The organism is Roseivirga seohaensis subsp. aquiponti (assembly GCF_001267955.1).
Taxonomy (GTDB): Bacteria; Bacteroidota; Bacteroidia; order Cytophagales; family Cyclobacteriaceae; genus Roseivirga; species Roseivirga seohaensis.
This window is the reverse complement of sequence record NZ_JSVA01000007.1, coordinates 114,794-172,464: the sequence shown is the minus strand read 5'-3', so window position 1 is coordinate 172,464 and position 57,671 is coordinate 114,794. Positions and strand designations below refer to the sequence as shown.

General features: G+C 38.8%; 42 protein-coding genes (2 of these 42 running past the window's edge). 29 read left to right on the top strand and 13 right to left on the bottom strand.

What is annotated here, in order from left to right; all coding sequences use genetic code 11:
- The 7 genes from OB69_RS06370 to OB69_RS06340 form a co-directional block, all read left to right on the top strand.
- Positions 1–779: the 3' portion of a 6-bladed beta-propeller gene (locus OB69_RS06370; RefSeq protein ID WP_053222871.1), read on the top strand. 397 nt of this gene lie to the left of the window's left edge; the window shows 779 of its 1,176 coding nt (coding positions 398–1,176); the start codon falls outside the window, past its left edge; it ends in the stop codon at positions 777–779.
- Between the two features lie 119 nt (positions 780–898).
- Positions 899–2,047 (top strand): 6-bladed beta-propeller, encoded by a 1,149-nt coding sequence (locus tag OB69_RS06365; RefSeq protein ID WP_082338101.1) that lies wholly within the window; start codon positions 899–901, stop codon positions 2,045–2,047.
- Positions 2,048–2,167: 120 nt separating this feature from the next.
- Positions 2,168–3,304: a 6-bladed beta-propeller gene (locus tag OB69_RS06360; RefSeq protein ID WP_053222869.1), complete on the top strand. Its 1,137-nt coding sequence runs from the start codon at positions 2,168–2,170 to the stop codon at positions 3,302–3,304.
- Between the two features lie 119 nt (positions 3,305–3,423).
- Complete coding sequence (locus OB69_RS06355) at positions 3,424–4,575, top strand: 6-bladed beta-propeller (RefSeq protein ID WP_053222868.1); 1,152 nt, start codon at positions 3,424–3,426, stop codon at positions 4,573–4,575.
- Positions 4,576–4,577: 2 nt separating this feature from the next.
- Positions 4,578–5,714 (top strand): 6-bladed beta-propeller, encoded by a 1,137-nt coding sequence (locus tag OB69_RS06350; protein ID WP_185096872.1) that lies wholly within the window; start codon positions 4,578–4,580, stop codon positions 5,712–5,714.
- Between the two features lie 13 nt (positions 5,715–5,727).
- Positions 5,728–6,885, top strand: coding sequence for a 6-bladed beta-propeller (locus OB69_RS06345; protein WP_053222866.1), 1,158 nt, complete (start codon positions 5,728–5,730; stop codon positions 6,883–6,885).
- A 20-nt stretch (positions 6,886–6,905) separates the two neighbouring features.
- On the top strand, positions 6,906–8,069 hold the full coding sequence (locus tag OB69_RS06340; protein ID WP_053222865.1) for a 6-bladed beta-propeller: 1,164 nt from the start codon (positions 6,906–6,908) through the stop codon (positions 8,067–8,069).
- Between the two features lie 14 nt (positions 8,070–8,083).
- Here OB69_RS06340 and cdaA read toward each other — a convergent pair whose 3' ends face one another.
- Positions 8,084–8,932, bottom strand: a complete 849-nt coding sequence (gene cdaA / locus OB69_RS06335) for a diadenylate cyclase CdaA (protein ID WP_053222864.1) — start codon at positions 8,930–8,932, stop codon at positions 8,084–8,086.
- Positions 8,929–9,786, bottom strand: a complete 858-nt coding sequence (gene folP, locus OB69_RS06330) for a dihydropteroate synthase (RefSeq protein WP_053222863.1) — start codon at positions 9,784–9,786, stop codon at positions 8,929–8,931. The genes cdaA and folP overlap by 4 nt, the downstream gene beginning before the upstream one ends.
- A 31-nt stretch (positions 9,787–9,817) precedes the next feature.
- Here folP and OB69_RS06325 point away from each other — a divergent pair, with 31 nt between their 5' ends.
- From OB69_RS06325 to OB69_RS06315, 3 genes are read left to right on the top strand one after another with little or no spacing between them, the layout of a single operon-like run.
- Positions 9,818–10,366, top strand: a complete 549-nt coding sequence (locus tag OB69_RS06325) for a DUF1599 domain-containing protein (protein ID WP_053222862.1) — start codon at positions 9,818–9,820, stop codon at positions 10,364–10,366.
- Complete coding sequence (locus OB69_RS06320; RefSeq protein ID WP_053222861.1) at positions 10,363–11,355, top strand: DoxX family protein; 993 nt, start codon at positions 10,363–10,365, stop codon at positions 11,353–11,355. Before OB69_RS06325 ends, OB69_RS06320 begins: the two co-directional genes overlap by 4 nt.
- Complete coding sequence (locus tag OB69_RS06315; protein ID WP_053222860.1) at positions 11,355–11,873, top strand: shikimate kinase; 519 nt, start codon at positions 11,355–11,357, stop codon at positions 11,871–11,873. The genes OB69_RS06320 and OB69_RS06315 overlap by 1 nt, the downstream gene beginning before the upstream one ends.
- A gap of 13 nt (positions 11,874–11,886) precedes the next feature.
- Here the strand turns inward: OB69_RS06315 and OB69_RS06310 are convergent, their stop codons facing one another.
- Entirely contained in the window at positions 11,887–13,425 is a 1,539-nt protein-coding gene (locus OB69_RS06310) for an OmpP1/FadL family transporter (RefSeq protein ID WP_053222859.1), read from the bottom strand.
- 25 nt (positions 13,426–13,450) lie between these two features.
- Complete coding sequence (locus OB69_RS18220; RefSeq protein ID WP_157608501.1) at positions 13,451–14,929, bottom strand: hypothetical protein; 1,479 nt, start codon at positions 14,927–14,929, stop codon at positions 13,451–13,453.
- A gap of 133 nt (positions 14,930–15,062) precedes the next feature.
- Here OB69_RS18220 and proS point away from each other — a divergent pair, with 133 nt between their 5' ends.
- From proS to floA, 3 genes are read left to right on the top strand one after another with little or no spacing between them, the layout of a single operon-like run.
- Positions 15,063–16,541 carry a proline--tRNA ligase gene (gene proS / locus OB69_RS06300; RefSeq protein WP_053222858.1) on the top strand — a complete coding sequence of 493 codons (1,479 nt, stop codon included), beginning with the start codon at positions 15,063–15,065 and terminating at the stop codon, positions 16,539–16,541.
- Between the two features lie 47 nt (positions 16,542–16,588).
- Positions 16,589–17,062, top strand: coding sequence for an NfeD family protein (locus OB69_RS06295; RefSeq protein ID WP_053222857.1), 474 nt, complete (start codon positions 16,589–16,591; stop codon positions 17,060–17,062).
- Between the two features lie 2 nt (positions 17,063–17,064).
- Positions 17,065–18,069 carry a flotillin-like protein FloA gene (gene floA, locus OB69_RS06290; RefSeq protein WP_053222856.1) on the top strand — a complete coding sequence of 335 codons (1,005 nt, stop codon included), beginning with the start codon at positions 17,065–17,067 and terminating at the stop codon, positions 18,067–18,069.
- A gap of 54 nt (positions 18,070–18,123) precedes the next feature.
- On the opposite strand, the gene OB69_RS06285 is transcribed toward floA, so the two are convergent.
- On the bottom strand, positions 18,124–18,996 hold the full coding sequence (locus OB69_RS06285) for a hypothetical protein (RefSeq protein WP_053222855.1): 873 nt from the start codon (positions 18,994–18,996) through the stop codon (positions 18,124–18,126).
- Between the two features lie 55 nt (positions 18,997–19,051).
- Between OB69_RS06285 and OB69_RS06280 the strand changes: the two genes are divergently transcribed.
- From OB69_RS06280 to OB69_RS06225, 12 genes are all read left to right on the top strand, one after another.
- The gene (locus OB69_RS06280; RefSeq protein ID WP_053222854.1) at positions 19,052–19,438 is read left to right on the top strand and encodes a sugar 3,4-ketoisomerase; all 387 of its coding nucleotides are present in this window, start codon (positions 19,052–19,054) and stop codon (positions 19,436–19,438) included.
- Positions 19,435–20,370 (top strand): GNAT family N-acetyltransferase, encoded by a 936-nt coding sequence (locus OB69_RS06275; protein WP_053222853.1) that lies wholly within the window; start codon positions 19,435–19,437, stop codon positions 20,368–20,370. The genes OB69_RS06280 and OB69_RS06275 overlap by 4 nt, the downstream gene beginning before the upstream one ends.
- A gap of 17 nt (positions 20,371–20,387) precedes the next feature.
- Positions 20,388–21,644: an MATE family efflux transporter gene (locus OB69_RS06270; protein ID WP_157608500.1), complete on the top strand. Its 1,257-nt coding sequence runs from the start codon at positions 20,388–20,390 to the stop codon at positions 21,642–21,644.
- Complete coding sequence (locus OB69_RS06265; RefSeq protein WP_053222851.1) at positions 21,641–22,567, top strand: glycosyltransferase family 2 protein; 927 nt, start codon at positions 21,641–21,643, stop codon at positions 22,565–22,567. The genes OB69_RS06270 and OB69_RS06265 overlap by 4 nt, the downstream gene beginning before the upstream one ends.
- Before the next feature lie 128 nt (positions 22,568–22,695).
- Positions 22,696–26,142, top strand: coding sequence for a pyruvate carboxylase (locus OB69_RS06260; protein ID WP_053222850.1), 3,447 nt, complete (start codon positions 22,696–22,698; stop codon positions 26,140–26,142).
- Between the two features lie 210 nt (positions 26,143–26,352).
- A complete protein-coding gene (pelF, locus tag OB69_RS06255; protein ID WP_053222849.1) occupies positions 26,353–27,849 on the top strand; it encodes a GT4 family glycosyltransferase PelF in 1,497 nt (498 codons plus the stop codon).
- A 14-nt stretch (positions 27,850–27,863) separates the two neighbouring features.
- Positions 27,864–29,474: a hypothetical protein gene (locus tag OB69_RS06250; RefSeq protein ID WP_053222848.1), complete on the top strand. Its 1,611-nt coding sequence runs from the start codon at positions 27,864–27,866 to the stop codon at positions 29,472–29,474.
- Complete coding sequence (locus OB69_RS06245) at positions 29,461–30,267, top strand: endo alpha-1,4 polygalactosaminidase (RefSeq protein WP_053222847.1); 807 nt, start codon at positions 29,461–29,463, stop codon at positions 30,265–30,267. The genes OB69_RS06250 and OB69_RS06245 overlap by 14 nt, the downstream gene beginning before the upstream one ends.
- 86 nt (positions 30,268–30,353) lie before the next feature.
- The gene (locus OB69_RS06240) at positions 30,354–32,252 is read left to right on the top strand and encodes a hypothetical protein (protein WP_185096871.1); all 1,899 of its coding nucleotides are present in this window, start codon (positions 30,354–30,356) and stop codon (positions 32,250–32,252) included.
- 1 nt (position 32,253) lies between these two features.
- Positions 32,254–36,150 (top strand): DUF2194 domain-containing protein, encoded by a 3,897-nt coding sequence (locus tag OB69_RS06235; protein ID WP_157608499.1) that lies wholly within the window; start codon positions 32,254–32,256, stop codon positions 36,148–36,150.
- 108 nt (positions 36,151–36,258) lie between these two features.
- Positions 36,259–36,588 (top strand): PadR family transcriptional regulator, encoded by a 330-nt coding sequence (locus OB69_RS06230; protein WP_053222844.1) that lies wholly within the window; start codon positions 36,259–36,261, stop codon positions 36,586–36,588.
- Positions 36,585–39,161, top strand: a complete 2,577-nt coding sequence (locus tag OB69_RS06225; protein ID WP_053222843.1) for an ABC transporter permease — start codon at positions 36,585–36,587, stop codon at positions 39,159–39,161. Before OB69_RS06230 ends, OB69_RS06225 begins: the two co-directional genes overlap by 4 nt.
- A gap of 65 nt (positions 39,162–39,226) precedes the next feature.
- Here OB69_RS06225 and OB69_RS06220 read toward each other — a convergent pair whose 3' ends face one another.
- On the bottom strand, positions 39,227–39,691 hold the full coding sequence (locus tag OB69_RS06220) for a hypothetical protein (RefSeq protein ID WP_053222842.1): 465 nt from the start codon (positions 39,689–39,691) through the stop codon (positions 39,227–39,229).
- 230 nt (positions 39,692–39,921) lie between these two features.
- Between OB69_RS06220 and OB69_RS06215 the strand changes: the two genes are divergently transcribed.
- The 3 genes from OB69_RS06215 to pbpC all read left to right on the top strand — a co-directional run bounded on the left by OB69_RS06215 (position 39,922) and on the right by pbpC (position 48,494).
- Complete coding sequence (locus OB69_RS06215) at positions 39,922–40,302, top strand: hypothetical protein (RefSeq protein ID WP_053222841.1); 381 nt, start codon at positions 39,922–39,924, stop codon at positions 40,300–40,302.
- A gap of 151 nt (positions 40,303–40,453) precedes the next feature.
- Positions 40,454–46,009 (top strand): alpha-2-macroglobulin family protein, encoded by a 5,556-nt coding sequence (locus tag OB69_RS06210; RefSeq protein ID WP_053222840.1) that lies wholly within the window; start codon positions 40,454–40,456, stop codon positions 46,007–46,009.
- A gap of 58 nt (positions 46,010–46,067) precedes the next feature.
- A complete protein-coding gene (gene pbpC / locus OB69_RS06205) occupies positions 46,068–48,494 on the top strand; it encodes a penicillin-binding protein 1C (protein WP_053222839.1) in 2,427 nt (808 codons plus the stop codon).
- Positions 48,495–48,529: 35 nt separating this feature from the next.
- On the opposite strand, the gene OB69_RS06200 is transcribed toward pbpC, so the two are convergent.
- From OB69_RS06200 to OB69_RS06170, 7 genes are all read right to left on the bottom strand, one after another.
- Positions 48,530–49,513, bottom strand: coding sequence for a bifunctional methionine sulfoxide reductase B/A protein (locus tag OB69_RS06200; RefSeq protein WP_053222838.1), 984 nt, complete (start codon positions 49,511–49,513; stop codon positions 48,530–48,532).
- Positions 49,514–49,550: 37 nt separating this feature from the next.
- Positions 49,551–51,122: a TlpA family protein disulfide reductase gene (locus OB69_RS18835; protein WP_053222837.1), complete on the bottom strand. Its 1,572-nt coding sequence runs from the start codon at positions 51,120–51,122 to the stop codon at positions 49,551–49,553.
- 71 nt (positions 51,123–51,193) lie between these two features.
- Positions 51,194–52,345: a glycosyltransferase family protein gene (locus OB69_RS06190; protein ID WP_053222836.1), complete on the bottom strand. Its 1,152-nt coding sequence runs from the start codon at positions 52,343–52,345 to the stop codon at positions 51,194–51,196.
- A complete protein-coding gene (locus tag OB69_RS06185) occupies positions 52,346–53,191 on the bottom strand; it encodes a UDP-2,3-diacylglucosamine diphosphatase (protein WP_053222835.1) in 846 nt (281 codons plus the stop codon).
- Positions 53,192–53,318: 127 nt separating this feature from the next.
- Positions 53,319–53,561, bottom strand: a complete 243-nt coding sequence (locus OB69_RS06180; RefSeq protein WP_053222977.1) for an acyl carrier protein — start codon at positions 53,559–53,561, stop codon at positions 53,319–53,321.
- A 52-nt stretch (positions 53,562–53,613) separates the two neighbouring features.
- Entirely contained in the window at positions 53,614–54,921 is a 1,308-nt protein-coding gene (locus tag OB69_RS06175) for a sensor histidine kinase (RefSeq protein ID WP_245620788.1), read from the bottom strand.
- Between the two features lie 31 nt (positions 54,922–54,952).
- Positions 54,953–56,329: a sigma-54-dependent transcriptional regulator gene (locus tag OB69_RS06170; RefSeq protein ID WP_053222833.1), complete on the bottom strand. Its 1,377-nt coding sequence runs from the start codon at positions 56,327–56,329 to the stop codon at positions 54,953–54,955.
- A 586-nt stretch (positions 56,330–56,915) separates the two neighbouring features.
- Here OB69_RS06170 and OB69_RS06165 point away from each other — a divergent pair.
- Positions 56,916–57,671, top strand: partial view of an efflux RND transporter periplasmic adaptor subunit gene (locus OB69_RS06165; protein WP_071387054.1) — the 5' portion only. 498 nt of this gene lie beyond the right edge of the window; only the first 756 of its 1,254 coding nucleotides appear in the window; the start codon lies at positions 56,916–56,918; its stop codon lies beyond the right edge, outside the window.

The window sequence follows — 57,671 nt, the reverse complement described above, 5'->3', positions numbered from 1 at the left end:
TCGCAGTGTATTCAATGCCCAAATCGGTGATTTATCGTTACACCACTGAAGGTGAGTTTGTAGACTCGCGTAAATTATCCGATCAACTTCGTGTCGGAGGTATTCGGCCTTATAAAGGTGGCTATGTTGCTGAAATGAATTTTCATTCTATCAATGACACCTCTTATTACAAATTCGTAAAACTGAATAAAGATTTAAAACTGGAAAAAGCATATCTGAAATATAACAAGGCACCCAATGGAATGATGATGCCTCTTGCTTACTCCACGGTGATTTCCTACCAAGATGGAGTTCAGCTTTTTAGGGTTTTTAGCGATACCGTTTATTCCTACCAAAATGATGAATTCGCTCCTTTAGTGCATTTTGATTTTAAAGAAGATTGGTTTTGGAAAGACAAACCTGAACCTACTTCTAAGGATTTACAGAAAGTAGAGGCCGAGAATAACGCTTGGGTGATAGGCATGGCAATTGGTCAAAAACACATTTATGCAGATGCCTTGATTGGCTATTCGCATTGGGAATATTTTCTAATTGACAGAATGAATGGAAAGGTCAAACGAATGGAAATGCCAAAAGGTAAATCCGTGAGTGAAGAGTTTTTATACTTGGGTTGGGAGGAAGACAGGTTAATGTTTTCTGTTACTACAAGCGATGTTTCTAACATTCTATCTGCGCTGGATGAAAATCAAATCAAATACCGCCAAGGCACCACTTTAGAAAAAATTGAATCCTCTGAAAATCCGGTGCTGATGTGGGTGAAGTTTAAGGAGGGGTATTGAGTACATAGTATTTTGTAATTAGATTTTAGAAAAAGATCAAATATAGAACTGCCTTTTGGAGGGTTTTCTTCTCCCTTAAAGTCCCTCCAAAAGTTGGTTTACTAAACATACAACTGACAATGAGAATAAATATTTGCCTTTTACTACTTCTATTGAATTCTTGTTCTGGAACGAACAATACTGCTGAAAGTCTTTCATCTTCTTCCGATGAGTTCAAAGTTTTTACCATAGACCTGAAGGCCGAAAAGTCCAAGCTTTCCACTTTGATAGATGAAGTGGAGATTATGAGGCTGGAAGAAGGTGAAGAGGGTTTGTTGAGCACGATCGCTTACTTTAATGAAATAGAGGATGGTTTTGTTTTTACTAGCGGAGAGGAAAAGGGTGTCTTTATTTATTCGTCCACAGGTGAGTTAAGAAAAAAGATCAATCATTCAGGAAAAGGTCCAGCAGAATATTCTGATATAAAAGGACTTTGGGTGAAGGAGGATACGCTCTTTGTGTACTCCTTTTACATCAAAAAAGTACTCAAGTATAATTTGGATGGGCGCTATTTAGGAGAATCGAAGCTGGTGCATAATTACGGAGATATCTACCCCAACGGAAAAAGTTATGTGGCAGACTTGAGCAGTTATGGTTTTTACGATAGTGTCAAATACAAACTCGCCTTTTTAGATACCGATTTTCAAAGTAAGTCATTTTCCATCCCTCAAAACCTACCGCCTCCATTTCCAGTTAGGGTGAGCCTGAATAGTTTCAGTCCCTACAAAGACGCGCTTACTTATAAAACCCTAACGAGTGACTCTGTTTTTTTGGTTGAGGGAGATCAGGCTCGACCACTATTAAAAATGGATTTCGGGAATGATTGGCTATGGTCAGACCCAGATGTTTTGGAGAATCCTGAACAAGCCTCTAATTTCTTGCAGACCAAACAAAAAGTATGGACATTGAATGCAAGCATTGGGGAAAGGTATGTTTTTTATTATTACGGCTTGGGCTTAAATACTCCCACATGGGCGCTATTGGACAGATATACCAGCAAAGAAACCAGAATAGACCTGACTAAAACAGAGACAGAGCAATTCGGTATTAACGCTTTACAATGGTCAGGTGATAGGCTCTTGGTCGCTTTTCAGTCCACTGATGTAGCTAATTTTTTGAAAGAGCTTGACAAAACGCAGTTTAAATTCCGTGAGGGCACTACTTTAGAAAAAATTGAGTCCTCTGAAAACTCGGTGCTGATGTGGGTGAAGTTTAAGGAGGGGTATTGAGTACATAGTATTTTGTAATTAGATTTTAGAAAAAGATCAAATATAGAACTGCCTTTTGGAGGGTTGTCTTCACCCTTAAAGTCCCTCCAAAAGTTTATTTACTAAACCATACAACTGATAATGAGAATAAATTTTTCTGTTTTACTGTTGCTATTGGCTGCTGTGAGTTGTGCTGAAAGAGAAAGTAACGATAATATTATTAACCAAGACGAGTTCAAAGTTCTGCCTATTGATATTGAAGCCGAGAAATTCAAGCTTCCCGAAGTTATTGATGAAATAGAATTAATGCGCTTTGAGGAAGGTCAGGAGGGCTTAATTACTGAAGTTCGTTTACTTAATAAGGAAGCAGATAAACTCATCTTTACGAGTCCGGGCGAGTGGGGTATATTTATTTATAGCCAATTGGGTGAGCTCATCAACAAATTCAACCATAAAGGTGAGGGACCAGAAGAATACCACGATATCCAAAACTTATGGGTAGAGAACGAGCAAGTATTTATCTATTCAAAAAGGAGCACTAAGATTCTCGTATATAACTTTCTGGGAGATTTTATTTCTTCTACCAAATTAGAAGAACCATATCGCGACATCTTCCCACTAAACAAGGGGTATGTGGCCGAACATCGGGATGAGAATCAAAATATTATACTGGTCTTTTTAGATGCTAATTTCCAAAAGCAATCAACAACTTTTTCTCGGAAGGATGAGCAAGACTTTTTGAGCCTGACCTTGAATACCTTTAATGAATACAAAGGAAACGTAGCCTATAAATCCGTATTAAGCGACACCATTTATTTGATCTCTCAGGATAAGGAATTAAAGCCAATCATCAAACTAGATTTTGGAAATGACTGGCTATGGTCTGACCCTGAAGTGCAGGCTAAGCCAGATCAGGCCATGAGCTTTGTGAGTGAAAAGAAGAAGGTGTGGGCGGTTGAATCTCATTTGGGAGAGAGGTATATATACCTTTCCTATGGGCTGGGTTTTGGTGAGGGAGTGGTTACGATGTTCAACAGAGAGACGGGCGGGCAATTTAGAATTGAGCTAAAGAAAAAGGATGGAGAATATATTGGTTTCTACCCGATTCAGTGGAAAGGTGATCGACTCTTGGTTTCAATGCCTTCTTACGATGCAGTAGATTTAATTACTGGGTTAAAGTCTGAACAAATCAAATACCGCCAAGGCACCACTTTAGAAAAAATTGAATCCTCTGAAAACCCAGTGCTGATGTGGGTGAAGTTTAAGGAGGGGTATTGAGTACATAGTATTTTGTAATTAGATTTTAGAAAAAGATCAAATATAGAACTGCCTTTTGGAGGGTTGTCTTCACCCTTAAAGTCCCTCCAAAAGTTTGTTGACTAAACATGCAATTGACAATGAGAATAAATTTTTCTGTTTTATTACTTCTATTAACAGCGTGGAGCTGCGCTGAAAAGGGAGCCTCTAATGATAAGAAGGGTACTAATCTGGATGTATTTCACACCTATAAAGTTGATATAAAGCAAAATGAGGCTCCTATATTTGATTTTATTGAAGAAGTTGAATTTGTAAGGCTTCAAGAGACCAACGAGTCGCTATTGAAACCTATATATAAACTTGAAATTTTTGATGATAATTTCATTATTCCCGAGTCTGATGGCTCTAAAATTTATCTGTTTGACAGTGCTGGAGATTTTAAAAGTGTAATAGGTAGGAGAGGCAATGGCCCGGGAGAGTTTAATGTTATATGGGACCTGTGGATGGAGCAAGACACTATGTTCGTATATGACAGAAGATCTTATAAAGTTCACAAATATGCATTGAGTGGTGAGCATTATGAAACCACCAAACTCGACATAAGCCCTTGGCACATTCGCTCAACGGCTAAGGGCTATGTGTATGATATGTACAATCAGTTGGGTAACCATACTACTAAGTATAATTTAGTATTTGTAGATGATGAATTCAATGAGGTGCAGCGGGCTCAGCCTATTCAATTAGAGCTTGGTGCTACGAGCTTCGGTCCCGATACCTTTCAAGAGTATGAGGGTGGCTTATTATATCAATCGACTTTTAGTGATACCGTATATCAAATCAAAGAAAGAGAAGCGATACCTCTCTTCTCTCTTGATTTTGGAGATTTCTGGTTTTGGAATACCATGGGAGAGAAACCAAACGAAAAAAAAGTGCTTGAAGCTTTAATGAGAGGAGATGAATTAACTCAATATCGGTACTTCCTTGAAAAGAATCTGATCTTTTGTTATTCCGAATATAATGGTAAAACACATCGCTTTTTAATTGATCGAAGGTCCTCTAAAGTGGCTAAACTTCATTATGGGAACGGCAATGGAGAAGTTTTAGGATTAATGCCCATCCGTTGGGATAAAGATCGATTACTGTTCAGTATTCGTTTTTCTTCGGTGTCCACTTTTATTTCTCAACTGAATGAAAATCAAATCAAATTCCGCCAAGGCACTACTTTAGAAGAAATAGAATCATCAGAAAACCCAGTATTATTGTGGGTGAAGTTTAAAGCGTTAACCAAATGAATATGAAATATGCATTAGTAATGTTGCTTTTTGGGCTGATGTCTTGCTCTTCAAACAACGAACAAAATCAGGCTGATCAATCTAAAGAGGCTGATAAGTTCAAAACTTTTAAAATCGATATTGAAGCATCGGTCGTTGATTTAGTCGATTTTATCGATGAAGTGGAGGTTATGCGGCTGGAGGAAACGGACAACTCCTTGCTTGCTATGGTGGCGGGAATAGAAATCACGAATGACCGAATACTAATACCTCACGGAAATGGTGATTTGATTTTCTTTTCAAAAACAGGCGAGTACCAAAGCACTTTCAACAGACAAGGGCAAGGGCCAGAAGAGTATGAACGACTTGGTAGCGTATGGGTAGTCGCAAATCGGATTGGGATTTTTGACGGTACTTCTATTTTTCAGTACGACTTTGATGGCAAATTTTTAGGTAGTTCTAAGCTGTCAAACAATGTGAACGCTGTATACCCAACTCATGATGGTTATGCCCTCGATGCCAGTGGAAAAGTGACAAATGATTCACTACAATACAATGTGATTCTGGTGGATAAAGCTTTAAAGCTTCAAGTAATGTTGAATCTTTTTGAACACTTCCCACCTTTTGGTTTTCGAATGGCGGCAAATGCATTTAGTCCCTATAAGAATGGACTACTTTATCACGCAGCTTTAAGTGATACAGTCTTTCATTTGGAAGATCAAAAGATGACTCCACTTTTTAATATTGATTTTGGTGAGAATTGGGTTTGGAACGATAAGTCATTAATCGGAAACAAATTGAAATCCATGAGGGCGATAGGAGAAAGGCAGACTGATGTTTTTGCCTTTGCCCCTTTTGTAGATGAGAACTTTATACTATTCAACTCACGTAACATCAATGATTACATCATCATTAATCGGGCTACAAGTGATTACCAGAGATTGAAGGTCAGCAAGAAAGATGGGCGCAATTTTCAATTCATGCCTATTAAATGGGATGATGGCCGATTCCTAGTGAGTCTTTCTTCCGCAGAATTAACCGAGTTTATGGAAGACTTGGAGGAAAATCAAATCAAATTCCGCCAAGGCACTACTTTAGAAGAAATAGAATCATCAGAAAACCCAGTATTATTGTGGGTAAAGTTTAAAGAATTGAAATAAGAAATCAGAATATATGAAACGAGTTTTTCCAGCGCTACTAGTTACTGCATTGTTTACAGCCTGTGGCAGTCAAAAAGAGAATATTACTGAAGAGAAAAATCAAACCAATGATGAGTTTAAGGTCATTTCTCTATCTATAGAATCAGAGAAACGAAAACTCTCTGAAATGATTGAGTCCATTGAAATAATGGGTTTGGAGGAAACCGATAAAGGACTTTTAAGCGGGGTCTATAATTTTTCTCAAGCAAACAACAGAATCGTTTTTCCTAGCGGGTCAGAGGGTGATGTTTTTATTTATTCTAATGAAGGAAAGTTCATTTCCACTTTTAATCGAGAGGGTGATGGACCAGAAGAATATGGACGTATACAGCATCTTTGGATAAAAAAGGACACGCTGTTTATCCATGATGGCCAGCGAGGAAATATAAATAAGTATGATTTTGACGGGAAATATGTAGGGCAGATAAAACCAAATGTTAAGCCCACTCACTACTACCCTTATCAGGATGGTTATGTCGGTGATATGAACGGAAGGCCAATTAACGACTCACTCAAGTTTAATGTTGTTTTTTATGATGATCAACTGAAGATGACCGGAATGAAAAACCCTTATAAAAACGTGATCCCTTTTCCGATTGTCACTACCGTAAACAGTCTGGCAGCTTATAATGATGATTTGATATATAAAGAGATGTTCAGCGACACGGTTTTTCTTATTCAGGACACTATGGTGAAACCATTGCTAAAACTAGATTTTGGTGCTGAATACCTTTGGAATGATGAAACAATGAGGGCTGATGGACAAAAAGCGATGGGCAGCATCCAAGAAGGAGGTAAAGTATGGATTTTCAATCCTAAGGTGGGCAATTCGAAAATTTATTTGAATTTCAATACGAGCTTTTCAGAGGCCATTTGGTTGTTGATTGACAGAAATTCAGGAAACTATTATCAAATAGATACTAAAAAGAATGTGGAGGAGAATTATGCTTTTGTTCCTATTAAATGGGATGAAGACGTATTGCTTGCTAGTTTCAATTCTTACGATTTGGCTGAATTAATCAAGGAAATTGGCACTGAAAACGCCACTTTCAAGAAAGGGAGTACGCTAGAAAGTATAGAATCTTCAGAAAACCCAGTATTATTGTGGGTGAAGTTCAAAGACTTTAACTAGTGATTACAAAGAATTTAAGAATGAAATTGAGAGTAAAAGCAGTATTAACATTCGTTTTAGTTGGCCTGTTGGTCTTTTCATGTTCAGATAACAAATCCCAAAGTACCACAACGGTTGATGTAGATGCAGACCAGTTCCGTGCTTACTCTATCAATGTTGAAAGCAAACGGACTGCGTTTACAGATTTAATTGATAATGTGGAAATATTGGCTTTGGAAGAAACCGAGGAAGCCAAGTTGAGTGATGTAATGTCATTTGAAAGGGGAGAGGATGGTGAACTCTATTTTGCTACCGCCCGAAAAGGAGAAATTTTCTCCTATACCAAAGACGGCAAGTTTTTGGGCACGTTTAGCCATAAAGGCAGCAGTTTAAATGAGTATATGTTTATTCAAAGCTCTTGGGTAAATTCAGATTCTATCTCTATTTATTTTAACAGGCGCTTGGTAAGCTATAATATACAAGGCGAAGAACTTGATCGTATCAACCTCCCTTTCAATCCAACGCATATTTTCCCATACCATGACGGCTATGTAGCCAATATGAACTACTACCCTTATCAAGACAGCCTTTTTTACAATGTGCTTTTTATGGATAAGGAGTTTAATGTAGAAGCGATGGCAAACCCTAATACTGGACTTTTAAGGGTGCCACTACTTTTGTCGATAAATAGCTTTAAACCGTATAAAGAGGATTTAACATATCATTCTGTATTGAACGATACTATTTTCTATTTGAAAGACAAGAAGAGCAAGCCAATTGCTCAAATTGATTTTGGTAAAAATTGGTTTTGGAACGGAGAAGGGGTTGCAATGCAAGACCCAAGTGTGATGAGCCGAATTAGGGAAGATGGCCAAGTTTGGGCAATGAATCCTTTTGTAAACGATAAACTCATTTACCTTACTTATTATACTTCTTTGGCCGATTATTCTCAGTTGGTACTGAATAGAAGCACAAGAAATTATGAGATTTTCGATTTGAAAGGGGAAGCTAATCAACAACTCTCATTGTCTCCGTTAGCTTGGGAAGGCGATAGAATGTTATTTAGTATTCTGCCCGAAGATTTACCGCAATTGCTCAGTAGCTTAAATAGCGAGAACTATAAGCTTCTTGAGGGATCAACCCTTGAAGGAATACAATCTTCTCAGAATCCGGTGTTGCTTTGGGTGAAGTTTAAAGAGTTTTAGAAAGCGTTTTTTAATCAAGAAGCCACTTCAAGGCTTTCTTTCTTGTCGGTTTCTGTGGCTTCCTCTTCTTCCTCGTTTAGGTATCTGTTCAGCTTTTTCCTGATTTCTGGGGCCGAAAGGTTACTGTCTATTTTACCATTTCTTGCAATCGACATTTGCCCAGTTTCTTCTGAAATAATTAGAATAAGGGTGTCGGTGGCCTCAGACATTCCCAATGCGGCCCTGTGTCGTAAGCCGTATTGTGCAGGAAGGTTTTCCCTTTCGCTAACAGGTAGAAGGCAACGTGCCGCTTTTATTTTTCCTTCGTACAGAATTACTGCACCATCGTGTAATGGGCTATATTTGTTGAAGATAGAAATCAGTAGCCTTTTGGAAATAAAGGCATCGAGTAGGTCACCAGAATCTGCATAAAATTTGAGTTCGGTGTTTCTAGAAAATACCATCAGAGCCCCAGTGTTTGAACCTGATAAACTCTTTGAGGCTTCAATTACAGCGGTAAGGTTCATGTTCACTTTAGGTTTCTTTTTCCGCCAAATCAGTAGTGATTCAAGCACTCCGTTTTTTCGGAAGGAAGTTTTGCCTAGAATAAGTAAGAACTTTCTGATTTCTTGAGAGAAGATGATGATAGCGGCTAAAACTCCAACCCCCATAAACTGACCAAGAATACCTGCCAGTAACTCCATTTGAGCAGCCCTAACTACCAAATAAATAAGGTACAGTGAAAGAAAACCAACCAAAACCCTAACGGCAACACTTCCTTTTAAGAGCTTATAAACCTGATATAGCAATACACTTACGAGTAGGATATCGATAATATCGACCCATCGTACTTCTAGAAATCCTATTTTAAAAGCGTAAATCAAGGATGTATTGCTTTATATAGTTTAACTGTTTCTACTGCGGCTTTCACATCGTGTACCCTAAGAATAGAAGCCCCATTTATTAGCGCAGCCATGTTTAAGGCAGTAGTGCCATTGAGTGCTTCTTCAGCCGAAATACCTAGAGTTTTATAAATCATAGATTTTCTGGATAAGCCAGCGAGCAAAGGTAACCGCAATCCTTTAAAATAATCCAAATTTTGGAGAATCTCATAACTCTGTTTTGCGGTTTTTGCAAAACCAAAACCAGGATCAAGAATAATGTCGTTTACGCCCAAAATTCGCAGTTTTTCTACTCTTTCGCTGAAGAATAATATAACCTCTTTTAATAAATTTTTATAGTCGGTTTGCTGAGACATGTTTTGGGGTGTTCCTCTCATGTGCATCATAATGTAAGGCACATTCAATTTAGCAACAGTCTCAAACATGTTGGTGTCTAAAGTTCCGCCAGAAATGTCATTGATAATGCAGGCGCCTTGGTCGATTGCAACTTTGGCTACTGAACTTCTAAATGTATCGATAGAAATATAGGCTTCAGGAAATTCTTTAACGATAAGTGCTAGAGCTTTGCTGATTCGGTCAGTTTCAATTTCGGTATTTATATCTTCAGCATTTGGGCGAGAAGAATAACCACCAATATCTAAAATGAGGGCTCCTTCTGCCAGCATACCCTCAGCTGTTGATAGAATTTCTTTCTCAGTGTTTTGTCTGCCAAGCGAATAAAAGCTATCGGGAGTAATGTTTAAAATACCCATTACCGCAGGCGTATCGAGCGAAACTAGATTTCCGCGTAAGTTCAATGTCTTTTTAACCTGAAATATTTTATCTTTCGCTTTCAAAAATTCCCTTTAGCAATTAAAATCACTCAACTTGAAGGAGCAAACGGTAGGCGAATATAAGCAAGTTATAGAGGCCTGTAAAGACATATTTCTGAAGAAGACCAAAGATTACGGAACAGCATGGAGAATACTCAGGCTGCCTTCTATTACGGATCAGATTTTTATCAAGGCCAAGCGCATTCAATCTATTCAGAATAAAGGAAATCAGAAGGTGGGCGATGATATTGCTGGAGAGTTTATTGGCATTATCAATTACTGCATTATTGCGTTGATCCAGATGGAGTTGAGCGAAGATGACCCTTTCGAAATGGAAGTGGAAACTCTTGAGCCTTTGTACGACCAAAAAGTAGAAAGCACTTTTAATCTGTTAATGAATAAAAATCACGATTATGGTGAAGCTTGGCGCGACATGCGGGTGAGTTCTATGACGGATATTATTCTGATGAAATTGCTCCGCGTGAAGCAGATTGAAGACAACCAAGGGCAAACCATCATTTCTGAAGGAATTGATGCCAATTATCAAGACATGATCAATTACGCAGTGTTTTGCTTGATCTTAATGAAATTTTCAAAATCATGAAGCTATTAACCTCGATTTCAAGGTATTTGGTAGGAGGACTTTTTATTTTCTCTGGCCTAATTAAGATTAACGACCCTGTAGGGACGCAGATAAAACTAGAGGAATATTTTACCGTTTTCTCAGTGGATATAGCGCCATTTTTTGATGCTTTAAAACCTGCTGCATTATTCCTTTCGGTGCTGCTTTCTACTTTAGAAATAGTACTCGGGCTAGCAGTATTGTTGAGGTATAAGCCGCAAATCGTAACCAAGTTGCTTTTGGCCATGATTGTGTTTTTCACCTTCCTTACTTTCTACTCAGCCTATTTCAATAAAGTAACCGACTGCGGTTGTTTTGGAGATGCCATTAAACTTACGCCTTGGGAATCGTTTACTAAAGACATCATTCTCTTGGTTTTAATACTGGTGCTATTTATTAATCGGAAGAAAGAAGAACTTACAGCTGGCATTAAAACTAAGTCAATTGCTTTGGCAGGAACGCTTGTGTTTTGCTTGGTGATTTCATTCTTGGCCATTGCTCATCTACCTTTTATCGATTTCAGAGCTTATAAGGAAGGAACCCATATTCCTACCGAAATGCTGCCACCCGGAAATGACCCAAATGAGGTGCCTAAAATCACTAATTTTGCCATGTGGAGCGATACGGCAGACGAAACGCAAAATATTCTGACAGGAAGAAAATTATTGGTGGTAATTCACGAAGCGAACAAAACCGATGCGGATTCATACCTTGATTTAAACGCATTGATTAGTGCTTTAGGGAATCAAGTGGAGGCAATTGCAGTAACTGCTTCCTCTGGCCAGCAATTTGAAGAGTTAAGGCATAGTGTTCAATTGGCCATTCCTTATGTGTATTCCGATGCTACTTTGCTCAAAACTATGGTGCGCTCAAACCCTGGTTTAGTGCTGATAGAAAACGGAACAATCTTAAAGAAATGGCATTACAACGATATTCCATCGGCCAGTGATTTAATGTCCAATTTCAGGTAATGAATCAAATCGGCAGGATTTATTTAGTGGGCTTACCAGCCTCGGGTAAAACTACAATTGGAAAACAATTGGCCGAACATTTAGGTGTCCAGTTCATCGATTTGGACGCTGAAATTGTTAAGGTGGTGGGGCAGTCCATTCCCGAATACTTCGATTTTCAAGGAGAGGGGAACTTCAGAATTAAAGAAAAGGAGACACTGAGAAATCTAGGTTCTGCCAATGAGCAGTTTGTGATGGCTACTGGTGGTGGGGCACCTTGTTTCCATTTCAATATGGATCATATGAATGAAATGGGAACCACGATATTTTTAGATGTTAGTCCCGGAGATTTAGCCTTGCGAATACTAGATCAGGGCGTTGAAAAAAGACCACTTTTTAAAAGTTACGATCAGCAAGATTTGATTCAGGAAGTGCGTGATTTGGCCGAAAGAAGACTCTCTTTTTATAATGAGGCCAAAATAAAAATACGAGACAACCGAATCACTCTGGATAAAGTTACCTCGTATTTAAACCCTTAGCTAAAACTAGGTTTTAGAAATTCAATCCAAAAGTCAGTTTTGCATTTGTAAAATTGTGCTTAATGATTGTCAATGGAGAATCTTCGAGCACTGCCATTCTATAGCTTCTGAATGATTGATCATATTTGGTGTTTACTAAGGCTAAATCGAAGAAGTATTTCCCCATATTAATTCCTAAACCTCCAGAAACAATCTTTCTCGATCTATCTAATTCTACTCCGTCAAAATTACTTTTATATGGGTCGCCATAGTTTGCATAGCCAAGCCTCAACCTAAACATCTCGTAGCGGTATTCTCCACCTAATTTAATGTTGGTTACAGAATTGTAAATATTTTCAATAGTGGCATTGTCAGGCCCAGTAAAGAAATCATTCGATGAAATATTGGCGTTAGCGTAATTCAGATGCTCGATATCGGCTGTGATAAATCCGTTTTTATTGAAGAAAAAGGCCAAGCCAGCATTCAATTTTGAAGGTGTCCTTAAATTGAAAGTAGAAACAAATATGTCTGTTGCGGTTTCTAATCTGTTCAGAACAGTGTCTTCCAAAATGATGCGGTTGCCTTGGTTATCTCTAAAATTTGAAACATCGTAATTGTTCCAGTCCGAAACGTAAATATTGTCTCCCTCTTCATTAAAGTTGTTGTAGGTAGGAGATGTGTAAGATAAGCCCACTCTCAAAGCATCCATAGGACGAATAATTGCGCCAATATTGAAGTTTACACCCGTTCCATTCAATTCTAATCTTTCATCAATTGTAAAAGATTTAAGTGGTTCGTTGGTAAAGCTTTCCGTATAAATTCTACTATTCGTGTAGCTAGAAGAGGTAATTCCCATTCCAGCCCCTAAATATATTTTGTCGTCAAAATTGGTTCCGTATGCAATATTCACCTGATCGGTATAACCTTTAGTTCTAATCGTTTCCGTTTGTGTGGGAAAACCTAAAACCGGAGAATGGTAGAGTGTTTCATCATTGGGGTCAGGGTTGATAATATAATGGTCGTATCCAGTTTGAGCTATTCCATTAAGCTCTTCTGGAAAAAAGCCATCCGCCTGCTGGAGCATATTGTCAATAATGGAGTTGTTGCCATTGAATCCGCTGGACAGAACATTTCTATTAAAGTCATTGATCCTATTGTATGTAACGGCCAATGATCCTCCTCTAAATGTTCCAGGAACAAGATCTCCTTTATTGAAATTGATCACTACGCCTAAATTAGCGATGGTGAATTTGGTGGCTTCATCTTTATTAATAGTACCAAAGGAATTTCCTTCCGTTTGTAAAGTTGAAAAACCAGGGGTAAAGGTGAATTGAGATCTATTGAAAACACCAAGCCCAGCGGGGTTGTAAATAGCAGAGCTAATGTCTCCACCAAGTGCCGAACCAGAACCTGCTAATGCTGAAAACCTCGCAGTTCCAAAGTTTTGTAATTGACTATACCTTAAGGCATCATTATAATAACCAAAGGATCCTTGTTGAATTTGTGCCTGAGAGGTTTGAAATAGGCAAACCACGCCCAGGCTTATCATAATAAGCTTTATGCCAAGTTTCATGTTTTGTGAGTTTTTGTGAGTTTTATTAATTACCTCTTCCGCTTCTTGATGAACTGTTACTACTACTTCTTGATGAGCTAGAACTGCTGGTATTACCAGAGCGGCTGCTAGAGCTAGAACTTCTTGAAGAAGAACTACTCACTGTTCCCGATGATCTGCTCGAAGAAGAAGAACTGGTACTTCTACTAGAAGAAACTCCACTACTTCTTGATGAGCTCGAGGAAGATCTACTGGTGGACACGCCAGAACTTCTGCTACTGCTTGAAGATCGACTGTAAGTTGGTGTTGCCGATCTTGTAGAACTTGATCTGCTAAATAAGTTGCTACTAGAAGAACTACTTCTTCCTGAAGTTACTCGAGAGGTAGTGCTTCTGCTACTTCTGGCTGTGCTGCTTCTTACTACGTTTGAACGTGTTAATCGACTGTCGTTAGAAAACTGATAAGCATTGGTATTTACCCTTGAACTTCTAGTATTGCCAGCTGTAGTAGCTGTAGAGCTATTTCTTCCTCCTATTACTTGATAGCTATCTGTAGAACCGCCAGATCTAGATCCTCGGGCACCTAAATCACTAGCATATCTAGCAGAACGCGTATTCGGAGTTGAACCATTTACAGCATCAGTTCTTACACTACTTACAGAAGTTGAAGTTATTCTACCGCCTCTAGTCACATCTCTACCATTTCGGTTTACTAGATTTCCCTCATTGTTGTAGTAATAATTACTAGTGTAATAATAGTTATATGGCCTTCTGTTCCATCTACTCCATCCCCAAGGGCGACCATAATAGTTGTACGAGGTGTAGAATGGTGAATAAAATCCGCCATAGTCCCAGAATGGATCATAAATTGGAGACCAAAATAAATTAGATGGGCCGTAGAAGTTATTTAAACTTACAAAAGACATACTTACACCGAAACCATGGTAAAACGAACCTGCTCCAAATAAATCTAAACCAACCCTCGGTACAGTTCCTCCGTTTCTCCTACTGCCATATCTACCTGATAGGTAGTTGTTCATTCTGAAATCACGGTTTAAATAGTATTGTTCATACCAAGCCAACTGGAACTGAAAATCATTTGCCATTAATTTATTGAAACTCCATTTATCCCAATCTGTATTCCAGTCTAATGGTAATTCATAATATGCCAAGTTTTCATTTTCGTAATCGTATATGAAATCATCATAGTTTAGCTCGCTGGCTTTGGTTACCAAAGGGCCCTCTTCAAAATAGACTACTTCTCTATCCTGGCTATTGTTGTATTTTGTTACCAGCATAGGGTCTACCGATTCGCTTGAATAGTCACCCAGCGAAAATGCTTTTTCGTTAGAAGACTCAATTTCTTTTGTCGATTCAATAATCGTTGGTTTACTTGTTCTGTCTGCTGATGTAAAGTATACATCATCATACTCTTGGGTAGATTGAAATTGGTTTGGTGAGCATGCAAACACCGCAAGCATGCTGAGTGGTGCCATTAATATCCGGATGTAGTCTCGTCTTTTCATGATGTTTCCTCCTTGGCTTTTTTATGTTAACGTGTATTTATCAAAATTGGTCGATAAAATAATCGAATGATATATCTTTGTATCAACTATTTTAACAACCATTAACAAACAAGATTCATACCAAATAACTGATATGAGCAAAGGATTACCAAAAAGAAGTGAAGATTACTCGTTGTGGTACAATGAACTGGTGAAAAAAGCAGATTTAGCTGAAAATTCACCTGTTCGTGGTTGCATGGTAATCAAACCCTATGGCTTTTCCATCTGGGAGAAAATGCAGGCAGAGATTGATCGAATGTTTAAAGAAACTGGGCATGTGAATGCGTACTTTCCTCTTTTCATTCCAAAATCATACCTAAGTAAAGAAGCTGACCATGTAGAGGGGTTTGCTAAGGAATGTGCCGTAGTCACTCATTATCGTTTAATGAACGACCCTGACGGAAAGGGAGTTGTAGTGGATCCTGATGCTAAATTGGAGGAAGAACTTATTGTTAGGCCAACTTCGGAAACAGTAATTTGGAACACTTATAAGAACTGGGTGCAATCTTACAGAGATTTACCTCTACTCATAAACCAATGGGCTAATGTGGTTCGATGGGAAATGCGAACTCGCCTTTTCTTAAGAACAGCCGAATTTCTTTGGCAAGAAGGGCATACCGCTCATGCTACTAAGCAAGAAGCAATTGACGAATCTGTGCAAATGATGAATGTCTATGCTGAGTTCGCTGAAAATTTCATGGCCATGCCAGTAGTAAAAGGAATGAAATCAGAAAGCGAAAGGTTTGCTGGCGCTGTAGAAACCTATTGTATCGAAGCTTTGATGCAAGACGGAAAAGCGCTTCAAGCGGGAACTTCTCACTTCTTAGGGCAGAATTTCGCAAAGGCTTTCGATGTGAAATTTACGAATAAAGAAGGAGTGCAAGATTTTGTTTGGGGAACTTCATGGGGTGTAAGTACAAGGTTGATCGGAGCGTTGATTATGGCGCATTCAGATGATCAAGGCTTAGTGCTTCCTCCAAAATTGGCGCCAATACAGGTGGTAATTGTACCTATATATAAAGGAGAAGAACAACTTCAAACCATTTCTGATAAAGTAGCTGAGCTTACCAAAGGTTTGAAAGCCAAAGGCATTTCTGTGAAATTTGATAACCGTGATACTTACAAACCTGGTTTCAAATTTGCCGAATGGGAATTAAAAGGTGTGCCAGTTAGGCTGGCCATTGGACCAAAGGATTTAGAGAATAACTCTGTTGAAATTGCCCGAAGAGACACCGGAGAAAAAGAACTTTTCAGCTTAGAAAACAGTCTGGCTGATAAAGTTGAAGCTTTATTAGAAGAAATTCAGAATTCTATTTATCAAAAGGCATTCAATTTCAGAGCCGAAAACACTACTGAGGTGGATACTTATGATGATTTCAAAAAAGTTATTGATGGACAGGGAGGCTTTGTTTCTGCTCATTGGGATGGTACAACCGAAACCGAAGACAAGATAAAAACAGAGACTAAAGCAACCATACGTTGTATTCCTTTAGATAGAAAAGAAGAAGCTGGTGTTTGTATCTACTCTGGAAAACCATCTGCTGGCCGAGTACTTTTTGCAAAAGCGTACTGATATTACTAATAAATAGTATATTCGGACAAGTTTAAAAAGCTGAGCAAATGGGAGAGTGGATTGCTATTATTCTATTGGTGATCATTGGGTTGATTCTAATTTATATAGAATTGCTCTTTGTGCCAGGTACTACCGTAGTAGGTGTGGTTGGCTTTGCCCTTACTTGCGCGGGGATTTACCTTACCTATGAGAAACACGGTGCTTTAGCAGGAAATTATATGCTTGTGGGCTCTTTTCTTATTTCGGTGGTGGCCATTTACTTTAGCTTTAAATCGAAATCCTGGGACCGGTTTTCACTCAAAGACACCAACAAGGGTAAATTCAATGAGGGTTACTCCTTGGGCTTGGAAGTTGGGATGGAAGGAATTGCAATTTCTGATTTAAAGCCTGTTGGCAAAGGGGAGTTTGGAGATAAAAGTTACGAAGTAGTTTCCATGGGTTCTCACATTGAATCAGGTAGTAGAATTGAAATCATTAAAGTTCTAGGGAATAGAATTACAGTTGAACGAATAAATAATTAGATATGAATGAATACATAACGCTGGTGGCCATAGGAGCCGGTATAATTCTGTTTTTTGCTTTTTTCTATTTCGTGCCAGTCAATCTATGGATTACGGCTAGGTTTTCGAATGTTAAGGTAGGCTTGCTTGAACTTGTGTTCATGCGTATTAGAAAAGTACCGCCAAGAATTGTAGTAGACGCTATGATTACGGCTACAAAAGCGGGTTTGGAGCTTACTACTACTGAACTTGAAACTCATTATTTAGCAGGTGGCCATGTTCCTTCTGTAATTAAAGCACTTATTTCTGCCGACAAGGCAAACATCACTTTAGGCTTTAAACAAGCTACAGCAATTGATCTTGCGGGTAGAGATGTATTTGAAGCAGTACAGATTTCGGTAAACCCAAAAGTAATCACTACGCCTAAAGTAGCGGCTGTGGCTGCTGATGGTATTCAGTTGGTGGCTGTGGCAAGAGTAACCGTTCGTGCTAACATTCAGCAATTAGTTGGGGGAGCAGGTGAAGATACTATCCTTGCCAGAGTAGGTGAAGGTATTGTAACTTCAATTGGTTCTGCTGCTTCTCATAAAGAAGTTTTGGCCAACCCAGATAAAATTTCGAAACTGGTACTAAGCCGTGGTTTGGATGCGGGAACGGCATTCGAAATTCTTTCTATTGACATTGCGGATGTAGATGTAGGGGTGAACATTGGCGCGATACTTCAAACTGACCAAGCACAAGCTGATTTGAAAGTAGCAGAAGCTAAGGCAGAAGAAAGACGTGCGATGGCCGTTGCTCAAGAACAAGAAATGAAAGCCAAGTCGCAAGAGGCAAGGGCTAAGGTAATTGAAGCAGAAGCAGAAGTGCCTAAAGCATTGGCCGAAGCTTTTAGAAGCGGTCGTTTGGGAGTGATGGATTACTATAAAATGGAGAACATTCAAGCCGATACGGACATGAGAGAATCTATTGCTAATCCAGAGCAAAAATCGACTACTCGTAGAAAGTCAGACGATAAGGACAAGAAATAATAATATCTTCAGAAGAACTTTGAAAGGCTGTCTTTAAAGACGGCCTTTTTTGTTTCACATGCTGATGAGAATAAGTGCGGCAATGGCAAGTACTATTCCTATAATATTTAGCTTGCTTGGGTATTCTCTAAAAATAAAGGCTGCGAAAATTGTGGAAGCAATGATGATTCCGATGTTCAGTACCGGATAAAGAACTGCGCCATTATTGTCGAAAGCAGAAAGAGCTTTGATTTGAAAGTAAATTGAAAAGTAATTCGGTATGCCTAAGTAGAGACCTCCCAGAATGTCTTTCTTACGCACTTTAATTTTACGTACCAAAATTACAATGCTACCAATAAGGAAAGCCGTACCGAAAGTAATGATAGGGTAAATACCTTCTATATGTGCTTCAATCAAGTTTTCGCTAGCGTAATTTAGCCAAGTGTCTAGGGCTCCGCCCAGTAAAAAAACAGCAAAAGGTAAGGCCACATAGCCAAGAGTTATCGGCTCTTTTATCTCTAATGAAACCTTTTTCTTCGATACCAAAAAGATAGCCACAAAGGCGGTTACAATACCTATGTAGTTCCAAGAGCCAAGTTCAGAAGTTCCTATTTTCAGAATAAATAGACTAAACAAAACTGGAATAGCCAATGACATTTTGGTAGCTACTGTAGCCACGGCAACGCCTCTTAATTGAGTAGTTAAGGCCATCAGGTAAAATGTGCCAATAAATAATAAACCCAATGCCGAAGCACTATAGAACCAAGGTTGGTCGAAAGCGATATTGGATTTTATATGCCCAAAACCCACATAAATACTCCCTGTAATTACACAAACCAAGTAATTGGTAACAATGGCAGGGAAAGTGCTGATTTTAAATCGTGTAAACGACCTAAAGGAAAGAAAAACGGCAACATTGCCAAGTATTGCGAGTAAAAGGTAAAGCATAGCGCGCGAAGATACAGAATAGATTAATTGTTACTTTAGTGATTAAATAACTGCCGTGAAAAAACCTGAAGTCTATACATTCGATTCGAAACCCGATTTGAGGGGAAACCTGACTTATTTAGAGGAATTGAAAAGCATTCCTTTTGAAATAAAACGTGTGTATTGGCTCTACGATTTGCCAGAACAGCAAGTAAGGGGTGACCATGCTCATAAAACTGGTGAGCAGGTTATTGTTGCTATCAAGGGTAAAGTTGAGGTTTTGTTAGAATCCAAAAAAGGTGATTTATTCAATTGTACTTTAGATAAGGCAGATAAAGCGCTTTATATTCCGCCCATGTGGTGGGGGCGAATGATTTTTAGAAAAGATACCATTATGATTGGTCTCGCCTCCGATGAGTTTGATGAGAATGATTACATAAGAAAACGCTCTGAGTTCAAATGAGAAACCTGAAAGTGACTGAGGCTTTACCAGAAAACACCAAAAGGGCTTTTTCTGAACTGCTTTATACACAACCTAATTTTCTTATTGGCAATAACCAATTGCCGCAAATCCATTTCTATTTATTTGATTATACAACCAAGGTTGGAGTAGGTCATATTGGTTTTTCTTTGGAAGAAGGAACCGCATTTAGTCCTTATCGGGCTCCTTTTGGAGGTTTTACTTTAGCTCATGATTTGACCAGCACAGAAATCACCTTCTTTATTTTTGAAGTTCTGAGAAAACTCAAAGAACAAGGTGTGAATTCCATCCAAATGAAATTGGCACCCGATTGTTATTTCAATAATACCCAGCTTTTGAAGGAAAACTTAGTTCATGCGGGTTTTGACTTAGTCGAACAATTGGAATATCAGGCGATACATATTACTAATCAAGTCTTTGAAGCGGGCTTAGCTTCTATGGAAGTTCGCAAATTGAAGAAATGCAAAGAGGCAGGCTTTATGTTTAGTAGGCTTCCAAAGCACAAATTGGCCGATGTATTTGATTTCGTGAAAAACCAGCGTCAGAAAAAGGGTTACGAATTCTCCATGGATTGGCCTCAGATGAAATTAGCACAAAAACTAAATGCCGAAGCTTATATTCCCTTTATAGTGAAAGATGGTGAGCGAATTATAGCAGCTACCATTGGCATTTTGGCTTCTGATAAAGTGCTCTATAATTTCTCTCCAGCACATCATCCTGAATATGACCAGTTAAGTCCAGTGGTTTTGCTTACGGAAGGACTTTACGATTTTTGCAGAGCAAAGGAATTAAACTACCTTGATTTAGGTACGTCTTACCTTAGCGGTAAGGTAAACGAAGGGCTCAAACAGTTTAAGTCGCACTTAGGAGGCCAAAGCTTTTTGAGCTACAGTTTTCGGAAAGCCGTATCTTAGCATTAAATCTTTTGCTGTTGGCGTCTCAATTCTTTAAAAGTTCTCGATGGTCTTTTCTCGCAGTGGTGTTTCGCTCCATTGGAGGACTCACTATCAATAAACTCTTTGCGGTTTTCTTCGGCACCAACGGAATTACACTACTTTCTCACTTTCAAAACCTTACTTCATTATTTACCCTGCTTCCTTCTGAAGGAATCAATAGGGCAGTAATGAAGCATTGGTCGGACCCTAAAGCCAGTGAACAGAGTAAACATAAACTTTGGCAAACAGGCTTTTGGGTAACTAACCTGATTTTTATAGCCATTTTCTGTTTGCTCTTTTTTTGGCGAAGAGATTACTTTTTTAGTCGATTTGTAGAGTTTTATAGCATTGGTCAGTTTCTGGTAATTTTTCTTCCGGCCATCTTTCTAATGTTGATGACTGGCTTACTTAATTCGGTCATTCTTTCATTTCGAGATGTAAAGGGCTATGCCTTAGTTAGTATTTCGGGAATTATTCTTCTGGTGGTCGTGGTACTCTGGGCGGTAAGCTTAGGTAATTTAGACCAGGCACTTCTTAGTTTTGTAATGGGCTATGGGCTTATGTTTTTCTGTTCGTTGGTTTACTTTGCTCTAAATAGAAATAAGGTTAAGCTACGGATTGGAACCCCCGATGGAGCTTCATTAAAGAAAATAAGTCAGTTCGTTATAATGGCCATTAGCTCTATTGTGCTTGGCAAACTGTTAGACTTTATGGTTCGTGATTATGTAATTGAACTGTATGGCTTGGATCGAACCGGACTTTGGCAGTCCGTAGCCAAAATGTCGAGTAGTTATTTGTTGGTGTTTAGCGGCACGGTAGGAGTGGTGTATTATCCTAAAATGGCATCGCTTATTCATGATGAAGTTGCCTTAAGGAGCTATGTACTCAAAGTAATGGGTTTCGTAGGCTTCATAACCGTAATTTGTTTGGGGATTTATTACTTCAATCGTGAATTTATATTAAACCTTTTCTTTGCAAAAGGTTTTGAAAGAGCAGCCTACTTGGTGCGTTTTCAGGCCATTGGCGACTTCTTTTGTATTCTTTCTTATCTGTTGGCTTATTTACTTTCGGCCAGGGTGCAAACCGTAAAATATATTGTAGCGCAGTTATTTTCAGCTCTCATTTATGTCACATTGGTATATTTATTAATGGACCGGTTTAATTTAGAAGCCCTCACATTGGCTTACTTATGGCGCTACATTGGCTTCTTCCTTATCCTCATTCTGTTTAATAGGAAATTCTTATTCAAATGAATCCACTCGTTTCGGTAATATGTATTTCCTATAATCATGCTCCTTATATAAGTGAGGCTTTAAATTCGGTTTTCCGCCAAATTTATACTGAAATAGAAATCATTATTTTGGACGATGGAAGCTCAGATACTAGCGTTGGAGAAATTGAAAAGATGATTCAAGGTAAACCAGAAGTGGTTTTTATCCCTAATATTGAGAATGAGGGCTACACTCGTACTTTTAATAAGGGCTTAGCTTTAGCAAAAGGGAAGTATATCGTTGATTTTGCTTTAGACGATGTAATGCGTCCTGATTTTTTAAGCAAAAGTGTCGAACGACTTGAAGCATTAGCTGAAGAATACGGGGTCTGTTTTTGCAATGCGGACTACATCAATGCTAAGTCAGAGATAATTGGTAATCATAATGATACGCTTCGAGCTAAGAAGTTGATTTCTGAAATTCCTCAAGGCGATATTTTCGAAATGGTGCTTAAGCGCTACTTCATTTGCACTCCTACTATGGTCATTCGCAAAAGTGTTTTCGATAGAATGGGTGGCTATGATGAAAGCTTGGCTTATGAAGATTTTGATTTTTGGGTGCGTTCCTCTCGTTACTATAAATACACTTTTATAGATGAGGTTCTAATGCAGAAACGCAAATTGACAAGCAGTATGTCGGCATTGAGGTATAAGCATCAGCACAATGATCAGATGCAGTCGGTATTTACCGTTTGTAGAAAGGTTTTTAGCTTATGTAAAAGCAAATCAGAGTTAGATTCGCTCTACCTTAGACTGTCCTATGAACATCGTCAATGCATTCGTTATCAGGCTTATGCTTTAGCTGATCAATACATTAGTTTGGTAAAGAAAATAGGTCGAAACACCTTTAAATTACAGCTAATTGGTTTTTTAATTCGGTTGGGTTTTAACCGAAATCGCTTCTAAAGAGCCATCCAATATCGGCTGTGTTTTCAAAAAAAAAAACTTGTGATTTTAAAAATCATAAGGGACGAATCGTAGCCGTTTATCCCATATTCTGTTATCTTACCTTTTCAAGAACACCCCCTGTCTTTATGGAGCCTAAAATCAAGAAAATCAAAAAACTGTTGGTCGCCAATCGTGGCGAAATTGCCATCCGTGTTTTACGAGCTGCTTCTGAATTGAAAATCAGAACGGTTGCTATGTATACTTATGAAGATCGCTACTCATTACATAGATATAAAGCAGACGAAGCGTATCAGATAGGTGAAAATGAAGAGGCCTTAAAGCCTTATCTCGATATTCAAGAGATTATGACTTTGGCTAAAAACGAAGGTGTAGACGCTATTCATCCGGGATACGGCTTTCTTTCTGAAAACGTCCATTTTGTACGGGCATGTAAAGAGGCAGGAATCATCTTTATTGGGCCTGAACCAGAGGTGATGGAAAAACTTGGCGATAAGGTGCAAGCGAAAATTGTAGCCCGTAAAGCCCAAGTACCTTTAATTGAAGACAGTCAGGAATCGCTAAATTCGTTTGATATTGCTTTAAAAGAAGCTAAAAGAATTGGTTTTCCTGTAATGGTGAAAGCCGCAGCAGGCGGTGGAGGCCGGGGAATGCGTGTAGTTCGTCAAGAAGCTGATCTTGAAAAAGCATTCAATGAAGCCAAAAGTGAAGCCTCAAAAGCTTTTGGAGACGACACCATGTTTCTTGAAAAATTCATTGATAATCCTAAGCACATCGAAGTGCAGATTATGGGTGATAATTATGGTCATTTGGTGCATTTGTATGAGCGAGATTGCTCGGTACAAAGAAGGTATCAAAAGGTAGTGGAGGTAGCACCATCAATCAATTTAAGCCAAACCACTCGCGATAAATTGTATGAGTACGCCCTTCGAATTACAAAAGAGGTAAACTATAACAATGTTGGTACGGTTGAGTTTTTGGTCGATGCTGAAGAGAATGTTTACTTTATTGAAGTCAACCCGCGAGTTCAAGTAGAGCATACCATAACAGAAGAAATTACTGGAATCGATATTGTTCGTTCACAAATCGAAATTGCCCAAGGTTACCCACTTTCCGACCCTAGAATTTTCATTAAGGATCAGGCAGATATACAATGCAATGGTTTTGCAATACAGTGTAGAATAACTACTGAAGATCCTGAAAATGGCTTCAAACCAGATTATGGGACCATTATAGCTTATAGAAGTGCTGGTGGATTTGGTATCAGGCTCGATGCAGGAAACTGCTATGCAGGCGTAACCATATCACCATTCTTCGACTCTATGTTGGTGAAAATATCAGCAAAGGGAAGAACATTGAAAGGGGCTTCTCAAAGATTGCAGAGGGCTCTTTCAGAATTTAGAATAAGAGGAGTGAAAACCAATAAGGGTTTTCTCGAAAACGTACTGAAACATCCTACTTTTTATAATGGAGAAGCCACAGTAAAATTCATTGAATCTCACCCTGAGCTTTTCGAAATGCCACGGTTTATGAACCGCGCAACGCGTCTACTAAATTACTTGGGTGAAGTAGCAGTAAATGGAAATCCAAATGTAAAGCGAATCGATCCGTACGTTCATTTTAGAGAGCCGAAAATACCTGCCAGCGATAGACTTGCTTCTCATCCTAGAGGCACAAAACAGATATTGACGGAAGGCGGACCAGATGGCTTGGTGAAATGGGTAAAAGATCAGAAACAGATTTTGTTTACTGACACCACTTTTCGTGATGCTCATCAATCGCTTTTGGCCACCCGAATGCGGACTTTGGATATCCTTAAAGTAACCGATGGTTTCACGAAAAATCACCCAGAGATTTTCTCTCTAGAAATGTGGGGTGGTGCCACTTTCGATGTGTCTATGCGATTCTTAAATGAAAATCCTTGGGACAGACTAAAGCTCATTCGCGAAGCTGCGCCCAATACCTTAACTCAAATGTTGTTGAGAGGCTCTAACGGAGTTGGTTACACGGCTTATCCAGATAACTTGATCGAGCGATTTGTGGAAAAAACAGCAGAGCATGGTATGGATGTTTTCAGAATTTTTGATTCGCTGAACTGGATTGAAAATATGAAAGTGAGCATCAAAACGGTTCGGGAAAGAACCAATTCCGTAGCAGAGGCTTGTATTTGTTATACAGGCGATGTGCTCGATGCAAACTCAAAATACAATCTTCAATATTACATCGACATGGCCAAGGCTTTGGAAGATGAAGGTGCTCACATACTTTGTATAAAGGATATGGCAGGTTTATTAAAGCCTAGAGCCGCTACCAAATTGATCACAGCCTTAAAGGAGTCGGTGGAAATGCCAATTCATTTGCATACCCACGATACTTCCTCAATGCAAGCCACAACTTATTTCCACGCCATTGAGGCCGGGGTCGATATTGTTGATGTGGCCATTGCGTCAATGTCGGGTCTTACTTCACAACCTAATTTCAACTCAATAGTGGCTTGTTTAGAAGGTCATGAAAGAGATCCAAAAATCAACTTATCAAAACTGAATGAGTATTCTAATTATTGGGAAGACGTTCGTGAATACTATTATCCGTTTGAAAGTGGCTTAAAAGCAGGCACGGCAGAAGTATATGACCATGAAATTCCTGGTGGGCAATATTCTAATTTACGCCCGCAAGCAACAGCCTTAGGTTTAGAGCATAAGTTTGAAGAAGTAAAAAGGAATTACGCAATCGTCAATAAGTTATTTGGAGATATAGTTAAAGTAACTCCATCATCGAAAGTGGTGGGCGATATGGCCATTTATATGACTTCGAATAACCTAACAGTCGAAGATATAATGACTCGTGGAGAGTCTCTTTCATTTCCAGAATCGGTGGTGAGTTTGTTTAGAGGAGATTTAGGACAAACCCCTGGAGGTTTTCCTCAAGAGCTTTCAAAAATTATTCTCAAAGGAAAAACGGCATATACCGATCGGCCAAATGCTCATTTAGTGCCAGTGGATTTCGATAAAGAGTTTAAGCAGTTTCAAATCGACTTTGATGAATATTGTGATGAATTAGACTTTCTGTCTTATAAACTTTATCCAAAAGTGTTCAGAGATTTCTATGAGCACTGGCAGACTTACGGAGAAGTACGACATCTTCCAACAAAAGCCTTTTTCTATGGTTTAAAAGAGAACGAAGAAGTGTTTGTTCAAATTGGTAAAGGCAAGCACATCATTGTCAAAATGCTGCATAAATCCGAACCAGATGAAGATGCCATAAGAAAAGTATATTTCGATCTGAATGGTCAAACCAGAGTCATTGAAGTAAAAGATCAGAATGTAAAAGTAACCAAAGCAGTTCATCGTAAGGCAGAGGCCGAAAATGAGATTGGTTCACCTTTGCAAGGCCGATTGGCAGAAATCAAAGTAAAAGAAGGTCAGGAAGTTAAAGCTAATACAGGCTTATTTGTGATTGAAGCAATGAAAATGGAAACAACGGTTTCTGCTCCAAAAGCGGGTAAAGTGAAGAGGGTTCATTTACAAGCTGGAGAAATGATTGACCAAGAAGATTTGGTGATAGAAATGGAGTAATTATATTAGAGTAGAATAGGCCTTATTTAAGCATAGGGTCTCTCCCTGCCCAAAACAAAACTGTGTTTTAGTGCCTGATTTACAGAAGGGGAATGTGCGCTTTACCTCCAGAAAAGTGTGATTGGTCTGTAATTGCTGTTAAATCACCGATTCATTCAAGAATTTTGACGAAAACTTACTTGATTGCGTAAGTTTAAAACCTGCACAACGTTGGATAAAAAAAAGAAGATAAAAGTTTTATTGATTTCTGAGGGTACATATCCATTCTATGGTGGAGGTATTTCTACTTGGAGTCATATGCTTTGTGATAGAGTAACGAATGTAGATTTTACTTTATATTCAATTAATGCGGGTTTTGAAAAGGAGCCAATCTTTGAATTAAGTGAGAATGTAAAAAAAGTGATTCAAGTTCCTCTATGGGCTCCAGACGAACCTCAAGACTATGTTAGCTTTAGTAGGGAATATTATAAAGTGGTGAGTAAAAAAGAAAATACTTCACCAGAAGTTATTCAAAAGCACTTTGTTCCCATTTTTAAAAAATTCCTAGACCTTCTTTATAGTGATTCTGAAAACATGGAAGCGCTTGATTTTGTGTTCCGAAGTATGTGGGAATACTTTAAGGATTACGATTATAAGGAGACAATGAAAAGCGAAGAAGTATGGCGCGTTTTTCAGGAAGAAGCCATTCAAGAAACAGAGGCTGGAGGAGTAGAAGCTACACTTTTTGATTTAACCGTTGGTTTACGTTGGTTGTATAGGTTTTTGATTCCCTTTTCCATAGCCATTGAAAAAGTGGATGTATCACACATTACACTTTCCGGTTTCCCTTTAATACCAGCCCTGGTTTTAAAATATAGATACGGTACTCCACTCATGATTACAGAACATGGGGTGTACGTAAGAGAGCGCTTACTTTACATTAATCGTTCAGACTATTCATATTTCATAAAGGTATTTCTGATAAAACTAACAGAATGTATTACCCGACTTTCTTATTACAAGGCAGATAAAATTCTCTCCGTAAATAAATTCAATATTACTTGGGAGCTAATGTATGGAGCAGATAGAGATAAAGTTGAAATCACTTACAATGGGGTAGATCATGAAAGGTTTGTGCCTAGAGAAAAGCCTGAACATTTAAAGGGCATTCCTACCGTGGTTGCGGTAGCTAGAATCTTTGAATTAAAAGATGTACTTACCATGATCCGGTCATGCGCGGTAGTAATGAAGAAGATACCAAATGTTCAGTATTTGGTTTATGGAGATAAAAATGCGGTGCCTGAATATACAGCAGAGTGTGAGGCTTTGATCGAGGAACTGAATTTGGGAAATAACTTCTTTTTAAAGGGTTTTCATAGCCAACCTCATCTGATTTTTAGTGAAGGCGATATCTCAATTCTTACTTCTATTTCAGAAGGCTTTCCGTTTACAGTTTTAGAATCGATGAGTTGTGGCATACCGGTTGTAGCTACCGATGTTGGAGGAGTAAGTGAGGCGATTGAGGAAGGTACTGGATTTGTATGCAAACCCAGAGACCCAGAGGCAATAGGAAGTAAGGTAGTTGAATTGCTTACCAATAATGAACTGAGAATGGAAATGGGTAAAAAGGCCCGTCAGCGTGTGATCGATAATTTCACTCTCGATATTTTTATTAAATCTTATGAAAATATTTATGAGTCTGTGTATGCGCAAAGTTTAAATAAATAATCGAAGGTGATTTGATGATGGATTTTGAGAGTAAAATAGAGCGGCTAGGTTTAGATGTTTACGATAAGGTAGGTAAGCCTGTCAATGTAAACGTTGTGCGTGCTATGCTCGAATCCATGAGTATTAGAGCCGTGGATGCTAAAACAGATTATGGTGTAGACGACTTGCAAGAGTTGGCTAGAATGGTCTTTAGCCAAATTACGAGTGCCGATTTTATAGCTGCTCACCCAAGTAAATTAAAAGTGAATGATCAGTTTAAAAGTGAAGTAACTTCTGCCTCCGATTATCTCCGAATCAAAACAAAGTATTTCTTTTATTACTATCCCTTAGGGCTTTTTCATGGGCTTCCAGTTTTTATTCAAATTTTAACCATTATTCTTTTTGGGTATTCACTTTGGACGTATGTCGGCTTTAATCAGCTTCAATCAACAGCCGTAGTGCTTGGGGTTATTTTTGGCCTTGTAGGGACAGGTGGTTTTGTTCAGGTCATTGGTCGGCAAATATCACATTACTGGTATAACAATGATTTTGTGATGGCCAGAAAAAGCACCATCAAAGTAATTAAAGATGGATTATTGTTCATGTCGGTGCTGAGTGTGCTGCTATTGGTGGTTAATTTCTTTGCAAATATTTATCCATATCGTTTTCTCTACATCGTTTATATCTATTCCTTTTCAATCGGGATTTTGTTACTTATTTCTGCTGTTTTTCACCCTTTGAAGCAGCGTTGGATGATTACAGTTGCCTTTGTTTTGGCTACCGGATTGGCGCTGAGCTTGAAGCTATTTACTAATATAGATACTTACTTTACCCATTGGATAGGCATTTGGGTAGCCATTATTTTAATGGTAATTTACTTAAACTATTTCTTCAATAAGAAGATGAAAGCTACCCGAAATGTGAGTAGAGCTACTTCAAAAACAGCCGTAATGATTTACCGCAATTACCGCTACTTTTTTTATGGTTTACTTTTTTTCGTGTTCATTTTCATTGATCGAATTCTAGCGTGGTCTACCTCAGCAGACGGCTTGTTGCCATATGCTGTATATTATGAAAAGAATTATGAGGTTGGCATGGATATCGCAATTCTAATATTCTTCCTGTTGGTTGGGGTTCTAGAATTTAGTATCGCCTCCTTTAGTACGTTAAGCGATTTGTTGCAAAAACAGATTCCTTACAATCAGCCGCAGGTGTTTAATCGTAAATCATTGAAAACATATTGGGAACATGTTCAAATACTTCTGATTACCGGTGTGGTAATGATTGCCTTGTTATACACCGTTATTTGGGTCTGGTTTGGTTATGAAAGAGCCTTTAATGAAACCCTCAGCCCAATAAGTATAAAAGTGAGTATTTTGGGAGGTTTAGGTTATATTTTACTGGCTTGGGGTATGCTTAACTCTTTGTATTTGTTTACGCTAAATAAGCCTACTAAGCCATTAAAAGCCATTATGGTTGCCTCCGTAGTCAACTTGGTTGTAGGGCTTTTCCTGAGCAGGTTGGTTTCATATGAATATAGTGTTGTAGGAATGTTGGTAGGTTCAACCACCTTCATGCTTTTGACCTTGAAGTCGGTAACGGAGTTTTTCAAAAACCTTGACTACTACTATTATGCGGCTTATTAAAATCCTATCGCTTCTTATGGCCTTGTTTTCTTTTTCGGGGCTTTTCGCCCAAAAAGTACAGCCCAGTTCTGTGCTTATTTGTTATGGTAAAATCAATCCTGATCAAATTCAAGGGTATAAATATGTAATTCTAGAATCAGAACATTATACCGCATTTGATATTAAGTTAATCAAGGAAAATAACGAAAATGTATTGGGCTATATAAGTGTAGGTGAAGTAAGCAAAAGCCGTTTTTACTATAACCAACTGAAAGAAAGCACTCTTGGTAAGAACAAGATTTGGGAGAGTTATTATTTGAATTTAAGGGATGGCAATACGCAGAAAGTACTGCTAAGCTTTGTTGATAAAATAGCTAAAAAGGGCTTTGACGGACTCTTTTTAGATACGGTAGATACTTTTGCAGAATGGGGGCCATATCCCAATATGGGAGATGATCTGGTAAATCTCTTAAAAATGATGAAGGATAAATACCCTGATTTTCATTTAATGCAGAACGCTGGACTTTCCTTAATTCCAAAGTCGGCCAAGTACATTAATACTGTCGCTATTGAATCGGTGGCTACCAACTATTCCTTTGATAAATCGGAGTATGGTATGCACAAGTGGAATGAATTCTATAAAAGAGTTGAAGAGTTACAGGAAATAAGAAAAAAATATCAATTGCCGGTAATACTTATCGAGTATGCCGATAGTAGAAGACTATATCAGAAGGTTAAACAACAAATAGCTCCATTAAAGTGGGATTATTTTATTGGTCAGATTGGCTTACAAACCATTCCAAATTTTAAATAGGAATTAAGGAAATGAATATTCCATATACCGACTCCATATTTATTGGCCTCATTAGGCTCTTTCTCTGGATTCTGTTCCTATATGTAATGAAACGCCTTTTTTTCAAAGGAAAAAAGTCTAAGAATCAAATCAATTCTATGGCAGGAATGTGGTCATTTTTTGCCAGTGTTATAGTAGTTGGGGTTTTTCTATTGGTTCAAATCAATAGTTATGACCTAATGACCTGCCTCTTTATCATGGTTATCTTTTTTGGAGTTCGGTTAGTAGGTATTCAAAATGTGCTTTCCGATTCGGCTCGATTTAGGCGTCAAAGGAAAATGATTTTGTTGGATGTAATTGAAAAGGTAGAAGATAAAGAGCCATTAATTGATATTGTTGAAGAGAAACCTACAAAAAGACTATCAGTCAATTTTGGGTTTGTGATAATGGCGCTAACGGGTTTTGTGGCTATGGTGGTAAGGTTTTACTTATTCAAGTATGATAATTACCAACTCTCGGAATCATGGTTTAGTGAACTGGCAATCCTTAAGGGGATTTCACAACAAAAATGGTTAAGTAATGATGCAGGGGCTGTCGGCCAACACGCTCTGATGACTTTTTACGAAAAAATGACAGGGATAAGTCCAGAAATCACCCTTGAATCATTCGGTATTCTTCAAGCTTTTATTCTGAGCTTTATCATATTCTGGTTTATGAATATAATGACGGGCTCTAAGGTTACCGTTCCACTGATGGCTACCCTGAGTTTTGCCTTTTTCTTTAATCTTGTGCCCATTAATCTTTCGCAAATTACCCACGGTAAAGAAACCTTAATGGCGCTTACGTTGGTGCTTCCGGCTATGGTATATATTTATAAGCCATGGTTACTTTATGCAAGGTCTTCACGAACCTACACTTCCAAAATATTTGTCATTTTCACGGCCATCGCCTTAATAGATGTTTACTCGCTAATAGTTTTAATTCCACCGTTTATTTTGGTTGCTTCTTTCTTTACTAGTAAAAATTATAGACGCTTTTATTTTCGTGCATTAAAAGCATATTCGTTAGCAACGGGGCTGGTGTTAGGTGTTTATGCCCTGCATTTTTATCATGAAGGCATAGATTTCTTTCAATTCATTGTTTCAAACTTGCTGTCGGTTACATCCTCAACTTATACCAGTAATATGATCCTACCATATACTGAGTTAATTACTATTGTTCAGATTGTTTCACTGGTATCTGTTATAGTAATGTTTTTTATGATGAAGAGTAAAAAAGATAAATGGGCAAGTTTAATTGCTTTTGTAATCTATGTGAATGTATTAATTGGTATTAGTTTTTTAGACTTCCGATATTTTGATATCGACCTTTTTAATGAAGTTTTGCCCGTATTTATCTCCATTATTTTAGGTGTAGCCATTTATTTGGGCATGTACCTATTCGTAACCAAAGTGAAAAAAGTATATATGCCTGAAGCAATTGCTGTGGTGCTCATTTTTATACTATTTGCTACGGGAGCATTTTATGGTCAGAAAAACCTTTTTGGTAAAGAAGAACCTACCTCGCGCTTATCAAAAAATGTAATTGCGGCTTATCAAGAAATCTCAGCTAGCTTTCTGCCTTATTCCTATGCAGTGGTAAATAGCGGAACATTCCAACCACTCAGCACCAACTCTCATAATTTTATTAACTACAAGGATTTTCTTGGTGAATACGCTGTTCGAGACTCCGTTTACTTTGCTAATAAAGAAGATAAAGAGTTTTTAAGAGCAAACACTCAGTATATTATTCCAAATAGCCTGTTGGTGTTTATCTATAATACCACTAGTGAGTATGGCTTCAATAGGTTGGCGATTAACTTAAACTTGACGGATGAGGTTATGGTGAGTATGGAAAAATTAAAAAGTGAAGGAAGAACAATCAGAGTGTTTTTTAAGAAGGAAGATCTAACCGTTTTCGAAATTGTAAATAATCCAGGAGAAGCGAGAATTAAAGAATTGTTATAGTTTGAATTGCTACAGAATTATATATCGACCAATTATTCTCTGGGCTCTATTTTTAATAGTAGCCTTGGCGAGTTGTGGTAATTCAGATGAAGCCAAAAGTGGAACAAATCAAAAATCAGTTGCTTTTGAAGCGCTAGAGGAGCCTTTGGTGGTGTATATTCATTTTGCTGGAAGTGAACTGAGTGATTCATACTCAGGCCATATTGGTAAAATAATGGATTATACTAAAATTCCATATAAAGAGCTACCGCTAAAAAAGTTTAATGATTCTCCTATTTTTAAATCTACCCCTAGAGTAATCATAATAGATGGTACAGCTGCGGTAGAGTTAAAAGAACAAGCAATAGACTACTTAGTAGGCTTTGTAGGGGAAGGTGGTACGCTTATTTTCTCAAGTGTTAACGAAGATCAGCGGATGGGTTATCTGTCAGGAATTAAAGAGGATGCCACCTTTGCGTATGATTTAGGAGCTAAAGGTTTTAGGTTTATAAAAAATGTATTACCTGGTTTAGATAGTGCTAGCCTATATGTTAACAAGGAGCATACTGCTTTAGCTAAAGAAAATTTTAAGCCGAATATTAATGTGTTGGCTACAGCTGTCAATGACGAGGAATTCCCTGTCATTTTTGAAAATGTTATTGGTAATGGTCGGGTAATTAACTTTAATACAACTATCAAATTAGAAAGGTCTGATAGAGGGCTTTTGTTTGCGGCTATTTTGAGTGGGTTAGAAGGAACACCTTATCCAGTGGTAAACGTGAGTACTATTTTTATTGATGATTTTCCTAGTCCTACTTATGCTATCAAATCTGAGCCCATTAAGTCAGAATTTGATATTACCCAAGCAGAATTTGTGACTGATGTTTGGTGGCCAGATATGCTTAAGCTGTCAAAGAGGTTTGGAATCGAGTATTCAGCTTACCCAATTTTCAACTATAATGTAATAAAAGACTCACCTTTTCTTTTCGATCAGTGGGATATTCAAAAGACGCAAAGAAACGGAAAACAATTGAGTACTTCGGTGTGGATGAGCAGAGAGGTTCTTCGAAATGGCTTTGAATTAGCCATTCACGGGTATAACCATGAGTCTTTATTGAAAGAGGTTTGGGAAAACCCAGAAAGCATAGAGTCGGCATTTAAGGCGGCTAGAAAAAAATGGACTGTAGATCGACTCGGAGATTATCCCACAAGCTATGTAGCGCCATCAAATTATATTGATAGCATTGGCTTGGTACATTTGAAAAGAGCCATGCCTGAGATTGAATTTATGAGTACTACTTATGAAGGCGAAATTGAAGAAGGAGGCGGAAGAGATTTTGACCCAGATCCGTATGAACCAAGCCTTTTTGATTTTCCTAGAATCACAAGCGGCTATACTTTCAATGATAAAAAGGAGTACATCCATCAGTCGCTTTATTTATACACCGGAATTTGGACGCATTTTATACATCCTGATGATGTGTTTCAACTTCCTACTGAAACCAATAACTCAGCCGGTGAATTTGAATACAGAAATGGAGAAGGATTGAACTGGTACAGAACTTCTGATAATAAGGAAGGGATGTATACTAGATGGGTGTCATACCTTGATAAAGTGAGAACAATACATCCCACCACCAGATTCCTTACAGCAACAGAAGGTGGAAGAATAACGAGAAACTGGAGAAACTCTACTTATGAATACAGTGAAAGCGGAGATTTTTATTCGGTGAGAAAAAGCAGTTCGAATAAATGGAATGATAAAGAGTTTTATTGGTTTGTTTTTGCAACAGAAGAAAACGCAGAGGCTATGGAAAAGGGTTTTTCCAAAGTAGTAGAAACATATACAAAAACAGCTTTTTTCGGTGGTACGCTATTTACTCTTAAAACATCAAAACCTCAACTTTTATTTAACAACGTAAAATGGAAAGAGGCGCCTTTATTTGATTTGTCTGAAGCTAGGGCTATGGCTAATGAAGACTACAGTAGCTACTTATCAGAAAGGGCTACAATAGTTAATGGTTATATAGCTGAAAGTGGTGAAACTGAAAAAACTACAGAGGAGGTTCTGGCTCAATTAACAACCACAGAAGATTCGGTAGCATGGTTTGTCGAAAATAGTCAGTTAGAGCAAGCAACAGTAATCCTTGAAGATAAACTTCTTAAGCAAGCCTCGGTTGATTCGCTAACTTTTACTGATTTTGTGCTCTATTCTGGCTATCAAGAAAAGCCAATGGATGTTTGGAGTTTTATGGAAGAGGTATATCAAGAACAGTCGAAATCCCTAGCCTTAGATTATTTGAACCTCTATTTGAAGAAAGAGTCATTCCCTAATGAAGAGTTAACAGAAAGATGGCTTTATCGGAAAATTTTCTTCAACGCGAAAGATGAATCTGCCATCAAAGATTACTTCACTTTCTTTTACACTACCGAATATGTGTCGCAAATCAAGCAGTTGCTCATTCACTTAAACGAAAACAACCCTACACCTGAAAATTATGCGCGATATATTCAGTTCCTTATAGATTTTGAACTCGAAAATCTTAGTGAAGAATTAATAGGCAAAAGCCCAGAAGAGTTTCCGTTGCTTTGGCCTAAGGCAACTACCATTACTTACACATTTTCAGATGAGGGAAGAATTCAGGAAGCATTATTATGGTCTGATTTCACAGATGAAATTCCAATAAACACGGTGCTTCAATGGTGGATTGAACTCGAAGCTTACAATAAAATGGAAAGCGTTTATAATGAATATATTGTTGATCATCCAGAAGATCAAGAGGCTAAAGCATTTGTGAGTTCTGCTTGGTATGATATAGGGGAATACGAAAGATCAGCTCTTATAGCCAGCCAATTACCTGAAGGAAGCGAGAAAAAAAATGAAATTGAAAAGCGCTTTAATCCAGACGTGATTTACTTCGATGCCGATGTTCAGAAATTTTTGATCGATAGGACTCCTGAGCTTTTTAGCCCAGAAACCCTCCATGCCCTAACGAAAGAGCTTCGTTATAATGAGAATAATTCTGTTGAAGTAAATACAGCTTATGTAGAAGATAACTTCGATCAGTCAGTTTGGGAAAGCAGCGCTACTTTCAACCTAAGAACAGAAAGAGGGAGGCAGCATAGCTTTTCTGTAACTCATGCAAGCGTGTCTGATTTGGTGTTAACAGATGTTGATCCACAAAATTTAGCACACGAGCTTTACGGATTAAGTTACCGTTACCAAACTGCCAATAACCCATCAAAACCATTGTTTAGTGCCGGGGCTGGCTTGCAGAGAGATAATTTCAATAAAATGTTTGTTGAGTTGGAGGCTAGTATTTCGCAGTCAAAAGAAAATGTATTTAAGTCGTTGAGTTTAGACTTTGCACCTGTACAAACAGGTGTGGGTATCTCAAAAGAAATTTATAAGTCTGAAATCATTGGTTACTATGAACGTGGTTCTACCAAGTTTTGGCAATCGAGCTTTGCTTTGGTGGGCAGCTATTATACCAACGGAGGCCTAGAAGGAGCTTTAACCTCTCGTCTGTTTGCCAATTTAAAAAGAGCGAATAAATCCCGATTCTCACCTTTTGCAGAACTATTCGTATCGGCTGCCAATACGAGCCAAGAAAACGGAAACCCTTATTGGATTATCAAGAGTAGGCTTTACGGTGGTGGAGGTATTGCTTGGACATTCGGAGAAAACGAGCGAAAGTTAAAGAGTAGGATAGAAGCAGGTTATTTCTTTGATAGCTATACCGATGGATTTTTGAGAGTAACGGGTAATGTATCATTTCCAATAAAGGAATTCACCTACGTAACCACCCAATTTGAGCTATTTAATCAGTCGCTCTATTATTCTAATGGAGTTCAGCTTGGAATCAAGCATTTCTTAGATCGAAAAAGAAAATACACTTACAAACCTAGGTCTTATTAACCAAACTAGGGCACAGTGACCCTTTAAGGGCTAGTGTTCACTTTTATTTGTTTTACAAATATAGATATTATAGATTTGATCTATATTTGTAGATTAAATAAAATCAAAATGAAGGGCGACAACATTGGTGAACTAGAAGAGCTTGTGCTTTTACTCGTTGGCGTATTGTACGAAGATGCTTACGGAGTTTCTGTTTTGAAAGAAATGAAAGAGCAGACCGGACGTGAAGTTAACATCAGCGCTATTCATGCGGTTTTGAACCGGCTCGAAGAAAAAGGTTTACTCACTTCTGGCATGGGTGGGGCCTCACAAGTTCGGGGCGGAAGAAGAAAGCGTTATTATTCCCTTACATCAACAGGTAGAGCCGTTTTGGATGAGGTCAAATCCATGCGCGACAAACTCTATAATCAACTACCAGCACTCAATTTTTCAGCATGAAAGATTTTGAGCAACCGAAACCACCACGCTGGGCCGACCGCTTTTTAGAGTGGTATTGCAACCCAAAGCTATTAGAGCAAATTCAAGGCGATGTGCATGAACTCTTTTTCTGGCGATTAGAAGAAAGAGGGGTGAAGAGTGCCAAGCGTGCTTTTATTTGGGACATTATTCGCCTATTCCGATGGAAGAATATTAAAAGGAAGTCAAGTCAAACAACTCAATTTAACAACATTGCTATGTTCAAAAACTATTTTAAAATCGGTTGGCGAAATATCCTTCGTCAAAAAATGCCCTCGTTTATCAACATCACAGGGCTCTCTTGCGCCATAGGCTGCTGTTTGGTGGCTTTTATGTTTATCGAACCACGGGTGATTCGAGATCAATTTCATGAAAACGGTAAGAACATCTACTTGGTCGCGCATGAGGCTTTTATTGAAGGTAACTTGGGTAAATACGGGGTTTTTGATTCGAGCCTAGCCAAGGAATTACCGGATAAATTTCCTCAAATAAAACGCAGGACCAGGATGAAAGGCACACAAAATATTTTCCGAATTAAGGATAATATTTTCAGGAGCTATGTAAATTATGTTGACCCCGATTTTCTCAATTCATTCTCTTTTCCTATGGTTTATGGAAGTAAAGATGCACTGAAAGACCCTTCTAAGATTGTGATTGATAGATCTGCCGCCATAAGGTTTTTCGGAGATGAATATCCGATCGATAAGTTGGTGAAAGTCATTTATGACGAAGAAGAAATTAATTTTTCGGTGGGGGGAGTAATCGAAGATGCGCCCAATAACTCTAGCATCAGGCCGGGCTTTCTTATAAGTTACGAGGTGCTGGAAAATAGGGGGCAGACAGCCCAGGCCAATGCCGTAACATTTATAGAATTAGAGAAAGGAACTAATGTATTGGAGCTCGAAAGGTCATTTCAATCAATGGTTTCAGTCCAAAACGGGCTTAAACCTGATGCTCAATACGAGTCGATTTTCCTCGTGCCTTTAGAGTCTATGGCCAAGAGTAACTTAAACGGAGTGCCTGGAGGATCGCCACCTATGGCTCCAATTATATTACTCATCTCCATTGCGGGTTTTATGTTGTTATTGGCCATTTCTAACTATGTGAATATTGCTATTCTAATGGCAACAAGGCGGGTAAAGGAAATAGGAATCCGTAAAACAATAGGCAGTAAACGAACTCAAATAATTGTCCAATTTTTAACGGAAAATCTAATTCTTTGTGCGCTTTCTGTTTTTTTGGGAATTGTTTTGGCCAGAGGGCTTTTTATGCCTTGGTTTAATGAAATGTCTGGCGGAACTATCTCGCTCAATTTATTTTCCAACCGAAATTTATGGCTCTTTTTAGGGTTACTCTTATTAGTGGTTACTTTCCTTTCAGGATTTTATCCTGCAGTATATATCTCAAAATACAAGCCTTCTGTCATTTTTAGTGGTAAGGAAAAGCTCGGGAAAAAATGGGGTTTTTCGGGTGCACTAATTACGTTTCAATTGGTATTGTCAATCATCACAATTGTAGGTGGAATCATGTTCGTTCGAACCAATAATATGCAAAAAAGGATAGAGTGGGGCTTTGATAAGGAAGACAAAATTTTAGTGAATATTCCAAGTTCAGAAGTCTATCCAGAATTATTGAATAAAATGATGTCTATACCTGGGGTTGAAGAAGCCGTTGCAACAAATGCAGCGTTAGGTGAGGCTTATGGCAATACTGAATTTTACTTGGGTGATAAAAAGAACCGAGCTTCGTTTCTATCTTGTAGTGCTAAGTATCCGCAGTTTATGGGCTTAGAGCTACATGAAGGAAGGTTTTTCGACCCTGAACTGATTAGTGATTCACAGTCTTCGGTAATGGTTAATTATAAATTTGCCGAACATTACGGTATTCGAATTGATGATCTAATTCAAATTGATAGTGTTTTTCATAAGGTGGTGGGTGTATTGAATGATTTCACCTATCAAGGCTTGAGTGACAAAATAGAGCCCATAATTATAAAGGCCAAACCCGATTCTGAATTGAATTATCTTACATTAAAAGTTTCGGCAGGTACTGAAATGGAAATGGAAGATAAAATTAAACAAGCATGGGTGGATGTAGTACAGAATAAGCCATATATAGGCTTTTTACAATCTAGGATTTTTGATTCTGGTTCTGAAGATAGCAGAGGGTTGAAAAACACTATGTTATTTACATCTACCCTCGCTACAATTCTTGCGGCCATGGGGATTTTTGGTTTAGCATCTTTAAGCATCGCATCAAAAATGAAAGACATAGGTATTAAAAAAGCTTTAGGGGCTAATTTGATACAACTTACTAAATCTGTCTATCTAAAATTCGGTATCATGTTATCCATAGCAGTGGTAATTGGAAGTACGTTAGCAGTATTTATCATTGGGATATTTCTAGATGAGGTTTATGCCTATCACGATCCTGTAAACTTTATTCCATTGTTTTTTGCAGCTGCTATTTTGACAATTGTAGTTTTCCTAACGGTCACTACTCAAATAGGTAAGGTAAAGAAAATGAACCCTGCTGAAACTTTAAGAATGGACTGATAAAACAAAAACGGGCTTTGATCTAATATTAATCAAAGCCCGTTTTAATTTTCTGTAATAAGAGATTAGTTGCCTTCACTACCAACCTCAATTAAGGTTTTCATGTCTTTGGTCCCCATTCTTTTCATGGTTATTTCACCATCTTTAAACTCCATCACCACTATAACAGAAACCTTCTGTTGCATTCTTGGCCATTTAAGGTTGTCGTTAATACTGCTGATAAGGTTCATTTTTTTGGTTTTAATATTGGTTTCATTTCTAATGCTCATCAAGCAGCTAGTACCTCTATTGTCCACCAAAACCTGAAACCCAAGAATTCCTTCAGCATTCTTTTTTGTCTTTTCATCCCAAGAGGCTGTAACCACTTCAATGATTTTTTCATTATCAAGTTTCGCAAGTATCTCATCGGTTTCATAAACAAATTGATCCAAATAGCAATTATCAACTACATCTGGAAAAACATGCTGCGCAAAGGCTTGATGAGAAAAGCAGAAGCACAGCAGAAGAAAAAATAGTCTGATCGTTTTCATGCCTACTAAGTTAGCAAAATGAGGTAAATCTTTCTGGCTGAATTTTTTTAAAGAATTATTTCCTCAACGATACTCAAATTTGGTAATGCGAAAATTGATCGTTGTTCTGACATCAATTTCAACTCATTCGAACAAGCACCAGCTTTTTTTAAAATTAAAAATACGATAATGAATTTTATAGAATATAATATGCATATTAAATATTACATTTGTTACATTTAATATGATGTATGAAGAAGATTAAGATTCATATCTGTAATAATAAAAGAGCATGGTTTACTCCTAAAGGTAGGTTGTGGCATGTAGAGGACAAAGGCGTTCAGCTCTCTTATAGAACTATTGAAGAGATGCTTAGAACTCATCCTGAGTTTGCATCAATTCCAGAGATACAAGCATCTGTTGATAGGCGTATTGAAAAAGCGAAGAGAAAAAAAGATTATCTAGTAAGAAAGGAATCAAAAAGGATTGAACTTGAGGCAACTCCAAAAATTAAAACAGAAAAAATGGTAACCTGTTATTATTGTTTTGGTACCGGAGAGACTGGCTTGGGAATGCCCTGTACTAACTGTAAAGGTAAAGGAGGGTATTTAGTAACCGCTAAAGGTTTTTGAGAGATTATTCAAGACTAATAAATCGGTTTTATTTTTCTAATCTTTTCATTTACACGCAATAAATTCATGATTCTTAGTTATCTATTTGGAGCGGTAATTTTTATATTGAACCATCAGCGTTCCAATCTCTTACTGTCTTAATTAAATTGAAATGTCATTATCCAAAACCTCTCTTTTGGCTGCCTTGTTGTGCCTGTTTTTTGTCGCCTCTTGTAGTGATAAGAAAACCCCAATAGATCAGCTTAATAAGCAAGCCGATCAAGCCTTTTCGGCTTATGTTTCATCTTATACTTCTGGAAAAGTATCTACACGCTCAACCATTATGGTGCGTTTGGTAGAACCCGTAACGGATGCCCAGTTAAGTACAGATCCTACTTCGCTTTTTCAGTTCACACCAAGTATTTCTGGTAAAGGCCGTTGGGTAGGAAATAATGTTGTAGAATTTCAACCTTCATCTCCTCTTAAATCAGGCACTTTGTACAACGGAACGCTAAAGTTGAGCAGCCTGAAGGAAGTAGAGAAAGAACTCAATAATTTCAATTTTGGATTTGAAACGATCAGTCAAAATTTCGATTTAGAAATAGAACAAATTGCCTCAGATACCGAAGATGCAATGCGTAAGCAAGTTATTGAAGGGCAGTTCAATACTGCTGATTTTGCCGACTCTGCTGCTGTGGTGAAGGCAGTGTCGTTCAAACAGCCAGGCGGTAACCTTTCAGTACAATGGGAAATTGATAAAGCAAACGGCACTACACACAGGTTTAAAGTACAAGGAGTTGAAAGAAAGGAACAAGCTACAGAGGTTGAAGTGACAGTAGATGGTGGCAGTTTGGGGGTGGATCGGGATTCGCGAACGGTGGTGCCCGTGGCTGTTCTTGGCGATTTTGAGGTGTTAGATGTTAAAGTGGTAAAAACAGGCGACCCTTATGTTTTGGTCAGTTTTTCCGATCCTTTGAAAGAGGACCAAGATCTAACGGGGTTAATTACTGTAGAAGGTCAAAATGATCTTCGCTATACTATTGATGGCAATAATGTAAGGGTCTATGTGGCGCCTGACATTTCTGGTGTTAAGATGGTTAGGAGTTTTCCAGGCATTCGTAACCTCATGGATTTTAGAATGAAAAAGCTCTCTCAAAACTCCGTAAGTTTTGAACAGCTAAAACCTTCATTAAAACTCAATGCAAAAGGTACTATTCTACCCAGTACCGATGGCCTCATTCTTCCTTTCGAAGCCGTGAACTTGAATGCAGTAGACGTAACCGTAATCAAAATATATGAGCGCAATGTGTTGCAATTTCTTCAGGTAAACGAATTCGATGGGAATGAGCAATTGCGCAGGGTTGGGAAACCAGTTTTGCAAAAACGTATTCCGCTTAACGAATCGGGAGTGTTTGATTTAGGGAAGTGGAATCGTTTTACGCTTGACTTGAATGAGCTTATTCAAACCGAACCAGGAGCCATTTACCAAGTACGAATCAACTTCAGAAGGCCATATTCTACTTTTGGCTGTGCCGCACCAGCAGATGAAACACCAGTACTAACAGGGCAAATTCCAGAAGACAATTGGGACGCTTATTCTGGCGACAATGACGGTGCGTACGATAGTTATTACGATTACAACTATGGTAGAAACTACAACTGGCAGGACCGTGATAATCCATGTACAGATTCCTATTACGTGGGTAACAATAGAATGGTAAGTAAGAATATTTTGGCGTCAGACTTAGGGATGATTGCTAAAATTGGGAACAATAGAAAACTGACGGCCTTTGTTACTGATTTGAAAACCACTAAGCCAATTTCGGGTGTTTCTGTAGATGTTTATGACTTTCAGGAAGAGAAGATTGCTACTGTAACTACCGATGGTCAAGGTAAAATTGAAACGGACTTATTGAGGAAACCATTTTTATTGGTAGCCAACCGAGGGGCGGAGCGCGGTTATTTAAAACTTTCAGATGGGCTTTCACTCTCCATGAGTAATTTCAATACAGGTGGCGCTCGAGTAGAAAGAGGGTTAAAAGGCTTTATGTATGGCGAAAGAGGTGTTTGGCGTCCGGGCGATGATATTTATTTAAACTTTATTTTAGAAGATAAAGAAAACAATCTGCCAGATGACCACCCAGTCGTTTTTGAGTTAATCGATCCATCTGGAAATACAAAGCAGCGTATTGTGAGAACGCAGTCTGTGGATGGCTTTTACGATTTCAAAACCCAAACTGCCGACACAGACCCAACGGGCAACTGGACAGCAAAGGTAAGCTTAGGTGGTGCGGAGTTCACCAAACGTGTAAAGGTGGAAACAGTTAAGCCTAACCGACTTAAGATTGATTTGGATTTCGGAGTAGACAGGCTAACTGCTGCAACTACGTTTGTGTCGGGCGACTTGAATGTGAAATGGCTTACGGGCGCAGCTGCAAGAAACCTAAAAGCCGAATTCGACCTTTATTTGAACCCTGTCACGACTACTTTTAAAAACTTCCCTAATTATTCATTTGATGATGAAGCAAAGAATTTCAACCAACAACCCACTCAGGTTTTTTCTGGAGAGGTTGACGCTTCTGGTCACTCAAAAGTGAACTTGAAAATTGGCTCAGAATTAAATTCTCCGGGGGCTGTAATGGCCACTTTTAAAGGAAAGGTATACGAGCCGGGAGGTGATTTCAGTATCGATCAATTCAGTATTCCATTTTATCCCTACACTTCATTTGTTGGAGTGAAAAAGCCAGAGGGTGACAGAAGAGGACAATTGGTTACGGGCAAATCACATCAAATGAGCGTAGTAACGGTGGATTCCGAAGGAAATACGATTGACAGAAAAGGATTGACTTTTGAAGTTTACAAATTAGGCTGGCGCTGGTGGTGGGACGGTGGCCAAAACGATATCGCCAATTACGTAGGCGCCAATTACAACAAACCAGTAATGACCAAAACGGTGAACGCTACGGGAGGCAAAGCAACGGTAGATGTTAATATTGGCGACCGTGAGTGGGGACGCTATTACATTCGTGTAACAGATCCCGTTTCTAAACATTCCACTGGAACAATCGCCTACTTCGATTGGCCGGGTTGGGCAGACGACAATAACCGTCCGGGAGGCGCTTCTCTTTTAGCCTTTTCTACCGACAAAGAAGATTACAATATTGGCGAAAAAGTGAAAATCAATATTCCGTCAAACTCAGAAGGAAGAGCATTGGTAAGCGTGGAGAATGGCAGCAAGGTAGTTGCCTCCTATTGGGTAGAAACTGGTAAAGGAGAAACGGCATTTGAGTTTGCTACTACCGAAGAAATGGTGCCAAACGCTTATGTGAACACCACACTTTTACAGCCTCATGCACAAACCAGAAACGATTTGCCTATCAGGCTGTATGGCGTAGTGCCAATAAATGTAAGCAACCCAAAAACCAAACTGAATCCTGAAATTTCATTACCGAATGTACTGGAGCCAGAATCGGATGTAACGGTGAAGGTGAGCGAAAAAGAAGGTCGTGCAATGACTTATACTATTGCGGTGGTAGACGAAGGATTACTTGATATCACCCGTTTTGGTACGCCAGACCCATGGTCGAATTTTTATGCGCGTCAGGCTTTGGGCGTAAAAACTTGGGATTTATTCGATGATGTAACGAATGCCTATAATGGAGAGCTGACCCGATTATTAGCCCTCGGTGGTGATGGTACGAACGCTAAACCAGAGAGTGCAAAAGCCAATCGTTTCAAGCCAGTGGTAAAACATTTAGGGCCTTTTAGGTTGGAAGCGGGGAAGACCGCTTCGCATACTTTTAAAATGCCGAATTATGTAGGCTCTGTGCGCACCATGGTGGTAGCAGGAAAAAACGGTGCATATGGAAAAGCAGAAAAAGCAACGCCAGTACGCAAACCATTGATGGTTTTGGGTACGCTGCCAAGAGTAATTGGCCCAGGCGAAAAAGTGAAGTTACCAGTGAGCGTTTTTGCCATGGAGCCATCGGTGAAAGAGGTGAAGGTTTCTGTGAAGGGAAATGCCTTATTGAAAACCATTGGTTCAGGACAACAGTCATTGACTTTTAATGAAATTGGAGATCAGATCATAGATTTTGAATTGGAGGTAAGTGAAACATTAGGCATTGGTGCTGTTGAAATTGTGGCAACATCAGGAAATGAAACTGCAACTTATAAAGTGGAAATTGATGTACGAAGCCCTAATCCACCTGCTACCGATGTAATTGCCAAGGCACTTCAAGCTGGGGAAAGCTGGAATCAGTCTTTCGAGCAAATGGGAATGGCGGGTACGAATAAGGTACAGCTCGAACTTTCCGTCATTCCTCCAATCAACCTTGGAAAGCGCTTGAATTACTTAATTAGCTACCCGCATGGTTGCATAGAACAAACTACTTCCGCAGTTTTTCCTCAACTCTTTTTAGGAGACATTATGGAATTGACGGCTGATAGAAAAGCTGAAATTGAAAGAAACATCAAAGCGGCCATTGATGGAATGTCGAAGTTTCAAACGAGTGAAGGAGGTTTCTCTTATTGGCCCGGCCAAAGCGATGACAATGACTGGGGTACAAACTATGCTGGTCATTTCTTGATGGAAGCCAAGGATAAGGGTTATAACATTCCTTCCAACTTACTGAGAAACTGGACAAAATTTCAAAGTAGAAAGGCTAAGAATTGGATGCGTCATGGCCGATACAACGATGATTTAATGCAAGCTTACCGATTGTATACTTTGGCTTTAGCACAAAGCCCTGAGTTGGGTGCTATGAACCGTTTAAGGGAAGATAATAGTCTTTCGCTGGAAGCGAAATGGAGATTAGCGGCAGCTTATGCGGTGGCAGGAAAAGTAAATGTGGCGAAAGAACTAATTGCTTCAGAGCCGAAGGTGTCCACACCTAAATCGAACTACTATTATTACGGTTCTCAAACCCGCGACAATGCCATGATTTTAGAGACTTTGGGCTTGCTTAAAATGCAAAACGAGGGCATGACATTGTTAAGGACTGTAGCCGATGATTTAAGTGATGACCGTTGGATGAGCACACAAACAACGGCTTACTCGTTACTTTCAGTCATCAAGTTTTCGGGAGTAGATAAAACTTCGAAAGGCTTAGAAGCTTCTTACGTTTTGAACTCAGGTTCGAACCAAAGTATAGAGACGGCCAAGCCTGTGAAGTTGATTGATGTGCCTGTGGATGGAGCAAAAGCTGGTGCGGTTAAAGTAGAGAATAAGGGCGAAGGAGTGCTCTTTGCCAGAGTTATTAAAACGGGTCAGCCCTTAGCTGGAAATGAAACTGCGGCTTCAAGTGGTCTGACAGTAAAAGTGACTTATGTAGACCGTAATGGACAGAGCGTGGATCCGAGCAGTTTAAGTCAAGGTACAGATTTCTTTGCTGAAGTTTCAGTGTTCAACCCCGGAACGAGAGGGGTTTATGAGAATCTTGCCTTGAGCCAAGTGTTCCCTTCAGGTTGGGAAATTTTGAATGAACGACTGAATGAAATTCCGGGTGCTACCACTTCGCAGAACTATACTTATCAAGATATTCGGGACGATAGAGTTTACACTTATTTTGACTTAAGACCTAACGAGAGAAAGCTGTTTAAGGTAGCTCTGAATGCAACCTATGCAGGGCGTTTTTACTTGCCGGCTGTTGGAGTCCAAGCCATGTACGACAACACCATTAATGCGCGCGTGCCTGGTCAATGGGTAGAAGTAAAGCGAGTGAATTAAGTACATATCACATTAGACCCGACAGGTTTTTAAAATCTGTCGGGTCTTACCTCACCGAATGAAAAAACAGATCAAAAAATATCGTTATCCAATCGTGGTGCTTTTCGTGCTATTGTCGGCTGCGTATTATGTCTGCTTGCCTAAAACACTTTTTAACGATCCATACGCAACTGTACTCAATGCCGAAAATGGAGAAATGCTTTCTGCTCGAATTGCCAGAGACGGCCAATGGCGGTTTCCAGAAGTAGATTCCATTTCTGATAAATATGAGGCAGCTTTACTTACTTTCGAAGATCAATATTTCTATCGCCATCCCGGGGTAAATCCTTTGGCCATGGGCCGGGCCATGGTTCAGAATTTAAAAGCTGGATATGTGGTGAGTGGAGGCAGTACCTTATCCATGCAGGTGATTCGCATGTGCCGAAAGGGGAAGTCGCGCAACATATATGAAAAGTTGGTGGAAATGATTCTGGCCACCCGGCTTGAACTTCGGTATTCCAAAAAAAGCATTTTGAAACTGTATGCTTCGCACGCCCCTTTTGGAGGAAATACGGTGGGGATTGAAGCGGCCTCATGGCGCTACTTTGGCAGAAGGGCCAACGATTTAAGCTGGGCCGAAGCCGCATTGTTGGCAGTGCTTCCCAATCAGCCTTCATTGCTATACCCCGGAAGAAATACGGCTCCTTTAAAAGCCAAACGCGATCGCCTTTTAGATAAAATGTATGATGAAGGCTTTTTTGATGAAACCAGCCTTGAATTGGCTAAAGACGAACCCATTCCTTCTAAACCTAATGATATTCCAATTGAAGCTTTGCACTTGCTAGATAAAGGCGTCAAGGATGGAAAGGAAGGCCAAAGGTTGCAAACTACGCTAGATGCGCATTTGCAGAGGCGTGTAGACCGAGTGGTGAAAAACCATAATGCATTATTGAGGCTCGATGGAATTGAAAATGCTTCGACCATTGTGTTGGATGTTCGTAGTAATACAGTGAAGGCCTATATAGGAAATGTGTATGAGGAAGGTACATCGTCAACTGGCCAACAAGTAGATGTGATTCAAGCGCCAAGGAGCACAGGCAGTTTGCTCAAACCCATTCTGTATGCTTCTCTGTTAGATGAGGGGTTGATGTTGCCAAAATCGCTTTTGCCTGATGTGCCTGTGTATTTCAAGAACTTCGTACCAAAGAATTTTACCCGCGAATACGATGGTGCTGTCCATGCTGATATGGCACTGTCGAGGTCGCTTAATATTCCCGCAGTTCATATGCTTCAAGATTATGGCTATCCGCGTTTCCATGAAAAACTGAAAGATTTAGGAATGACAACGCTTACCCAGCCTGCTAGTCATTATGGCCTGTCAATGATTCTGGGCGGTTCTGAAGGCACTCTTTGGGACTTGACGAATATTTATGCAGGAATGGCGCGTACGCTCACACAGTTTAATGGGCGGGCTCCCGAAAAGCATTATGAGAAAAGTGATTTTGAATTTGCGAATTATGATGGTGCAAATTCAAAAGTTCAACCTTCATTGTTGAGTGAAAAAGGTGTTCCTAAAAAACAGCCAACTGAAAACATTGAACTGAGTAACAATAAACAACTCAGTGCTTCTTCCATTTGGTTTACTTTTAAAGCCATGCTGGAAGTGTATAGACCGGGTGATGATGCGCAATGGAAACTGTATTCTAGCGCCAAGAAAATAGCCTGGAAAACTGGGACAAGCTTTGGTTATCGAGACGGTTGGGCAATAGGTGTGACCCCCGAATATGTAGTAGGCGTTTGGGTAGGGAATGCCGATGGCGAAGGACGACCTGGACTCACGGGTATTCAAGCCGCTGCGCCAATTCTCTTCGATATTTTTGATGTGCTGCCTGAAACTACTTGGTTTAACCCGCCTATGGCTGAAATGGCATATGCACCAGTAGATCGTCAAAGTGGTTATTTGGCTTCATCCTATTCCATTCAAGTGGATACCGTTTTAATTCCAAAGGCTGGGCTGAATACCATGGCAAGCCCTTTTCATCAAAGGGTACACCTTGATAAAACCAGAAATTACCGTGTAAACTCAGATTGCGAGCCAGTGGTAGATATGATCAGCACCAATTGGTTTGTCCTTCCTCCTAAACAAGCACTGTATTATAAAAAGCGTAATCCAACCTATCAAGAACTTCCTCCTTTACGGAGCGATTGCTTTGGTGAAAGCTTGAATATGGAAGTGATGGATATGGTATATCCAGAACCCGATGCGCAGGTGTATATTCCCATAAATCTAGAAGGCGAAAGGGAACAAGTGGTGTTTGAGGTGGCTCATCGTAAACCCAATAGCCAGTTGCATTGGCATTTAAATGATGTCTATTTAGGTACCACTCAAGGGAATCATGTTCTCGCCTTAACACCACCAGCGGGTGAACACATCATTACTGTGGTTGATGAAGAAGGGCATCGGTTGTCACGAAATTTTACAGTGTTGGAAAAGGTAGGGAAGTAAAAAAGGCTCCACTTATTAAAGTGAAGCCTCGATATTTATACTTCTTCTTTCAGCCTGTCTTTAAACATGCTCCGTAGTTTCTGAACTTTTGGATCAATTACAGCCCTGCAATATGGTTGACTTCCATTCTCGTTGTAATAATTTTGATGGTAATTTTCGGCTGGGTAATAGGCTCCAAGCGGACTGATTTCTGTTACAATAGGATCGTCAAAGTAACCCTTCATTTCCTCCTTTACAGCTTCTGAGGTTTGTCTTTCATCTTCGTCTTGATAAAAAATTACAGACCTGTATTGTGTTCCTTGGTCATATCCCTGTCTATTTAAAGTAGTAGGGTCGTGAGTAGAAAAGAAAATACGAAGTAAATCGGCATAAGGTAGAATCTCTGGGTTGTAGGTAATTTTAATCACTTCCGCATGTCCCGTTCTTCCTGTTCCAATTTCTCTGTAAGTTGGGTTCTTAATCGTTCCGCCAGAGTAGCCCGATTCTACTTTTTCTACTCCTTTTACGCGTTGAAAAACAGCTTCGGTACACCAAAAACAGCCGCCACCTAAAATGGCTGTGGCTTCGGTTTTGTCTTCTTCAATCAATTTCATCGAAGCTGAATTAATGCAATAGCGTAATCCACTTGGCGCAGGCCCATCAGGAAAAACATGACCTTGATGAGCATCGCAAGTATTGCACATTACTTCCACACGCACCATTCCATAAGACGTGTCTTTTTCGTACTTAATGGCATTTTCTTTTACGGGTTGTGTAAAACTTGGCCAGCCAGAACCAGATTCAAATTTTAATCTGGAATCGAATAGGGGAGTGTCGCAGCAAACGCAACCATATAGTCCTGGTTCGTGGCGTTCGCAGAATTCACCAGTTCCTGCCCTTTCGGTGCCTTTTAATCTGGCAATTTGAAATTGTGATGGAGTTAAAATGGCTTTCCATTCTTCCTCTGTTTTTTCTACCCTTCTGTCGGGGGCTGGGCTGCCGTTGTTGGCAAATTTGATTACGTCAATCCAAGTAAGCATATATTCCTTTCTGATTTCGAGGGTAGAACACAAATGTCTACTTCGAGGTTTCAATATACTTCATAAGTTCTGCTTTTAGCACTTTGCTTTGGCTCGGTCGAGGGGCATTATTGTTTACCAGCTTACCTTTGGAGTCATAAATCATGTACCGAGGAATTGAAGGAATATTAAGCTCTTCCATTTTAGTAGTGTAGCCCGCATTGTCTATTCTGAAATGTAAACCCTCATTTAACTCAAGCCTTTCCATGGTCTTTTGCCAAGGCCTGTCTGTTCTATCACTTGAAAGGTAGATGTAAACAATATTGTCATTTGCTAAATCCTTCTGCAATTGCTTAGAACTCGGCATTTCGTTAATGCAAGGCCCACACCAACTAGCCCAGTAATCTATATAGAGTACTTTGCCCTTGTGTGATGTAATCAATGCTTCAAGGGAAGTTACTTTTCCTGCCTTGTCTACAAGTTCAAGATCGTCATCTATTTTGAATTTGATATTGAACTTCTTCACTAAAAAATCAACCATTGCCGAGTCCTGATAATCATTTTTGAACTTGTTCAGGTATTCCCAACGCTTTTCAATGGGGAAGTAACCTGCATCTTGGAATAGCTTTTCTATATAAGCGAATTGTAGTTTTTTCTTTTCAATAGCTGTGAGTTGAGAGGATACTTGCACAGAATCATAGGCCTGAGGGTAATTTGTAATTCGACCGCCTGCTGTTTCTGTTTTGTATTCGTATTGACTCACTTTTGAGCTGAATTCTATTGAAGTTGAATAATGAAAAAAGGAAGCATAGGCTGAGTTGTATAATAATGAATCACCTCTTTTAGTGCGGATGTCAGGAAATCGGTTTTCAAGATCTTGAGTGACAGCTTTTAGAGACGTGAATTTTGGGTTTTCCACTCCTTTCTTATTCAATGGTGATGCTTGAAGGTACAAAAGTTGAAAGTAGATGTTTTGAAGTCTGTATTGAAATTGATCATTGCCGATTTTTTGCTCTGCCTTCAGCGCTTCTAATATTGTATATTCTCTTTCTATCTCTAGAGGGATGTTTTTTAATGTCATTTGATCTATCTTTTTCATGAAAGAGCTGTAGTCATCTATATTCATATCCTTTGCTCTATAATGAAGTAGGATAGGCATCTTAGCAATATCCAATGCTGTGTATTCATCAAGAGCAATACTATCTCTTTCAACCAAACTGAAATTAGTCACGGTATAATCTTCTTGGCGATTTATGACCTTAGCAATTGGCTTGATGTCCGAATAATTAAAGACAATGGAATCGCCATTCTGAAACAAGTATTTGAGCTCGTCAACTCCTTTGTACATCAACCTTATTTCAACCAAGTCACGTTTGCTTTCGACAATCACGGTGTCCGACTCTGCTCCAATGTTCAGGTGCAGTCGCTGTTCAATCATATGGTCATCTAAGAATTGAATTTCGTCACCATTTTGAGAGCCGATTTGATTTCGATAAGAGCCATTTTGAACAGGTTTATTGAAGATAAGGACTATTTGATTCGTTGGTTCTTTCCCGGCTTCCTTGGAGGTGTTAGTAGGTGAGCAGCCAAAAAATATGAATAGCGCAGAGAGGAATATGAGTTGTTTCATAATACAATATATGTAATATATTGTATTATGAAGAGTAGATTCTTGAATGAAAATTGATTATATCATTCTGTTTAATTGTCGGTAGAGATAGTGAATAGTCTGGGAATAGCAGGTGTGAAATTAAGTATAAGGCTCCGACTTGGGGTCACTGGTGCTTCGAGTGCTTCAAGAATGATTGTTTTATTCAGCCCCACCCAATGTTTAAAATCAGTTGACTCTTTTGTGTGTGTAGAGAGGTGCTTTAAGAATGGATCTAGCACAAACTGGTGGTTGGCGATTCCAGCACCAGCTTTTACGGCATCCAATGCATTACAGGCTTGCTCATATTGGTTTTCAACGGGCACCATCATTACTGGCTTACCTAAATACATGGCCTCGCAAATAGACTCAAAGCCTGCCGTAGAAACGTAGCCCAAACAATCTTTCATAAAGCTCAAAAACTTTTGGTCATTAATATGATGGAAGGTGATGTTTTTCCATGGTGACCATTCATCTTTTTGCTCTAAGTTATCCCAAAAGCAATGCAGTCGAATTTTCTTGTTCTGTTTGTGCCATTCCATTAAGTCATAAGCATAGCCGGGGTTTACTACATAGGCCAAAATGAAATCTCCTTTGCTCGGAGTTAGGTTGAATATTTCTTCCCTCAGTAGAGGAGGAACAATGGTTAATGTTTTAGAATCAGGTTTAATGTCGCGAAATGATAAGGCGATTTTCTTATGGGTATTGAGTGATGTCAGTTTGTTTGTAAGCAGAAAACACCGTTTTTGAAGTGGAGAGCCTTCGGCAAATGGAAAAGAACGGTCTTCGGCCAAATACTGATGGGCAATACAGATTCTTTTTACTTTCGGCTTATAAATTCCAAAATACATACCCGCGAGTATATCATAGAAGTTAATAATAACATCGGGCTTTTCCCTTTTTACAATCTGGTTGATTTTTCTGAGTTGGCTCAAAAACTGCGGAATATTTAAGCCATTAACTAGCCCTGTTTTCCATAAGTTGATGGACTTTTTTCCTTTGTCATAAAAAAAGTTTGGGCTAACGACTGTATGGACTTTTGTATCGGATTTTTGCTGGAAATAAGCAGGTACCTCACGTCTTTTGTTGGTGCCAATAATCATGGAAGTTACTTCATGGCCGGCTTCTGTCAGTATTTGCGATAAAGCTAGCGCTTGAGTCATATGGCCGCGTCCTTCACCTTGTATTATAAAGAGTGCTCTCATTTATCCGATTTCAGTTTTTGGACTAATTCCTACTGGTCCGAATAGGCCAGTTATTTCTATAGGTTTGCTTTTTAAAGCCTTTGATTCTTTCTGCTTCTTTTCTGCTTTTTGGGTTTCAGAATAATAGACAAGACTCCATTCTCCATTAAAATCTTCGACTAAGGCAGTGAGTGATTCTACCCAATCTCCAGAGTTGAGATAAGTAATGCCGTCAATTTCTTTTATGGCCGGTTGGTGAATATGTCCACAGATAATGCCATCACATTCTCGGTATTTGGCCATGGCAGAAAGTTGCTCTTCGTAATCATCAATGTATTTTATGGCTTGTTTTACTTTGCCTTTTACTGCCTGAGAAAGAGAAAAGTAAGGAAGCCCTTTTTTAACTCTTCGATAGTTGTATTGTCGGTTTAGCCATAAAAGAAAAGTGTAGCCCACATCGCCAAGCTTAGCGATCCATTTAAACTGGCGTGTAATAGAATCAAAAATATCTCCGTGAACAATCAAGAACTTCTTCCCACAGGATTCATATACCATTTCTCTTTTAATGGTCAAATTACCCATTGTGAAGGGGAGAATTTGATCTAGGAAATCGTCATGATTGCCACGAAGGTAGGTAACCTTAGTGCCCTCTTGTTCAATCATCTTGAGAATGCAGGTAAAAAAGCGAGTGTGCTTTCTTTTCCATTGGCCGGATTTTTTGAGTTGCCAGCCGTCAATAATGTCTCCGTTGAGTATCAAGTTTTCACATTGATACTGTTTTAGAAATCTGACAAGTTCTTTAGACTTTGAGCCTTTGGTGCCTAGGTGAACATCAGAAATAACAATGGTTTTGCAGTTATTCTTCACGGGTTAAAGGGGTATGACTCAATTAACAAATTGAGTTTGACTCCATTGTCACCGTGGTTTTACGGAATTAATATTTAAAGGAGGGATGAGATGTTTTTTGGTAATACAGGCTTAACCTGACCGTAGGCTAATTTTGGTTTACCTTTTTTTGGATATACTCTACTGTTTGTCCAACCGTTTGCAACTTCTCAGCATCGCTGTCCGGAATTCTGATCTCAAAAGTCTGTTCAAATTCCATTACGAGTTCAGCATAGTCCAACGAGTCTATACCTAAATCTTTAATAAAGTTTGCGTCAATTGTAGCTTCAGTAGGCGCTATACCTATTTTATCGACTAGAATTTTTGTGATTTTTTCTTGAATCTCACTCATTGGTTGGTCTCTAAAGGAATATTTTCGGAAGATAGTCGATTTAGCCAAAAATTTAAAATCTAAGGGTAAATTCAGTGCCCTCATTCATAACAGATTTTACTGTAATACCGCCTCCGTGTTTTCTCATGATTTGTTTCGATAAACTTAGGCCAATTCCCGATCCTTGTTTTTTAGTAGTAAAGAAAGGAATAAAGATTTTACTCAATGCCTCTTCGTCAATACCGCAACCATTATCTCTAATTACAATGGTAGGTCGGTTATATTCATTAACAAAAGCACGAACCATAATATGCTTTTCATTGGTGGTTTCTTCTAAGGCATGTACCGCATTCTGAAGAATATTGATCAACACCTGATCTATTAATTCTTTATCTATACTAAAGGCTAAGTTAACAGGCTCAATGCTAAAACTGATTTTGATGTTTTTTGCAGCCAATTCATGATTAAACAATACTTGAATATGCTCTAAAACTTTGGCTACGCTTTCAGTAGCCACTTTTGGCTGAGGTATTTTGGTTAGGTTTCTGAAGTCAGAAACAAACCGTATCAAGCCTTGGCTTCTTCTTTCTATGGTTTGAACCGCCAAATAGATGTCTTCTAATTCGTCTTTTTCTATAGGAACATCATCTTCGATATTGTCCACCAAATTGTCTTTTACCGTTGCTGCTAAAGAAGAAAGTGGAGTTACAGAGTTCATAATTTCGTGTGTCAAAACCCTTATTAGGTTTTGCCAAGCGTCCATTTCTTTTTCCTCCAGTTCAGATTGAATGTTTTGTACCGAAACAAGTTTGAATTCTTCGCCTCTAAGTACGAGTTCAATCACATAAATTGAGAGCTGAATGTGAGTTCCGTCTTGTGTAAATTCTATGAGGTCGCTTCCACCCGTTTTTAACTTAACCAAAGATTCAACCAACTTGGGGCTTACCTTACTCAGTTCAAAAATATTTTGGATGGCTTCAACTCCAATCAGTTTTTTAGCAGAGCTATTAATAATTTGAATGTCTCCTTTTTTATTGAAAGTGATAAGGCCAATCCCTACATGTTGAACTATGGTTCTGAAGTAGTGATAGTTAGCCTCTTTGTCTGCCCTAATTTCTCTAAACTTCTTAATTACATTGTTAAATTCTTGATACAACTGATCAACCGAAGCCGAGTGGCCTTCGGTGGGGTATGTAGCAGTAAAATCATCGTATTTTATCGAGTTAAGAAAGCCAGAAATTTCGCGATTTGTTTTTTCAATAGCGCGAATAAGCAAATAGACCTGAACAACAATTGCTAGGCTCACAAAGAATATATTGACCTGATTTTGCGACCCATAGATTAAATTGGCCAGTAACAAAGCACTGGCCGTAAGTAGCATAACTCGGGCTATGATGTTAAATCTTAGATTCTTAAAGCCCATGTTTTTCTAATCTGCGATAAAGCGAAGCTCTTGTAAGCCCTAGCTCTTTGGCGGCCTTCGAAATATTGCCTGAATGTTTGTTTACTGCTTTTAGAATAACATTCTTCTCCACTTCATCAAGATTGAAGTTTTCCGCAGTTTCATTTCCTGAGTCTTGTTTTTGAACCAAGAAAAAGAAGTCATCTGGCATTAGCGTATTGCCCTCGCTCATAATAATGGCCCTTTCAATGGCGTGCTGTAGCTCGCGAATGTTGCCTGGCCATGAATATTTCTGAAGCTTTTTCATGGTAGAGGAAGCTACTTTCTTTCTGTCCTTGCGGTATTTATCGCAATACACTTTAACAAAATGTTCCGTAAGAAGAATAATATCGTCCTGTCTTTCACGAAGCGGTGGCAGATGCACCTCTACGGTGTTGATTCTATAAAGTAAATCCTGGCGGAAAGTATTTTCATGAACCATATCATAAAGTGGCATATTGGTAGCGCAAATCAAACGGATGTCGATCGGCATTGACTTATTCGAACCAATCTTTGTTACCTCTCTGCGTTGAATTGCAGTAAGGAGTTTTGATTGAAGTGGTAGGCTTAAGTTTCCGATTTCATCTAAAAATAAAGACCCACCATTGGCTACCTCAAAACGGCCCACTCTGTCTTCTTTGGCGTCTGTAAATGCTCCTTTTTTATGTCCAAAGAGCTCACTTTCAAAAAGGGTTTCGGTAATGGCGCCCATGTCGACTCCCACAAATACATTGTCTTTTCGTAGTGATCGTTGATGTAGGGCTCGCGCTACAAGTTCTTTACCTGTTCCGTTTTCTCCCAAAATCAAAACATTGGCATCTGTACCAGCTACTTTGTCTATAATGGAAAAGACATTTTTCATGGCCGGGCTATTGCCAATAATGTCTTTGAAAGGCTTACTTATTTCGTCTTCAAGTTGTTTTTTAGCACTCTTTAGTTTGTCTACTTCAGCATAAGAGCGTTTTAATTTAACCGCTGTAGATAATGTAGCAATGAGTTTTTCATTCTGCCAAGGCTTTAATACAAAGTCGGTAGCCCCTTCTTTCAGTGCCTTTACGGCCATTTCTACATCACCAAATGCGGTAATTAATACAACGACTGCCGAGGGATCTGCATCTAATATTTGCTCCAGCCAATAATAGCCTTCTTTTCCACTAGTAATGTCTTTACTGAAATTCATGTCCAGCAGAATGACATCATAAGTGCCGTTGTTCATCAAGAAAGGAATCTTCTTAGGATTCTTTTCAATTATAACTTCTTTGGCGTGTTTTTTAAGTAGGAGTTTGGCGGCAATGAGTACATCCTCATCGTCATCTATGATTAATATTTTACCGAGTTCGTTATCCACTAGTGTCTAATTTAAATGTATTTGCCTTCTTTACTGCCTATAATAGTGCCAACTAATAATGCGGTGGCTGAGGCTACTTTTTAGGTTATTACGTGTCCGTTATCGTGCTAAAAATGTACTGAATTCGGACAGTATAAAGCTAGTAAGATTTTGCTTTTAAACTAAAGCATTTGATAAAACGCTTTTTCGGAAGCTTGTAGGTTGATTTTCTGGCGCTTAGCACACCGCTTAAACTAAATTTATGTAGTGATATAAATTATTGGGGTGTTGGCGTTGTGAAATTGATTTATGTGTCATATATTGCACTCGTTGTTTTGAATTAATTTAAACGTTAATTCAGATATTTTGAGTTTTTGACCTTTGGGCTCGATTCTGACCAAATCGAGCCTTTTTTTATGCCCAATCCTCTGGGTTCAATAATTTCAAAACTGTTCGATTCCGACCAAGCCTTGTTCTAATATTGTACACCTTCCAGAATACTTGAATCTGTTAAATGTTGTTAATCTATTGTGAGTCAGTAGGTTGAGTTTGTGGCATCTTTGTTGGTAAAAACTGGCCGGATAAGAAAACATCACTCAAAATGGCAATGGACAGAAAGATTAAAAAGAAGGTATGGACCGCAAAAAGAATTTTTACAATACTGGGTATTACTGGGGTTGTCGCCCTAATTGCCTATGTATTCATTTTTGCGGATAAATCCTCCAAACTCAATGTTGAGTTAGACAAAATTAATGTAGCTGAAGTAACAGAAGGTGCATTTCAAGAATTTATTCCTGTTGAGGGCACGGTCAACCCGAAAACAACCATATACCTTGATGCAATAGTAGGAGGTAATGTAGCAGAGAAATTTTTAGATGGAGGTGTTGAAGTAGAGGAAGGCGACACTATTCTGCGGTTGGAAAATAATAGTCTCCAAATGCAATATGTTCAAGAGCAAACACAAACTAACCGCCTAAGAAACGATATAGAAAACACGAACCTTAGTCTTCAACAAAGACTGTTTCAGTCGAAATCGGCTATCATCAATTTAGACTTTGATATTGACCAAGCAAAAGATGCTTACACAAGGAATAAGCAACTTTGGGAGGATAAGGTTATTTCAGAACAAGAGTATTTGAATTCCAAAAGGATGTACGATAGGCTTATGGCCCGAAGAGTAAATGAGATTGAATCAGCGAAATTTGACTCTATTACAGCTGTAAATACTATTGCTCAGAATCGAGAGAGACTGGCTAATTCAAATGTAAGTTTGAAGATGGTTGAGAACAATCTTAATAATTTATGGGTGACGGCAAGAATCACGGGTTTGCTTTCAACAGTAAACCCAGAGATTGGTCAGACT

Coding starts and splice junctions, on each gene's coding strand:
- OB69_RS06345 (WP_053222866.1), top strand. CDS start 5,728: ATGAAACGAGTTTTTCCAGCGCTACTAGTTACTGCATTGTTTACAGCC.
- OB69_RS06190 (WP_053222836.1), bottom strand. CDS start 52,345: ATGAGAGCACTCTTTATAATACAAGGTGAAGGACGCGGCCATATGACT.
- OB69_RS06340 (WP_053222865.1), top strand. CDS start 6,906: ATGAAATTGAGAGTAAAAGCAGTATTAACATTCGTTTTAGTTGGCCTG.
- OB69_RS06215 (WP_053222841.1), top strand. CDS start 39,922: ATGAAGAAGATTAAGATTCATATCTGTAATAATAAAAGAGCATGGTTT.
- OB69_RS06250 (WP_053222848.1), top strand. CDS start 27,864: ATGATGGATTTTGAGAGTAAAATAGAGCGGCTAGGTTTAGATGTTTAC.
- OB69_RS06240 (WP_185096871.1), top strand. CDS start 30,354: ATGAAACGCCTTTTTTTCAAAGGAAAAAAGTCTAAGAATCAAATCAAT.
- OB69_RS06320 (WP_053222861.1), top strand. CDS start 10,363: ATGAAGCTATTAACCTCGATTTCAAGGTATTTGGTAGGAGGACTTTTT.
- OB69_RS06220 (WP_053222842.1), bottom strand. CDS start 39,691: ATGAAAACGATCAGACTATTTTTTCTTCTGCTGTGCTTCTGCTTTTCT.
- OB69_RS06230 (WP_053222844.1), top strand. CDS start 36,259: ATGAAGGGCGACAACATTGGTGAACTAGAAGAGCTTGTGCTTTTACTC.
- pbpC (WP_053222839.1), top strand. CDS start 46,068: ATGAAAAAACAGATCAAAAAATATCGTTATCCAATCGTGGTGCTTTTC.
- OB69_RS18220 (WP_157608501.1), bottom strand. CDS start 14,929: ATGAAAAGACGAGACTACATCCGGATATTAATGGCACCACTCAGCATG.
- proS (WP_053222858.1), top strand. CDS start 15,063: ATGAGCAAAGGATTACCAAAAAGAAGTGAAGATTACTCGTTGTGGTAC.
- OB69_RS06245 (WP_053222847.1), top strand. CDS start 29,461: ATGCGGCTTATTAAAATCCTATCGCTTCTTATGGCCTTGTTTTCTTTT.
- OB69_RS06365 (WP_082338101.1), top strand. CDS start 899: ATGAGAATAAATATTTGCCTTTTACTACTTCTATTGAATTCTTGTTCT.
- OB69_RS06360 (WP_053222869.1), top strand. CDS start 2,168: ATGAGAATAAATTTTTCTGTTTTACTGTTGCTATTGGCTGCTGTGAGT.
- floA (WP_053222856.1), top strand. CDS start 17,065: ATGAATGAATACATAACGCTGGTGGCCATAGGAGCCGGTATAATTCTG.
- OB69_RS06260 (WP_053222850.1), top strand. CDS start 22,696: ATGGAGCCTAAAATCAAGAAAATCAAAAAACTGTTGGTCGCCAATCGT.
- OB69_RS06275 (WP_053222853.1), top strand. CDS start 19,435: ATGAGAAACCTGAAAGTGACTGAGGCTTTACCAGAAAACACCAAAAGG.
- OB69_RS06350 (WP_185096872.1), top strand. CDS start 4,578: ATGAAATATGCATTAGTAATGTTGCTTTTTGGGCTGATGTCTTGCTCT.
- OB69_RS06310 (WP_053222859.1), bottom strand. CDS start 13,425: ATGAAACTTGGCATAAAGCTTATTATGATAAGCCTGGGCGTGGTTTGC.
- OB69_RS06210 (WP_053222840.1), top strand. CDS start 40,454: ATGTCATTATCCAAAACCTCTCTTTTGGCTGCCTTGTTGTGCCTGTTT.
- OB69_RS06285 (WP_053222855.1), bottom strand. CDS start 18,996: ATGCTTTACCTTTTACTCGCAATACTTGGCAATGTTGCCGTTTTTCTT.
- OB69_RS06295 (WP_053222857.1), top strand. CDS start 16,589: ATGGGAGAGTGGATTGCTATTATTCTATTGGTGATCATTGGGTTGATT.
- OB69_RS06355 (WP_053222868.1), top strand. CDS start 3,424: ATGAGAATAAATTTTTCTGTTTTATTACTTCTATTAACAGCGTGGAGC.
- OB69_RS06175 (WP_245620788.1), bottom strand. CDS start 54,921: ATGCTACTTACGGCCAGTGCTTTGTTACTGGCCAATTTAATCTATGGG.
- OB69_RS06315 (WP_053222860.1), top strand. CDS start 11,355: ATGAATCAAATCGGCAGGATTTATTTAGTGGGCTTACCAGCCTCGGGT.
- OB69_RS06265 (WP_053222851.1), top strand. CDS start 21,641: ATGAATCCACTCGTTTCGGTAATATGTATTTCCTATAATCATGCTCCT.
- OB69_RS06200 (WP_053222838.1), bottom strand. CDS start 49,513: ATGCTTACTTGGATTGACGTAATCAAATTTGCCAACAACGGCAGCCCA.
- OB69_RS06180 (WP_053222977.1), bottom strand. CDS start 53,561: ATGAGTGAGATTCAAGAAAAAATCACAAAAATTCTAGTCGATAAAATA.
- OB69_RS06225 (WP_053222843.1), top strand. CDS start 36,585: ATGAAAGATTTTGAGCAACCGAAACCACCACGCTGGGCCGACCGCTTT.
- OB69_RS18835 (WP_053222837.1), bottom strand. CDS start 51,122: ATGAAACAACTCATATTCCTCTCTGCGCTATTCATATTTTTTGGCTGC.